The 55,526-nt window shown below is 70.2% G+C and carries 52 protein-coding genes, 1 tRNA gene and 1 pseudogene (2 of these 54 only partly in view); 13 read left to right on the top strand and 41 right to left on the bottom strand.

Annotated features, from left to right (window positions below):
* On the top strand, positions 1–1,874 hold the 3' portion of the coding sequence (locus ACGGCP_RS09310; RefSeq protein ID WP_392963350.1) for a PhoX family protein. The gene continues 208 nt to the left of window position 1, outside the view; only the last 1,874 of its 2,082 coding nucleotides appear in the window; its start codon lies off the left edge, out of view; it ends in the stop codon at positions 1,872–1,874.
* Positions 1,875–2,030: 156 nt separating this feature from the next.
* Here the strand turns inward: ACGGCP_RS09310 and ACGGCP_RS09305 are convergent.
* The 3 genes and pseudogenes from ACGGCP_RS09305 to ACGGCP_RS09295 all read right to left on the bottom strand — a co-directional run.
* A pseudogene (locus ACGGCP_RS09305) lies at positions 2,031–2,252 on the bottom strand (anthrone oxygenase family protein); the annotation flags it as partial.
* A gap of 178 nt (positions 2,253–2,430) precedes the next feature.
* Positions 2,431–3,009 carry a dihydrofolate reductase family protein gene (locus tag ACGGCP_RS09300; RefSeq protein WP_392963348.1) on the bottom strand — a complete coding sequence of 193 codons (579 nt, stop codon included), beginning with the start codon at positions 3,007–3,009 and terminating at the stop codon, positions 2,431–2,433.
* A 5-nt stretch (positions 3,010–3,014) separates the two neighbouring features.
* Positions 3,015–3,599, bottom strand: a complete 585-nt coding sequence (locus ACGGCP_RS09295) for a dihydrofolate reductase family protein (protein WP_392963346.1) — start codon at positions 3,597–3,599, stop codon at positions 3,015–3,017.
* 84 nt (positions 3,600–3,683) lie between these two features.
* On the opposite strand from ACGGCP_RS09295, the gene ACGGCP_RS09290 reads away from it, so the two are divergent.
* Positions 3,684–4,259, top strand: a complete 576-nt coding sequence (locus ACGGCP_RS09290) for a TetR/AcrR family transcriptional regulator (protein WP_392963344.1) — start codon at positions 3,684–3,686, stop codon at positions 4,257–4,259.
* A gap of 6 nt (positions 4,260–4,265) precedes the next feature.
* Here ACGGCP_RS09290 and ACGGCP_RS09285 read toward each other — a convergent pair whose 3' ends face one another.
* From ACGGCP_RS09285 to ACGGCP_RS09205, 17 genes are all read right to left on the bottom strand, one after another.
* Entirely contained in the window at positions 4,266–4,868 is a 603-nt protein-coding gene (locus tag ACGGCP_RS09285) for an ADP-ribosyltransferase (protein WP_392963341.1), read from the bottom strand.
* The gene (locus tag ACGGCP_RS09280; RefSeq protein ID WP_392963339.1) at positions 4,868–5,128 is read right to left on the bottom strand and encodes a hypothetical protein; all 261 of its coding nucleotides are present in this window, start codon (positions 5,126–5,128) and stop codon (positions 4,868–4,870) included. The genes ACGGCP_RS09285 and ACGGCP_RS09280 overlap by 1 nt, the downstream gene beginning before the upstream one ends.
* Entirely contained in the window at positions 5,115–5,915 is an 801-nt protein-coding gene (locus tag ACGGCP_RS09275; protein ID WP_392963337.1) for a hypothetical protein, read from the bottom strand. Before ACGGCP_RS09275 ends, ACGGCP_RS09280 begins: the two co-directional genes overlap by 14 nt.
* Complete coding sequence (locus ACGGCP_RS09270; protein WP_392963335.1) at positions 5,908–6,399, bottom strand: hypothetical protein; 492 nt, start codon at positions 6,397–6,399, stop codon at positions 5,908–5,910. Before ACGGCP_RS09270 ends, ACGGCP_RS09275 begins: the two co-directional genes overlap by 8 nt.
* 33 nt (positions 6,400–6,432) lie before the next feature.
* Positions 6,433–6,759 carry a WXG100 family type VII secretion target gene (locus ACGGCP_RS09265; protein WP_392963332.1) on the bottom strand — a complete coding sequence of 109 codons (327 nt, stop codon included), beginning with the start codon at positions 6,757–6,759 and terminating at the stop codon, positions 6,433–6,435.
* Entirely contained in the window at positions 6,759–7,160 is a 402-nt protein-coding gene (locus ACGGCP_RS09260; RefSeq protein WP_392963331.1) for a hypothetical protein, read from the bottom strand. Before ACGGCP_RS09260 ends, ACGGCP_RS09265 begins: the two co-directional genes overlap by 1 nt.
* Positions 7,161–7,202: 42 nt before the next feature.
* Positions 7,203–9,221 (bottom strand): hypothetical protein, encoded by a 2,019-nt coding sequence (locus ACGGCP_RS09255; RefSeq protein ID WP_392963328.1) that lies wholly within the window; start codon positions 9,219–9,221, stop codon positions 7,203–7,205.
* 49 nt (positions 9,222–9,270) lie between these two features.
* A complete protein-coding gene (locus ACGGCP_RS09250) occupies positions 9,271–9,594 on the bottom strand; it encodes a hypothetical protein (RefSeq protein WP_392963326.1) in 324 nt (107 codons plus the stop codon).
* Between the two features lie 345 nt (positions 9,595–9,939).
* Positions 9,940–10,821, bottom strand: coding sequence for a carbohydrate ABC transporter permease (locus ACGGCP_RS09245; protein ID WP_392963324.1), 882 nt, complete (start codon positions 10,819–10,821; stop codon positions 9,940–9,942).
* On the bottom strand, positions 10,818–11,723 hold the full coding sequence (locus ACGGCP_RS09240) for a carbohydrate ABC transporter permease (RefSeq protein WP_392963321.1): 906 nt from the start codon (positions 11,721–11,723) through the stop codon (positions 10,818–10,820). The genes ACGGCP_RS09245 and ACGGCP_RS09240 overlap by 4 nt, the downstream gene beginning before the upstream one ends.
* The gene (locus ACGGCP_RS09235; RefSeq protein ID WP_392963318.1) at positions 11,720–13,069 is read right to left on the bottom strand and encodes an ABC transporter substrate-binding protein; all 1,350 of its coding nucleotides are present in this window, start codon (positions 13,067–13,069) and stop codon (positions 11,720–11,722) included. The genes ACGGCP_RS09240 and ACGGCP_RS09235 overlap by 4 nt, the downstream gene beginning before the upstream one ends.
* A gap of 55 nt (positions 13,070–13,124) precedes the next feature.
* A complete protein-coding gene (locus ACGGCP_RS09230; protein WP_392963315.1) occupies positions 13,125–14,171 on the bottom strand; it encodes a LacI family DNA-binding transcriptional regulator in 1,047 nt (348 codons plus the stop codon).
* An 81-nt stretch (positions 14,172–14,252) separates the two neighbouring features.
* Positions 14,253–16,274 carry a TIM-barrel domain-containing protein gene (locus ACGGCP_RS09225; RefSeq protein ID WP_392963312.1) on the bottom strand — a complete coding sequence of 674 codons (2,022 nt, stop codon included), beginning with the start codon at positions 16,272–16,274 and terminating at the stop codon, positions 14,253–14,255.
* A 103-nt stretch (positions 16,275–16,377) separates the two neighbouring features.
* Positions 16,378–17,382 carry a LacI family DNA-binding transcriptional regulator gene (locus ACGGCP_RS09220; RefSeq protein ID WP_392963310.1) on the bottom strand — a complete coding sequence of 335 codons (1,005 nt, stop codon included), beginning with the start codon at positions 17,380–17,382 and terminating at the stop codon, positions 16,378–16,380.
* Positions 17,383–17,478: 96 nt separating this feature from the next.
* Positions 17,479–21,063, bottom strand: coding sequence for a LamG-like jellyroll fold domain-containing protein (locus tag ACGGCP_RS09215; protein WP_392963307.1), 3,585 nt, complete (start codon positions 21,061–21,063; stop codon positions 17,479–17,481).
* A 231-nt stretch (positions 21,064–21,294) separates the two neighbouring features.
* Entirely contained in the window at positions 21,295–22,278 is a 984-nt protein-coding gene (locus ACGGCP_RS09210; RefSeq protein ID WP_392963304.1) for an aldo/keto reductase, read from the bottom strand.
* Between the two features lie 69 nt (positions 22,279–22,347).
* Positions 22,348–22,662: a DUF4333 domain-containing protein gene (locus ACGGCP_RS09205; RefSeq protein WP_392963301.1), complete on the bottom strand. Its 315-nt coding sequence runs from the start codon at positions 22,660–22,662 to the stop codon at positions 22,348–22,350.
* Positions 22,663–22,771: 109 nt separating this feature from the next.
* Between ACGGCP_RS09205 and ACGGCP_RS09200 the strand changes: the two genes are divergently transcribed.
* Positions 22,772–23,776, top strand: a complete 1,005-nt coding sequence (locus tag ACGGCP_RS09200; protein WP_392963300.1) for a hypothetical protein — start codon at positions 22,772–22,774, stop codon at positions 23,774–23,776.
* Between the two features lie 37 nt (positions 23,777–23,813).
* Here the strand turns inward: ACGGCP_RS09200 and ACGGCP_RS09195 are convergent, their stop codons facing one another.
* The 5 genes from ACGGCP_RS09195 to ACGGCP_RS09175 form a co-directional block, all read right to left on the bottom strand.
* Positions 23,814–25,877, bottom strand: coding sequence for a cellulase family glycosylhydrolase (locus ACGGCP_RS09195; RefSeq protein ID WP_392963298.1), 2,064 nt, complete (start codon positions 25,875–25,877; stop codon positions 23,814–23,816).
* 196 nt (positions 25,878–26,073) lie between these two features.
* Positions 26,074–26,478, bottom strand: coding sequence for a nuclear transport factor 2 family protein (locus ACGGCP_RS09190; RefSeq protein ID WP_392963295.1), 405 nt, complete (start codon positions 26,476–26,478; stop codon positions 26,074–26,076).
* Positions 26,469–27,272: an MBL fold metallo-hydrolase gene (locus ACGGCP_RS09185; RefSeq protein WP_392963292.1), complete on the bottom strand. Its 804-nt coding sequence runs from the start codon at positions 27,270–27,272 to the stop codon at positions 26,469–26,471. The genes ACGGCP_RS09190 and ACGGCP_RS09185 overlap by 10 nt, the downstream gene beginning before the upstream one ends.
* A gap of 121 nt (positions 27,273–27,393) precedes the next feature.
* The gene (locus tag ACGGCP_RS09180) at positions 27,394–27,882 is read right to left on the bottom strand and encodes a MarR family winged helix-turn-helix transcriptional regulator (protein ID WP_392963289.1); all 489 of its coding nucleotides are present in this window, start codon (positions 27,880–27,882) and stop codon (positions 27,394–27,396) included.
* 64 nt (positions 27,883–27,946) lie between these two features.
* Complete coding sequence (locus ACGGCP_RS09175; protein WP_392963286.1) at positions 27,947–28,306, bottom strand: hypothetical protein; 360 nt, start codon at positions 28,304–28,306, stop codon at positions 27,947–27,949.
* Positions 28,307–28,436: 130 nt separating this feature from the next.
* Between ACGGCP_RS09175 and ACGGCP_RS09170 the strand changes: the two genes are divergently transcribed.
* Positions 28,437–29,159, top strand: a complete 723-nt coding sequence (locus tag ACGGCP_RS09170; RefSeq protein WP_392963285.1) for a hypothetical protein — start codon at positions 28,437–28,439, stop codon at positions 29,157–29,159.
* A 24-nt stretch (positions 29,160–29,183) separates the two neighbouring features.
* Here ACGGCP_RS09170 and ACGGCP_RS09165 read toward each other — a convergent pair whose 3' ends face one another.
* On the bottom strand, positions 29,184–31,415 hold the full coding sequence (locus ACGGCP_RS09165) for an ATP-binding cassette domain-containing protein (RefSeq protein ID WP_392963282.1): 2,232 nt from the start codon (positions 31,413–31,415) through the stop codon (positions 29,184–29,186).
* Positions 31,416–31,477: 62 nt separating this feature from the next.
* On the opposite strand from ACGGCP_RS09165, the gene ACGGCP_RS09160 reads away from it, so the two are divergent.
* Positions 31,478–32,437, top strand: a complete 960-nt coding sequence (locus tag ACGGCP_RS09160; RefSeq protein WP_392963280.1) for a helix-turn-helix transcriptional regulator — start codon at positions 31,478–31,480, stop codon at positions 32,435–32,437.
* Between the two features lie 112 nt (positions 32,438–32,549).
* A complete protein-coding gene (locus ACGGCP_RS09155) occupies positions 32,550–33,287 on the top strand; it encodes an SDR family oxidoreductase (RefSeq protein WP_392963277.1) in 738 nt (245 codons plus the stop codon).
* Positions 33,288–33,488: 201 nt separating this feature from the next.
* Here the strand turns inward: ACGGCP_RS09155 and ACGGCP_RS09150 are convergent, their stop codons facing one another.
* The gene (locus ACGGCP_RS09150; RefSeq protein ID WP_392963275.1) at positions 33,489–35,498 is read right to left on the bottom strand and encodes a hypothetical protein; all 2,010 of its coding nucleotides are present in this window, start codon (positions 35,496–35,498) and stop codon (positions 33,489–33,491) included.
* Between the two features lie 200 nt (positions 35,499–35,698).
* Complete coding sequence (locus ACGGCP_RS09145; protein WP_392963272.1) at positions 35,699–36,256, bottom strand: hypothetical protein; 558 nt, start codon at positions 36,254–36,256, stop codon at positions 35,699–35,701.
* A gap of 168 nt (positions 36,257–36,424) precedes the next feature.
* On the opposite strand from ACGGCP_RS09145, the gene ACGGCP_RS09140 reads away from it, so the two are divergent.
* From ACGGCP_RS09140 to ACGGCP_RS09125, 4 genes are all read left to right on the top strand, one after another.
* Positions 36,425–36,553 carry a hypothetical protein gene (locus ACGGCP_RS09140; protein ID WP_392963271.1) on the top strand — a complete coding sequence of 43 codons (129 nt, stop codon included), beginning with the start codon at positions 36,425–36,427 and terminating at the stop codon, positions 36,551–36,553.
* A gap of 227 nt (positions 36,554–36,780) precedes the next feature.
* The gene (locus tag ACGGCP_RS09135; protein ID WP_392963268.1) at positions 36,781–37,464 is read left to right on the top strand and encodes a hypothetical protein; all 684 of its coding nucleotides are present in this window, start codon (positions 36,781–36,783) and stop codon (positions 37,462–37,464) included.
* 157 nt (positions 37,465–37,621) lie between these two features.
* Positions 37,622–37,975: a VOC family protein gene (locus ACGGCP_RS09130; RefSeq protein ID WP_392963265.1), complete on the top strand. Its 354-nt coding sequence runs from the start codon at positions 37,622–37,624 to the stop codon at positions 37,973–37,975.
* Positions 37,976–38,071: 96 nt separating this feature from the next.
* Entirely contained in the window at positions 38,072–38,377 is a 306-nt protein-coding gene (locus ACGGCP_RS09125) for a hypothetical protein (protein ID WP_392963262.1), read from the top strand.
* Between the two features lie 93 nt (positions 38,378–38,470).
* Here the strand turns inward: ACGGCP_RS09125 and ACGGCP_RS09120 are convergent, their stop codons facing one another.
* The 3 genes from ACGGCP_RS09120 to ACGGCP_RS09110 form a co-directional block, all read right to left on the bottom strand.
* Positions 38,471–39,748 (bottom strand): hypothetical protein, encoded by a 1,278-nt coding sequence (locus ACGGCP_RS09120; RefSeq protein WP_392963261.1) that lies wholly within the window; start codon positions 39,746–39,748, stop codon positions 38,471–38,473.
* A gap of 282 nt (positions 39,749–40,030) precedes the next feature.
* Positions 40,031–40,104: transfer RNA gene (locus ACGGCP_RS09115), tRNA-Pro, on the bottom strand.
* A gap of 92 nt (positions 40,105–40,196) precedes the next feature.
* Positions 40,197–43,499, bottom strand: a complete 3,303-nt coding sequence (locus ACGGCP_RS09110; RefSeq protein ID WP_392963259.1) for a hypothetical protein — start codon at positions 43,497–43,499, stop codon at positions 40,197–40,199.
* 202 nt (positions 43,500–43,701) lie between these two features.
* Between ACGGCP_RS09110 and ACGGCP_RS09105 the strand changes: the two genes are divergently transcribed.
* A complete protein-coding gene (locus ACGGCP_RS09105; protein WP_392963256.1) occupies positions 43,702–44,691 on the top strand; it encodes an NAD(P)-dependent alcohol dehydrogenase in 990 nt (329 codons plus the stop codon).
* A gap of 71 nt (positions 44,692–44,762) precedes the next feature.
* On the opposite strand, the gene ACGGCP_RS09100 is transcribed toward ACGGCP_RS09105, so the two are convergent.
* The 7 genes from ACGGCP_RS09100 to ACGGCP_RS09070 form a co-directional block, all read right to left on the bottom strand.
* Positions 44,763–44,966, bottom strand: a complete 204-nt coding sequence (locus ACGGCP_RS09100) for a cold-shock protein (RefSeq protein ID WP_392963253.1) — start codon at positions 44,964–44,966, stop codon at positions 44,763–44,765.
* A gap of 276 nt (positions 44,967–45,242) precedes the next feature.
* On the bottom strand, positions 45,243–46,046 hold the full coding sequence (locus tag ACGGCP_RS09095; RefSeq protein WP_392963251.1) for an HAD family hydrolase: 804 nt from the start codon (positions 46,044–46,046) through the stop codon (positions 45,243–45,245).
* 157 nt (positions 46,047–46,203) lie between these two features.
* Entirely contained in the window at positions 46,204–46,719 is a 516-nt protein-coding gene (locus ACGGCP_RS09090) for a phage antirepressor KilAC domain-containing protein (RefSeq protein WP_392963248.1), read from the bottom strand.
* Between the two features lie 112 nt (positions 46,720–46,831).
* Positions 46,832–47,998 carry an alpha/beta hydrolase family protein gene (locus ACGGCP_RS09085; protein WP_392963245.1) on the bottom strand — a complete coding sequence of 389 codons (1,167 nt, stop codon included), beginning with the start codon at positions 47,996–47,998 and terminating at the stop codon, positions 46,832–46,834.
* 81 nt (positions 47,999–48,079) lie between these two features.
* Entirely contained in the window at positions 48,080–48,985 is a 906-nt protein-coding gene (gene ligD, locus ACGGCP_RS09080) for a non-homologous end-joining DNA ligase (protein ID WP_392963242.1), read from the bottom strand.
* A 37-nt stretch (positions 48,986–49,022) separates the two neighbouring features.
* Positions 49,023–50,093: a sensor histidine kinase gene (locus tag ACGGCP_RS09075; protein WP_392963240.1), complete on the bottom strand. Its 1,071-nt coding sequence runs from the start codon at positions 50,091–50,093 to the stop codon at positions 49,023–49,025.
* 29 nt (positions 50,094–50,122) lie between these two features.
* On the bottom strand, positions 50,123–50,767 hold the full coding sequence (locus ACGGCP_RS09070) for a response regulator (protein ID WP_392963238.1): 645 nt from the start codon (positions 50,765–50,767) through the stop codon (positions 50,123–50,125).
* A gap of 209 nt (positions 50,768–50,976) precedes the next feature.
* Between ACGGCP_RS09070 and ACGGCP_RS09065 the strand changes: the two genes are divergently transcribed.
* Entirely contained in the window at positions 50,977–52,296 is a 1,320-nt protein-coding gene (locus ACGGCP_RS09065) for a DUF418 domain-containing protein (protein WP_392963235.1), read from the top strand.
* Positions 52,297–52,359: 63 nt separating this feature from the next.
* On the opposite strand, the gene ACGGCP_RS09060 is transcribed toward ACGGCP_RS09065, so the two are convergent.
* Entirely contained in the window at positions 52,360–53,244 is an 885-nt protein-coding gene (locus tag ACGGCP_RS09060) for a LysR family transcriptional regulator (protein ID WP_392963233.1), read from the bottom strand.
* A 105-nt stretch (positions 53,245–53,349) separates the two neighbouring features.
* On the opposite strand from ACGGCP_RS09060, the gene ACGGCP_RS09055 reads away from it, so the two are divergent.
* Entirely contained in the window at positions 53,350–53,697 is a 348-nt protein-coding gene (locus ACGGCP_RS09055) for a DoxX family protein (protein ID WP_392963230.1), read from the top strand.
* Positions 53,698–53,762: 65 nt separating this feature from the next.
* Here ACGGCP_RS09055 and ACGGCP_RS09050 read toward each other — a convergent pair whose 3' ends face one another.
* Both ACGGCP_RS09050 and ACGGCP_RS09045 read right to left on the bottom strand, forming a co-directional pair.
* A complete protein-coding gene (locus ACGGCP_RS09050) occupies positions 53,763–55,196 on the bottom strand; it encodes a glycosyl hydrolase family 18 protein (RefSeq protein ID WP_392963600.1) in 1,434 nt (477 codons plus the stop codon).
* A gap of 316 nt (positions 55,197–55,512) precedes the next feature.
* Positions 55,513–55,526, bottom strand: partial view of a magnesium and cobalt transport protein CorA gene (locus ACGGCP_RS09045; RefSeq protein WP_392963227.1) — the end only. It continues 949 nt past the right edge of the window; 14 of the gene's 963 nt are visible here — the last part of the coding sequence; the start codon falls outside the window, past its right edge — the gene reads right to left on this strand; the stop codon is at positions 55,513–55,515.

Here is a 55,526-nt window from a genome sequence, read left to right as displayed (position 1 = left end):
CGGGCGCGGGCGTCGCGGGGGCGCTCGGCGGCAGTGCCGTCTTCGCCTCCGAGGCCTCGGAAGAGGGCTCGGCGTTCTGGGGCTCGGTCCCGCGCGGGCTGCGCTTCGATGCCGTGGAACCGAACAAGGAGGACGCCGTCACGATCCCCGACGGGTACGAGCAGCAGGTCGTGATCCGCTGGGGCGACCCGATCCTCGACGACGTCAACGAGTTCGACCCCGAGGCGCAGACCCCCGAGGACGCGGCCGGGCAGTTCGGCTACAACTGCGACTTCCTGGCGCTCATGGACCTCCCCGGCGAGCGCCGCCGCAAGGTGCTCGTCGCCAACCACGAGTACACCAGCGAAGAGATGATGCACTACGGCTACGACTCGGCCGCTCCCACGCGCGAGCAGGTCGAGATCGGCTGGGCCTCGCACGGCCTGTCCGTGGTGGTCCTCAAGGAGGACAAGGACAACGGCGACCTCACCCCGGTCGTCGGGCACGAGCTCAACCGCCGCATCACCGCCACGTCCGAGTTCGTCCTCTCCGGACCGGCCGCGGGCAGCGACCTGCTGAAGACGACCGCCGACGCCGAAGGCGCCCTGGCGCTCGGCACGCTCAACAACTGCGCGGGCGGCGTCACCCCGTGGGGCACGATCCTCTCCGGCGAGGAGAACTTCAACCAGTACTTCGCGAACGCCGGGCAGGTGACCGACGCGACCGCGAAGGCGCGCCTGGCCCGCTACGGCCTCTCCGGGAACGCCAGCGAGCGCAAGTGGGAGCAGTACGACCCGCGGTTCGACGTGCTCCAGGAGCCCAACGAGCCCAACCGCTTCGGCTGGATCGTCGAGCTCGACCCGTACGACCCCGACTGGACCCCGCGCAAGCGCACCGCCCTGGGCCGCTTCAAGCACGAGGGCGCCGGGCCGCGCGTGGACCGCCAGGGCCGCGTGGTCGTGTACATGGGCGACGACGAGCGCTTCGACTACATGTACAAGTTCGTCTCCAAGCACAAGATGAAGTCCGGCAGCAGCAGGAGCGCGCGCGAGCACAACCGCAAGCTCCTCGACGAGGGCACCCTGTACGTCGCCAAGTTCACCGGCGACAGCCCCGGCGAGATCGACGGCACCGGCGCGCTCCCCGACGACGCCGCGTTCGACGGCTCGGGCGAGTGGATCAAGCTCGCCAGCGGCGACGAGTCCTTCGTGGACGGCATGACCGCCGAAGAGGTGTACGTGTTCACGCGTCTCGCGGGCGACAAGGTCGGCGCGACCAAGATGGACCGTCCCGAGGACGTCGAGGTCAACCCGAAGTCCGGCAAGGTGTACGCGGCACTGACGAACAACTCCCAGCGCGGCACCAGCGGCAAGGCCCCGGCCGACGAGGCCAACCCGCGCAACAGCAACAAGCACGGGCACGTGCTCGAGCTGACCGAGAAGAACAACGACGTCGCCGCGCTGACCTTCGGGTGGAGCCTGCTGCTCGTCTGCGGCGACCCCGAGGACCCGTCCACGTACTTCTCGGGCTACCCGAAGGACAAGGTCAGCCCGATCTCGTGCCCGGACAACGTCGCGTTCGACCCGCAGGGCAACCTGTGGATCTCCACCGACGGCAACGCGCTGGGCATGAACGACGGCCTCTTCGGCGTCTCGCTCTCCGGCTCGACCCGCGGCCTGACCAAGCAGTTCCTCACCGTGCCGCTCGGCGCGGAGACCTGCGGCCCGGTCGTCCAGGACCGCCACATCCTGGTCGCGGTGCAGCACCCGGGCGAGATCGACGGAGCCAGCGCCGAGGTCCCGCTCTCGCAGTGGCCCGACGGCCCCGAGGGCGCGCTCCCCCGCCCGTCCGTGGTGAACGTGGTCAAGGAGCGCTTCGGCAGCATCGGCTGCTAAGCGACGCGAAGCAAAACGGGGCGACCAGTGATGGTCGCCCCGTTCTTCGTCGGCTAAGGAGTTGCGGCCGTGGACGACGAGGGCCCAGGCGAGGGCCAGGAGCGACAGGAGCGAGGCGACGCCGCGGACGGTGTTCCAGGCGATCCAGCGGGACTCGATGCTCGCGCGCAGCGCGGCGGGGTCGGCGATGGCGGCCGGGTCGCCCGCGGCTTCGAGGCGGTCGTTCATGGGCACGTTCACCGCGACGGTCCCGATGAACATGACCAGGGCGAGCACGAGGGCGAGCAGGAGCCACGGGGACGCGGCGCGATTCCCGGAGAACCAGTTCAGCGCCAGCGCGGCGACGGTGAAGAGCACCGAGCCGAGGAACGCGGTCATGAACCAGCCGTTGAGGATCACGCGGTTGATGCTCTGCATCCCACTGATCCAGCCGCGGTCGTCGAGGACCTTGAGGCCGGGCATCACCGCGTAGGAGAACCCGGTGAACAGCCCGGCCATGAGGCCGACGCTGAGGGTGGAGGCGAGGAGCGCGAGGAGTTGGAGGGTTCGCACGGGGCTATGCCTTTCGGTAGGTCTGGACGGCCGCCCCCGAATCGAAGGCGCGGTCGTCGGTGAGCGTGAAGCCCGTGGGCACGTAGGTTCCGGCGAACATCGGGATGCCGCCGCCGAAGACCAGCGGGTAGCGCTTGACGACGATCTCGTCGATCTCGCCGATGAGCGCGCCCGCGAGCCGGCCGCCGCCGCAGAGCCAGATGCCCTTCCCCTGTTGCCGTTTGAGGTCGCGCACGACCGCGACCGGGTCGGCGGCGGTGAACACCACGTCCTCGGCGATGGCCGGGTCGAGCGTACTGGAGAAGACGTACTGGCGCAGATGGGCGTACGGGCTGGGGTGACCTTCGGCGAGGCCGGGCAGGTACGTGCCCCTGCCCATGAGGACGGTGTCGTACAGGCGGTTCGGGGCGTCGGCGAGCCCGGCGGGTGCGCGGTAGGCGGTCGGGACGGTCTCGGGCCGGGCCTCGTTCATGGCGGCCGAGACGTCGGGCGGGATCGGGAAGGCGTCGAACTGCCCCGCGGGGCCGGCGATGTAGCCGTCGATCGACGTGGCGACGTAGTAGGTGAGCTCGCGGTTCGCCAAGGTGTCTAGGCCTTTCGGTAGGTCTGGATGGAGGCTCCGGAGGGCAGGGAGCGGTTGTCGACGAGCGTGAACGCCGTCGGCTTGTAGGGGCCGTCGAACATCGGGATGCCGCCGCCGATGAGGACCCGGTAGCGCTTGACGATGATCTGGTCGATCTCGTCGATGAGCGCGGCGGCGAGCTTGCCGCCGCCGCAGAGCCAGATGCCGCCGCCCTCTTGGGCTTTGAGGTCGCGGACGAAGGCGAGCGGGTCTTCGGCGACGAACGTGACGTCCGGGTCGGTGTCGGCGCCGAGGGTGGTGGAGACGACGTACTGCTTCAGGTGGGAGTAGGGGCTGGTGATGCCGAGCTTCAGGCCCGGGTCGTAGGTGCCCCTGCCCATGATGAGGGCGTCGTAGTTGCGGTTGGGGGCGTCGGCGACGCCCAGCGGCTCGCGGAGGTGGGTCGGGATGGTCTCCGGCCACTCGGTGGTGATGGTGTCGAGCAGGTCGGCGTCGAGCGGGAAGTCCTCGACCTGGTCGTCGGGTCCGGCGATGAAGCCGTCGATGGTCGCGCCGATGTAGTAGGTGAGCTCGCGGTTCTGCTTGCGCATACACACTCCGTTTGAAGTACTATGAATGAAGTGGTTTGAATTTAGCACTACGCTTGTAGTGGTGTCAACCGAAGGGTGGAGGAAATGCGCCAGAACCCCGAGCGCCGGACGGCGCTCGTCGACGCGGCCATCGAAGTACTCGCAGACCAGGGGGCCCGCGGGCTCACGTTCCGCGCCGTCGACAGCCGGGCGGGTGTGCCGGTCGGCACAGCGTCGAACTACTTCCCGAACCGCGACGCGCTCCTGATGCAGGCGGGCCAGCGGGTGTTCCAGCGGCTCGACCCAGGGGCCGACGTGGTCGGCGAAGCGCTCGCGCTGCCGCGCACGCGTGCCACGGTGGAGCGGCTGATGCACGAGATGGTCGGGCGCATCACCGCGTTCGGCTCGGGCTACCTGGCGATGCTGGAGCTGCGGCTCGAGGCCACGCGCCGCCCCGAGCTGGCGAAGGTCCTCACCGAGCAGATCCGCGAGAACGTCCAGCAGAACATCCGGTTCCACCTCGAGGCAGGGATGCCCGGGGACGCCGAGACCGTGGAGCTGCTCTACCTGGCGCTCAGCTGGCTCATCGTGGAGCGGCTGACACTGCCGGACGTGTTCGGCGAGGAGCGCACGGCGGCGCTCGTCACCGCGGCGGTCAACCAGATCGTCCCGCCGCGGTGAACCGGCCTACATCTCCTCGAGGAAGATCTTGTACTGGTCGCTCGACTTGTCGACGTCGGTGACCCTGAACTTCGAGTTGCGGTCGAAGACGACCTCGTCCTGGCCCTGGAACTTGGTGTAGTTCTCGATCGCGTGGCCGTTCCTGCCCTTGATCTCGATGAGGGCGCCGTCCCACTTGGCGAACTGCTCCGCCTCGGTCTTGTCCTTGGAGCTGCTGGTGAAGGCCTTCTCCTCGACCACGTCGCCCTTGTTGTAGAGGTCCCTGGCCTTGTTCGACGTGCCGCGGTAGGTGGTGCCGTCGAACGTGTCCATCTTGTTGAGGGCGTTGGAGATCTTCGCGGCCTGGGCGTCGTACTCGGCCTTCTGGCGCGGGTTCTTCACCGAGTCGGGGTCGCGCAGGTACTTGTTCAGGTCCCGGAAACCGGGGCCGGAGTAGAACGCGATGGCGTCCTCGTCCTGCTTGTTGAACTCCTGCTTGCTCGCGTCCGGGCGGGTCTTCTGCTTGCCGCCGGGGAGCTTCGAGCCCTCGACGAAGGTCTTGTCGTCGTCCAGGACGCCCGAGACGAGCTTCGCGCCCTTGGCGCCCTTCTTGCCCTTCTTGGGTGGCATCAGCGGCCCTTCTCGGCTTGGCGGCGGGCCTTCTCGGCGAGCATCCGCTCCGCCTCCTCCTGCGGCACCTCGACGTAGTCGAACTCGTTGTGCCCGAGCCGGTGCTTGTCGAAGAACTCCGTGGCGGTCCAGCGCCGCAGCCGGAAGTTGTAGACCTCGTCGCGGCGGGAGTCCTCGGAGGTGAAGCGCCGCATGATCGCCGCCGGGTTCGAGCGGCCGCGGTCCTCGTCGGTCTTGAAGTAGTACTTAACGTTTTCCATCCATCCACCTCAGACTCTCGACGCCCTCGGGCAGCTCCACCGCGCCGAACGTCTTGTCCTGCTCCGCCTGCAGCCGCTTCCAGTCCGAGCCGCCCCACTCGACCAGCTTCATCTGGTCGTACAGGTCGTGCGTGCTCTGCTTCGCCGAGAAACTGCCCGGCGTATGGTACTGGACCTCGAACTGCGTGCCGGTCTGCGGATCTTTCCAAGTGGTGTTGATGCCCTTGTAACCAGGGCCTTCGGCCCAGTTGAAACGGCCGCGGTCGCCGACCGGCTCGAAGCCGTCCCGGCGCAGCGAATCGTGCACGCCGCCCGCGCCCTTCGTGTAGTCCTTCCCGTCGAACTCGACGGTGTAGCGGACCGAGTCGTTCACCTTCTTCAAAGCGCCGTCGACGTCGAGGTCGGGGTCCTCGTCGAGCATGTTGGCGACCTTGAGCTTGAGCGACTCCTCGCCCTTGAGGCGGTACTCCAGGCCCAGCGGGCGGCCGTCGTTCTCGTCCATCGCCTTCAGGATCGAGGGCGTGGTCCGCTCCTCGGCCTTGCGGGCGTCGTCGAGGAACTTGTCGACGGCGGCGTTGTCGTCGGGGTGCAGCGCCTTGTCGGGGTTGTCCGGGTGCCGCCAGCCCGGGGCGGGCGGGCCGGAGACCCGGTCGGCGTCGGGTGTGCGGTCCCCGTCGCCCAGGCCCTCGCCCTGGCGGTAGGTCCGGCGGTCCTCCAGGACGCCCGAGACGAGCTTCGCCCCCGGCGCCTCGCCTTCAGAGGCGTTGGAGCGCTTGCGTTTAACCATTCAGGATCCGGTTGGTGGCCATCTCCATCAGCTGGTCGATGATGGTCCCGACGATCTTCTTGAAGATCGGGATCTGCGCCAGCGACGCCCCGAAGGTCACGGCCGCGAACGCGATCGCCTGCGCGATCTGGATCGCGAGGATGACCAGCTGGATGATGATCTGGATCTTCAGGGCCAGCACCAGGCCCGCGCCCACGGTGAGCCCGATGTTGATCACATTGGACGGATCACCGGCGTCGGCGAGGTTCCGGGCGGCCGACTCCTCGGCGTCCCAGCGGGTCTGGAACGCGTCGATGTCGGCGCCCGCGTTGTTCGCCGGGACGGTGGCCGCCGCCTGCTGCAGCTGCTCGATGAGCGGTGCGAGCTCGTCGGCCATCGCCGTCCACTCCCCCGCCAGGCGGAACATCGACTCCTCGTCCGATTCGGGCCAGGTCGAGCCGGTGACGGCGCTCAGCAGTCCCGCGACCTCCGGGGGCAGGTCCATGCCCATGTGCGTATCGCCTTCCTGTGCAGCGGTTCAGCGGCCGAGCTCGCCGAGGAGCTGTTCGAAGCCCTTCGCGATCTCGTCGTCGGTGGCCTGGTGGCTGTCGGCCATCTCGCGGATGTTCTGCCCGTACTGGACGAGCTCCTCGATGTTCGTGGTGAAGCAGTCGTTGAGCGCCCCGGTGCAGGCCTCGTGCGCCATGCCCAGCAGCGAGCCGATCTCGTCCCCGCCGAACGCGTCCGCGTACTCCTCGACCTTGCCGTTGAACTTGTCGATGAGCGCCTGGATCTGGTCCTTCACCGCGTCCATGTCCCCGGCCGACTTGTGCATCGACTCGGGCGTGATCTCGACCCCGGCCACTACGCGGACCGGTTCTGGAGCTTGGCCATGGTCTCGGTGATCTGCTGGCTCATCGCCGCGAAGTTGCGCAGCGAACGGTCCTGCATCTCCGCGAACTTCTCGTTGATGGCGTTCAGGTCCGGCACGGCCTCAGGCGTGTTCGTGTGCTCGCGGTGCTTGTCGAGCGCCTCGTTGACGAGCTGCATCAACTGCGGGCCGAGGTCGTCCGAGCCGTCGCGGATCGCCCTGGCGCTCACCATCAGCTCCGTGAGGCGGCCGTCAGAGCCGACGGTGACGCGAATGCGGCCCTTCTCGTTCTCGACGGTGACCGGCTCGGGCGGCCCGACCTGGGTCGCGGCCACGGCGTTCAGCTCCGCGCGGGCCGCCGCCAGCTGCTCGGCGATTTTGTCCTCATTGAACAATGAAGGCTCCGGTTTCTCTTGCGGTGATTGGTCTGCGAGGCCCTACGCGTAGGGGTCCTCTTCCTCGTCCTCGGGTCCGCCGCCCCAGACGTCCTCGTCCTCGGCGATCCAGAACTGGCGCTCCAGCTCCTTGTCCTCGCCGCCGGGGCGCTGGCCGCCCCCGACGGGGCCCATCATGCCGCCCGCGCCGCCCGCGCCGCGGCCTCCGGCACCCGCTCCGGCGCCCGCCGCTCCGGCCGCGCCCGCGCCCATCGCGCCGCCGAGGCCGCGTCCGCCGCCTCCGGAGCCGCCCAGGCCGCCGCCGCGCCCGCCAGAGCCGGGGGGCGTGCCGCCGCCGCTCGTGCCGCCGAGGCCCTTGCCGGAGAGGCCGCCGGAAGAGCGGCCCGAATCGAGCTTGCGGGGACCGGTGCTCCCGGTGTCGAGGCCCTTGCCGCGCGGCAGCGACGAACGCGGCGGGGTGATCCCGGGAGTGCGCGTCGGGGCGGGCGTGGTCATCGCGGGCGGGAGGTGGCTGCTGCCCGGGCCGAGCCCGGTGCCGCCGATGCTGCTGGGCGGCAAGGTGGTCGTGCCGCCGCTGGCGAGACCGCCGGAGACGTCGTCGGGGTCGGTGGTCGAGTTCCAGGGGTTGTCGTCCAGGCCGTTGAGGCCGGTGCCGCCCGTGTAGTCGGTCGGCGGGACGCCGCTCCCGGTGCCGAGGCCGTTCGCGCCGCCGAGGGAGTCCAGGTTGCTCCCCCCGTTGTAGGCGGAGGGCAGGTCGCCGCCGCTGCCGGTGAGGTCGTCGGGGTCGGTGCTGGAGCTGAACGGGTTCGCCTCGTTCAGTCCATTGAGGTCATTGGCGCTGTTGACGCTGTTGGGAAGGCTCCCGCTACCGTTGCCACCGAGCCCGTTCCCGCCCAGGCCCTCGCCGTTCAGGCCGCCGGTGTTGCCGCCCAAGGAGTCCAGGGACCCGGGCGGGGCCATCGAGTCCATCCCCGCGCCTTCGAGGTCGGGCATGCCGCCGCCGTCGCCGGTGTCGAGCTCCGGCGGGTCGAACTTGTCGGTCTCGCCGTCGTTGAAGGTGGTCTGCTCGCCCTTGCGCACATCCGGCGTGATCTCCTGGACGTGGGCCTCGACGTTCGCGTGCCGCTCGGTGACCTCCTCGTTGACGCGGGCGGCCTCCTCCTCCAGCTGCTCGGAACCCTGCGCGCCCAAGGAGATCAGGCGCTCGTCGGCGTACTCGTCGGCCTTCTTGCGGGCCAGCTCCTCCCCTTTGAGACCGTCCTGTTCGTACTCGGGGTTGGCGTTGACGTACTCGATCCAGCGGTTGTAGGTGGTCTCGCGGCCCTCCTGGACCTCGTCGATCACCGTCGGGTCGAACCCGGCGAGCTCGACCGCCTTCGCGATCTCGTCGTTCTTGTGGATCTCGCAGTTCTTGAAGAACGGCGGGCGGATGTGGATCTGGTGCGAGCCGCAGCTGGTGCCCTGCATGTAGAACTTCGGCGCGGGGTAGACGCACGAGGTGCCGCCCTGCTGCTCGTAGATCTCGGCCTGCTTGTCGTCGAGCAGCTTGACCACGCCGCCCTTGCCGTCCTCGCCCGCGATGTCGCCGCTGATCGTGGTGCAGTTCTTGAGGACCGTCTCGGCCTGCTCCTCGAACGCGTCGAAGTCGTCGCCCTTCCAGAAGCCCGAGAGGGTCGCCAGGCCCTCCTTGAGCTTCGGGGAGATCGACGCGAACGCCTCCTGGAACTCGACCCACTGGTCGCGGATCGTGTCGAGCGCGTAGTCGGCCTCGGGCTGCGGGCGGATCGAGGAGACCATGCTCTTGATGGACTTGCCCTCGGGGAGCATCATGGTGCCCTCGCGGGCGGCCTTGAGGCTGTCGATCTGGGCGGCCACGGGGACGGCCGACATGAGCTTGACCCAGGCGGGCTCGGCCGGGTCCTCGGCGGCGTTGGTGCACGCGTCGTGGCTGCACTGGGGGCTGACCTTCAGCTCGTTGAGCGAGGTCGTGTACTCGGCGCTGCTCTGGCCTTCTTCGAGCTTCCCGTACTCGGCGCGCTCGAACTCATCCTCTTCGGACATGGCGGACTACTCGCTCTCAGGTCGGGTGGCGGGCTGTGGCTGCGGCGCTTCAGAGGAGGTCGGCATAGCCGTCCATCTCGCCCGCGGAGGTCTCGTCCGCCTCCTCGGCCAGGTCGGCGGAGTCGTTGAGGGTCTTGATCATCCCGTTCAGGGCCTCGCGGAGGTCCTGCAGGTTGTCCCAAGTGGTCTGGTGGAACGTCTCGTAGTTCGTGCGAGCGGTCGCGGAGGCGTCGAGCTGCCCGAAGGCGGGCAGGAGGCCGAGCCGCTGGCCGTTCTCCATCCGGGGGATCAGGGATTCGAGGTGGTCGAGCTGCTCGCGGACGACGGTCCGGTATTCCTCGAGCGCTTCGGTGTCGATTACTCGTTCGGCCATTGAGGTCGCCTATCCGTGGGTGAGGGCGCTCAGGCCCGGTGCCGGTATAGAGCGCTCTCTGAGGCGCACGCCCGCAGAGTGTTCGACTCGTGTGGCGCGCGCTAGGAGCGGAGATGGGCCCAATGATAAGCACACCTTTCCGAAACCCGATGTTCGGCACCCGTCGTACCGATTGTTCGTAATCAGCTGCATACCAATGGTTTTCGATGCCTCCGACCGGGTTGAGCAGCCGAGACGCGAAAACGCCGCCCGCTGGAGCGCGGGCGGCGTTCACGCGACGCCAAGGAGTGCTTACGGATTCGTTATGAGAACTTCATCTTCGAACGCGTTCGCACAGCCCGGATGTCACTGCTTCACGGCTCCGGCGACGAGGCCGGACTGCCAGTACCGCTGGAGGAACAGGAAGGCGATGACGAGCGGGATGATGGACAGGAGCGAACCGGTGACCACCAGCGGGATCAGGTCGCCGCTCGCGCCGCCCGCCGCCGCGGCCTGGCCCTGCCAGCGCGCCAGGCCCACCGTGATCGGGTAGAGCTCGGGGTCGTTGAGCATGATGAGCGGCAGGAAGTAGTTGTTCCAGGTGTGCACCAGGGCGAACAGCAGGACGGTGGCGAAGCCGGGCGCGAGGAGGCGCAGCACCACTTGGAAGAAGATCCGGAACTCGCTCGCGCCGTCGATGCGGGCGGCCTCCAGGAGGCTGTCGGGCACGGCCGCTTCGACGTAGACGCGCATGAGGAGGAGCCCGAACGGGTTCACGAGCGAGGGCAGGATGATCGCCCAGGGCGTGTCGGCCAGGCCGATCTCGCTGAACACGAGGTAGGTCGGGATGGCGAGCGCGGTCGTGGGGACCATCACCGCGCCGAGCACGACCATGAACATCGTGCGGTTGCCTCTGAAGCGGTACTTGGAGAAGCCGTATCCGGCGAGGGCGGCCAGGAGCGCGCCGCCGCCCGCAGCGGTGACCGCGTACAGGAGGGTGTTCCACAGCCATTTCAGGAAGACGCCGTCGTCCTGGGTGAGCGTGAGCTCGATGTTCTGGAAGAGGTGGAAGTCGCCGGAGAACCAGAGTCCGAAGGTGGAGAACAGGTCCTCGCTGGTCTTGGAGGAGGCGACGACGAGCCAGAACAGCGGCAGGAGGAAGTAGGCCGCGGCGGCGAGCATCCCGATGGTGAGGATCGTGCTGCGCTTGGGCTTGGTGCGGCGCGGCTTGAGCGTGGTGGTGGTCATCGCCGGCTCCTGCGGTTGGTGGCGAACATGAACGCGTACGAGCCGGCCAGGATGACCAGGCCGAGGACGAACGAGACGGCGGCGGCGTAGTTGTACTCCTGGCCGACGAACGCGAGGTTGTACGCGTAGAGGTTGGGCGTGTAGGCGGCGTCGATGACGGTGGGCGCCAGGGACTGCATGAGCTGCGGTTCGTTGAACAGCTGGAACGCGCCGATGATGGAGAAGATCATGCAGACGGCGAGGGCGCCTCTGAGGGCGGGGATCTTGATGCTCCAGGCGGTGCGCCACTGGCCCGCGCCGTCGACGGCGGCGGCCTCGTAGATCTCGGTCGGGACCGATCGCAGTGCGGCGTAGAGGATCACCATGTTGTAGCCGGTGAACTCCCAGAACACGATGTTCGCGAGGGAGCCGAGCATGAGGTCGGGGCCGAGGAAGTCGGGCGCGGCCGCGCCGACGGCGTCGGCGAGCTGGGCGAAGGGCCCGTACTCGGGTCCGTAGAGGAAGCCCCACATGAGGGTCGCGATGACGCCGGGGACGGCGTAGGGCACGAAGATCCCGAGGCGGGTCGTCCTCTTGAGACGGGTGAGGCCGGTGTCGAGCGCGAGCGCGAAGGCGAGCGCGGCGGCGAGCATGACCGGGACCTGGATGAGGAAGAACAGGGCGACGCGGCCGATGCCGGTCCACAGCTGCTCGTCGCCGAAGGCGCGGGTGTAGTTCTCGAGGCCGACGAAGACGTTGCCGCCCACGAGCTGTTCGCGGAAGAGGCTGAAGTAGGCGGCGTAGAGGAGCGGGACGAGGAACATCAGGAGGAACACGATCATGAACGGGGCCACGAACATGTATCCGGCGAGGGCGCGTCGCCTGGTGCCCTCTTGGCGGCGTTTGCTGGTGGTCGCTGTCATGGCTGCCTCACCGTGAATCCCTGGTATCGCGCGTACTCTTCGATGCGCCGCTGCCATGCCTCCATGGCGGCGACGGCGTCGGTCTTCTCGGCGACGGCCGTGCCGACGGTGGCGGTGAAGTCGGCGTAGACCTTGTCCTGGAACGGGGCCCACTGGAAGTCGGGGGCGACGGTGGTGCCGATCTCGGCGAAGAGGCCGTTCACCTCCTGGCCGCCGTAGAACTCGAGCTGCTGGCCGGTGAAGGCGGGGTCCTCGAGGATCGCCTTCGTGGGCGGGTAGAGGAACTGCTCGTTCGCCATCGTGTTCGTGGACTCGGGGTCGGTGTTGATGAACTGGGCGAAGACGGCGGCGGCGATGGGGTTGCGGGTGGTGGCCATGACGGCGGAGGTGGAGCCGCCCCAGTTGGAGGAGACCTGTTCTCCCGCTTCCCATTGCGGGAGGGGGGCGACCCGCCAGAGGCCGGAGGTGGAGGCGGCGGCGGACTGGAGGAAGGTCGGGGCCCAGGCGGGGGCGATCCAGGTGGCGTACTTGCCTCTGTTGAGGGCCTGGTACCACTGGTCGTTGAAGTCGGCGTCGACCGCGATGAGGTCCTGTTCGGACAGTTCCCCCCAGTAGCGGGCGACCTTCTCGGCTTCGGGGGAGGTGAGGTCGACGTTGAGGTCGGGGCCTTCGGAGCCGCCGAACGGGTCGGCTCCGGCCTGCCAGAGCATGGCGGCGAAGAACGCGCCCTGCGAGGGCGCGAAGTTCGTCAGATACACCTCGGGGTCGGCCTCGTGGAGCCGGCTCGCGGCGGCGGCGAAGTCGTCCCAGGTGGCCGGGACCTCGATGCCGTGGGCCTGGAAGATGTCGTCGCGGTAGAGCATGCCCATGGGGCCGGTGTCCTGCGGGATCGCCCAGACCTCGCCGTTCGCGCCGCTTACCTGGGCCCACGCGAACTCGACGAACTGGTCGCCGATGTCCTTGGCCCCGTAAGGGCCGAGGTCGAGCAGGTCTTCGGTGATGACGAACGACGGGATCATCTGGAATTCGAGCTGGGCGATGTCGGGGGCGCCGTTCCCGGCGCGCAGGGCGGTGCGCAGCTTCGCGTAGTGGGGGTTGCCCTGGCCCGCGTTCACGATGTCCACAGTGATCTGCGGGTAGGCCTCCTGGAAGAGCGCCACCTCTTTCTCGATGCCCGGCACCCAGGTCCAGAAGTTCAGCTCCGTGGGCGTCTGCATGGCCTCGTCGATCTCGGCCTGCGTCACGCTCTTCGGCGGGTCGACGGTGTGCCTGCCGCAGGCCGCGAGCGCCAGCGGGCCCGCCAGGGCGGCCGCGAGGCCGGTCCTGCGACTGAAACGGGGATTCATCCGACTCGGTCCTTCCTGTTGCGCGCCAGTGCGAATCAGGATCTGCCAGCTGGCACTACTCCATGGCGGTGAGGGGCGGGGCGGTGGAGGCGCGGACGACGAGGCGGCGGCGCGGTGCGGCCGCCTCCGTCTCCGGCCCCCCGGGCGCGGCTCCGGGCAGGAGCCGCATGAGGACGTCGAGGGCATGGGTCGCATCGCCTTCGAAGTCCTGCTGGACGGTGGTGAGCGGCGGGTTGAGGTAGGCCGCGGCGGGGATGTCGTCGAAGCCGACGAGGGAGACGTCCTCGGGGACGCGCCGCCCGGCTTCGTGGAGCGCGCGGGCGACCCCGATCGCGGTGTCGTCGTTGGCGCAGAACACGGCCGTCGCCTCGGGCGGCAGGGCGAGCCCGGCGGCGTGGCCCCCGGCGGGGGTCCAGTCGCCTTCGTGGTGCGGGGGCGGCTCGATGCCGCGCGCGCGGTGCGCCTCGGCCCAGCCTTCGAGGCGTTCGCGGGCCTCCCACCAGTCGAGCGGCCCGGCCACGTGCCAGACCTTCGCGTGGCCGAGGTCGAGCAGGTGCTCGACGGCTTCGCGGCAGGACGCGGCGGTGCGGCCGCGCGCGAGCGCGACCTGCTCGGCGGGCAGGTCGGCGGCCTGGCCGAGGCTCACGATGGGGACGCCGGCGGGGCGCACGTGCTGGCCCTCGTCGATCGGCTCGGAGAGGATGATGCCGTCGACCCCTTGGGCGAGCAGCCAGTCCACTGCGTCCTGGATCGCCTCCGGTTGGCCCTCAGGGGTGTTGGCGACCATGAACGAGAGCCCGGCCGCGCGGGTCGCGCGCTCCAGGGCCACGAGCATCGAGGCGGGGCCGTAGAGGGCCGAGCCGAGCGAGACGACGCCGATGCGCTTGAAGCGGCCGGTGATGAGCGCGCGGGCGGCGGTGTTGGGCCGGAAGCCGAGCTCGGCGGCGGCCTTGAGGACCTTCTCGCGCAGCTCCTCGCTGACGTACCGCTCGTTGTTGACGACGCGGGAGACGGTCTTCTGTGAGACCCCGGCCAGGCGCGCGACATCGGTCATCCCGGGCGGTCGGCGCCGGGGGTCGTCGGGCGTGGCTGGGGAGGACATAGGGCTCCAGAACGGGTGTGACTACGTTGTCAGGCGTAACCTACGCCACGTTCTGGAGCAATGTCAAGTCTGACCGATCGGTCAGATCGTACCCACCAGCTCCGCCAGCGCCCCGTCGCGAGCGAACACCGGGATCACGTCGATCGGCGCGGCGGCCTCGATCCACTGCCCGCCTTCGAACGACGCCCCGGTGTGGAGGTCGGTCCAGGACGCGCCTTCGGGGAGGTACACGCGGCGCTCGGTCGCGTGCGCCTCGACCACCGGGGCCACGAGCAGGTCGGGCCCGAACATGTACTGGTCGGCCAGGTCCCAGCAAACCGGGTCCTGGGGGAACTCGTGGAACACGCCGCGCATGACCGGCTGGCCCGACTCGTGCGCCTCCGTCATGAGCCGCCTCGTATACGGCCGCATGGCCTCACGCAGGCGGACGTAGCGCACCAGGATCTCGTAGACCTCGTCGCCGAAGCTCCACAGCTCGTTCGCCGAGCCCGAACCGCAGCGGTCCGAGCCGTCCGCGGCCTTCACCGGCTGCCACGGCTGGCGGTCGCCGTGCATCCGCATCACCGGGCAGAACGCGCCGAACTGGAACCAGCGGACCAGGAGCTCCCGGAAGCCGGGATCCTCGATGTTCCCGCCGGAGAATCCGCCGATGTCGGTGGTGAACCACGGGATGCCCGCGACTCCCATGTGGAGTCCGGCCGTGATCTGCTTGCGGAAGTCGGCCCAGGACGAGTGGATGTCGCCCGACCACACGAGCGCGCCGTAGCGCTGCGAGCCGGCCCAGGCGCAGCGCACGAGGTTCACGACCTCCTCCTGCCCCGCGGCCCTCTGGCCTTCGTAGAACATGCGGGAGAACGCCTGCGGGTAGACGTTGCCGACCTGGACGTTCGGGCCCGCGTGGTACCGGTAGTTGTCGAAGTCGTAGACGCCGTACTCGGGCTCGGCCTCGTCGAGCCAGAACACCTTGATGCCGAGGTCGAAGTAGTTGCGCTTCAAGATCTCCCAGGCCCGCTCGCGGGCGCGGGGGTTGGTGGCGTCGAGGAACATGCTGGGCCCGAGGAAGCTCATCTGCACGTCGAGGCCGCGTTCGGTGCGCACCAGCAGGTTGTCCTTCTTGAACGCCGCGAAGTTCTCCGACTCGACCGAGACCTGCGGCCACACCGAGACCATGAGCTCCACGCCCATCTCCTTGAGCTCGTCGACCATCGCGGCCGGGTCGGGCCAGAACTCCTCTTCGAACCGGAAGTCGCCCATCTTCGGCCAGTGGAAGAAGTCCGCGACGATGACGTCGAGGGGCAGGCCGCGCCGCTGATGCTCGCGGGCGACTTCGAGGAGCTGCTCCTGATTCCAGTACCGCAGCTTGCACTGCCAGTAGCCGAGTCCGTATTCGGGCATCACCGGCGCGTGGCCGGTCGCTGCGGCATAGGCGGAGGCGATCGCGGCCGGGGTCGCTCCCGCGGTGATCCAGTAGTCCAGCTGCTCGGTGGACTCGGCGATCCACTCAGTGCGGTTCGCCGCGAAGGTGGCCGAGCCGATCGCCGGGTTGTGCCAGAAGAACCCGTACCCGGCGCTCGACATCACGAACGGCACGCTCGCCTGCGAGTTGCGGTGCGCCAGTTCGAAGGTCGATCCCTTGAGGTCGAGGATGGCCTGCTGGTACTGGCCCATCCCGTACAGCTTCTCCCCCGCGACCGGCTCGAACGCGGCCCGCAGGCGGTGCGCGCCGCCGGGCAGCGGCCGGAACTCGCGGGCGGTGAGCTTGAGCGCCTGGCCGTCGCCGAGCTCGCGGAGGAGCGTGCGGCCCTGGGCGTCCCGGAATTCCAGCGTGCAGCGGAAGACGGTGTACTGGGTCTGCCAGTCGTAGCCGCTCGATGCGTGCAGCACGGCCGTGACGCCCCCGTTGACGATCGTCGCGGTGTCGCCGTCCACAGTGATCTCGACGTCCACGGGCTCCGGTTCGAGGAGCGCGAAGTCGGTGTCCAGCACCTCGCCCGCGCGGGTGCTGCGCACGCGCAGCGAGTCGCGGCCCCAGGCCTGCACGACGAGGGTCTCGCCGTCGCCGCGCCAGGTGATGGCGTCCTTCGCCGTCTCGAACTGGTTCATAGGGGTTCACTCTCTTCTTCGGGATGACGGTCCGCCGACAAGTCAGCGAACCGGTTCGCTGAGCATCATGCCAAGACTTCGGCATCACGTCAAGCAGGGTGGATCAGTCGGCGGCGACGCTCGACCGCTGGTCGAGGCGCGGCACGATGAGCCGCTTCCCGGCGGGCGCGCCCGGGTCCTCGACCCGCTTGCACAGCACGTCGACCGCGGCTTCGGCGACGGCCACCGGCTCGGACTCGACCGCCGTGTACGAGAGCACGTACAGCCGCGCCAGCTCGCCCGAGTGCAGCGAGACCACGCTGCGGTCGGCGGGCACGTCGAGGCCGAGGTCCCCGAGCACGAACGGCAGCATGGCGACCGCGGCGTCGTTGTGGATGAGCAGGGTGGTCGGCAGCGCCGGGTCCTGCAGCGCCGCGCGCAGCGTGGAGCGCACCTGCTCGGGCCCGACCGGGACCGGGACCGGCACGAGCCGCACGCCCCGCTCGGCCGCGCGCCGCAGCGCCGCCCGCTCGAACCGGGTCGCGTAGGTCGAACCGGACTCGTACAGCTCCTCGGGCCACTGCACGAACATCGCGTCCCGGTGCCCGGCGTCGGCGAGGTGGTCGACGAGCATGTTCGCGGCCGAGGCGAAGTCGAGGTCGACGGCGTCGATGCCGCGCGGGTCCTCGGGGTTGCCGACGAGCACCGCCGGGAAGCCGGAGCGCGAGATCGGGTCGAGCCGGGGGTCGCCGTCGAGCACGTTGAGGAGGATGAGGCCGTCGACCTGGCGGCCCGCGATCGCGCGGCGGACCGCTTCGGCCCCATCGGGTTCGGTGAGGAGCATGACGGCGTAGCCGCGTTCGCGCGCGGCGTCGGAGAAGGCCACGAGGTAGGTCGCCAGCGCGGGGCTGAACTCGGCCTCGTGGAAGCGGACGACGACGCCGAAGGTCATGGTGCGGGAGGTCGCGAGCGCGCGGGCCCCGCTGTTGACGGAGTAGTCGAGCTTGGCGATGGCCGCCTCGATGCGGGCCCGCGTCTCGGGGGTCACGAACTTGCGCCCGGTGAGCACGGACGAGACGGTGCTGCGCGAGACGCCCGCCTCGCGTGCGACATCGCCGATCGTCGCCACTGCCGCTCCTTCCGTCGGTCTGGGCGAGTGTATCGGCTCGCCCGGTGGTGGCGGGGGTGTCGGAGGCGGCCGGGGAGGCCCGGCCGCCTCCGATCCCTAGTCGAACAGCGGGGTGAGGGTGGTCCGGTCGAGGTTCGGCGCGTACTGCGAGCGCAGCAGGACGCCGGGCCAGGCGTCGGAGCCGTAGCTGACCCCGTCGAACTGCGGTTTCTCCTCGCCGCTGACGCCGATCTCGTTCACCCCCTCCGCGAGTTCGACGAACACGGTGAGCTCCCAGAAGTGGTTCTCGTGGAACGAGTGCGGGAAGGCCACGCGGGTCGGAGCGGCCCCGTTGACCGAGACCAGCGCGTAGCGGGCCACGGGGTCGGGGTTGTAGTGGGTGGCCGGGGACTGCTCTTCGTTGGAGTAGCGGAAGGTGAGCGCGTAGGTGCCGGCCTCGGCGACTTCGACGGTGTCGAAGGTGAGGGTGTTGCCGTTGCCGGGTTCGCCGCCGATGCCGGTGACGGCCTGGCCGCCGGAGGCGAGCGAGAGGTCGGTGGCGGCGGCGGTTCCGGCGATGGCGGCGTCTTCGGCTTCGTAGGCGGTGGAGGCGAGCGCGCCGGACGGGGTCACCGTGAGGCGGTCGATCTGGAGTCCTCTGGCGCCGTTGACGACGATCTTGTTGACGCCGCCGAGGAGGAAGGCGTCGACCTTGCCGCGCCTGTCGGTCGTGACGGGCTGGCCGTTGACGGCGATGCTGGCGCGCTTGCCGAGGTCGAGGAGCGCGGCGGCGTCGTCGGGCGAGTAGACCCAGAAGGTCGCGGTGGCGCCCTTGGGGATCGATGCGCCTGAGGCGGTGCCGTAGACGGGGGTCGCGCCGTCGAGTTCGGCGTGCTCGGCCTCGTAGACGTCGCCGGTGCGGGCCGGGTTCGGCAGGGCGAGGTCGATCTTGTCGATGAGCACGTCGCCGGAGATCGCGCCGCCGTCGGTGCCCTTGGTGGCCAGTCGGATCACGTGCTCCCCGGCGGTGAGTTCCACAGTGGTGTCGGCGTGGTCCCACACGACCCACTTGTAGCCCAGGGGAAGGAAGATCTCCTGCTCGGCCTGGCCGTCGACGGTGAGGAACATGTTGGTCGGGCCTTGGGCCTGCACTTCGGGGTCGGTGTTGAGCGAGCTCGCGAAGACGCTGAGGTCGTACTCGCCGTCTTCGGGCACGTCCACGGTGAACGCGAGGCCGTTGTCGGTGCCGGTGCGCATGCCGCCGACGTTGTAGCCGCCGGAGGTGTAGAACTTCGCGACGTTCGAGGGTGAGCCCTCGGGGCCGTTCACGTTGAGGCCCGAGCCCTGGAACGCGGCGTCCTCGGCTTCATAGGTCGCTTCCCAAGTGGCCCGCGGCTGGGCGCTCGTGCCGGTGTCCGCGCCGGGGGTCACGATGACCTCGTAGGAGGACTCGGCGTCGAGTTCGGGCAGGTCGCCCATGCCGAAGTGCACGGCGGCGTCGCCGTCGGCGACGGGCACGTCGAGATCGGCGATGACATCGGGTTGGGCGCTGTCGCCTATCTGGCCGCTCCAGGAGATCTCGCGCACGGTGACGCGCACGGACTGCCCGAAGACGTCCGTCGGGACGTCGCCGAGGCGGAGCGTGTAGTCGCCGCCCGCGCCGCCGAGGATGACGCGGCTCTGCTTCAGGCCCTCGTCGAGGGTCGCCACGCCTTGGAGGGTGTAGCTCTGGCCCGGGTTCGGGGGCGTCACCTCGACGGTCTGGCCGCTCATGCTGCTGTAGGCGTTGAGGAGCCACCACTGGCCGTTGGCGCGGTTGGCCTGGACGGCGGAGTCGGAGAGGTTGCCGTCGATGTTCCAGTAGGCGATGTCGCCGTAGACCTTCTTGTCCTCCAGGGCCGAGATCCACTGGATCATCTGGCCGGGCACGGAGGTGTGGTAGTTGAAGGCGTACTCGGTGATGTTGATCGGCAGCTGCGTGCCTTCGTACTCGGTGCCCGCGAAGAGCTCGGTCTCCCAGGCGCGGTAGCGGTCCACGTTGGCGCGGATGTTCGCCGGGTCGGAGAGCTCGTGCCACACGACGGTGTCGGGCACCGTGCCCGCTTCGATGGTGTGGGCCATGAAGCCCTTGACCTGGTTGTAGAGGACGCTGGTGTTGGGCCCGCCGATGCGGGCGTCGGGCAGGACGCCGCGGATGACGGCGTGCGCGCGGTCCCAGGCGGCGAAGAAGTCGTCGGGGTCGCTGAGCCAGCTGGTGCCGTTGTAGCTCCACTGGCCGGTGCCGAACATGTTGCCCTCGGGCTCGTTGTACGGCATGAACACCACATTGGACTGCTGCTCGGCGGGCAGGGTCGCGACCTGCTCGGCCTGGAGCTTCAGCTGCTCCATGTAGAGGTCCATCTTCTCTTCGGGCGTGCTGCCGGGCCACTGGTAGGGGAAGCCCCGGTGGATGTCGGTCATGTAGATGTAGACGTCGCCGTTGGAGGCCTCGACGAGCGGGCCGAGCACTTCGAGCGCGTCGGCGCCGGGGTGCTGCGGGCCGTCCTGGGCCTTGGTCGCCACGGTGGCCAGGTCGATGCCGTCGATGAGGTTCTGCGACGGCAGGCCCTCGTCGTAGAGGCCGTAGAGGGTGCCGGACGCGCCGCCGAGGAAGTCGCCGGTGGTCTTGCCGAGGTTCACGTGGAGGGCGTTCTCGACGACCTCCACAGTGGCCGTCACGGTGAGATCGTGGCCGACCACGCTGCCTGACACGGTGAACGTGCCGGGCTCGCCGTACTGCTCGGCCGGGATGTCGTCCCAGTCGATGGACACGGTGCGGCCGATGCCGTCGCTGAAGTCCGCCGGGGCGGCGGCGGGCAGTTCGGGGGCCTCGCCGACGATGGTGCGGGCCTCGAACGAGTCCTGCTGCAGCCCTTGGAGGACCGGCAGGGTGCCGCCGTAGATCTCGGCGACCTGGGTGGCGTCGAGCGCGACGTCGTAGACCTGGAACTCGTCGATCGCGCCGTCGAAGAACGGGTGCCCGGACCAGAACGCCTTGCCGAGGAAGCCGGAGGTCGTGCCGTTCGGGTCGTGCATGACCGCGTCGAGGTCGAGCCGCGCCTGCGTGCGGCCGACCTCGACCCCGTTGAGGTAGTAGACGATCTGCTCGCCGTCGATGGCGGTCACGGCCTGGACCCACGTGCCCGCCGGGAGCTTGCCGGTGCCGTCCACGCCGACCTCGCCGCCGCCGTTGACGGGCTTGATCGAGGAGCGGTTCGTCGCGGGGCCCTGGTAGGAGGGGGTCAGGAAGGTGGCGCTGGCGTTGTTCCTGCCGAGGTTGTAGGCCCACTGGAAGTCCGCGCCGCCGTCCCAGCGCAGCCACGTGGCGACGGTCATCTGGTCGCGGCCCGCGAAGAGCCCGTGCGGGACCTCCACATAGGGCGCGGTGGTCGAGTTCGACGCGCCGCCGGTGAGGTCGAGCGCGGAGGACCCGTCGCGGCCGGGCACCAAGGGGGCCTGCCCGGGGTTGACGACCTTGCCGTCGAGGCCCGAGGGCGACAGGTCGTCGACGGTGCCGTTCGCGACCTGCCCCTCCTCGAAGGAGTAGGAGAGGATCAGGTGCTCGTCGAGCGGGTTGGCTGCGGCTGGAACGGCCGCGAGCGGCACGACCGCCAACGCGGCGAAGACGCTCGCCGTTCGCAGGAGGGGTGTGCGGGACTTCATGTCGCCTCACTCTCGTCATTGAGAGGTCCGCTAAGAGGGAGACTCTCAGCGAACCGGTTCGCTCAACACCGTATCGAGCCAGAGGGATATTTGGCAAGACTCCAGAGAACCGGTTCGCCAGAAAATCGCGACCAGCGGGGAGCCGTCGCTCCCGGGCGGTCGTATCGAAGTACGCGAATCCGTCAGGTGGACGCGAATGCCCGGTGCCTCGGGGAGGCACCGGGCAGCGGGCTACCAGCGGTGGTGGACCTGGGCGCGGATCTTCGCGTCGTAGAGGTCCCGCACGGCCGCGAGCGCGGACTCCGGCAGCGGAGCGAGATCGGCTGCCGCCGCGTTCGCCGCGGCCTGCTCGGGGTTCCGCGCCCCCGGGATCACCGTCGAGACGCCGGGCTGCTGGATGAGCCAGCGCAGCGCGGTCTGCGCTGGGGTCGCGCCTTCCGGTGCGAGCGAAGCGAACTCGACGGCAGCTTCGACGCCCGTGGCGTAGTCGACGCCGGAGAACGTCTCGCCCTGGTCGAAGGCCTCGCCGTGCCGGTTGTAGGTGCGGTGGTCGTTCTCGGCGAACACCGTGTCGGCGGTGTACTTGCCCGAGAGCAGGCCCGAGGCGAGCGGGACGCGGGCGATGATCCCGACCCCGGCGGCCTCGGCGGCGGGCAGGACCGCCTCGAGCGGCTTGAGGCGGAACGGGTTCAGGATGATCTGGACGCTGGCCGTGCCGGGCCGACCGATGGCGGTCAGCGCCTCGTCGCAGGTCTCGACGCTCACGCCGTACGCGGCGATGCGGCCTTCGTCGACGAGGGCGTCGAGCGCGTCGAAGACGGCGTCCGAGGAGTAGACCGGGGTCGGCGGGCAGTGGAGCTGCACGAGGTCGAGCCGGTCGACGCCGAGGTTCGCGCGGGAGCGGTCGGTCCAGGCCCGGAAGTTGTCGAGCGTGTAGAGCGCCGGGTCGAGCGCGACGCGGCGGCCCATCTTGGTGGCCACCATGACTTCCGCGTCGGGCCGCTCTTTCAGGAAGCGCCCGATGAGCTGCTCGGAGCGCCCGTCGCCGTAGACGTCGGCGGTGTCGAAGAAGGTGACACCCGCTTCGACGGCCGCGTCGAGGACGGCGAGCGCGTCCCCCTCGTCCACGTCGCCCCAGTCGGCGCCGAGCTGCCAGGTGCCGAGCCCGACCACCGATACCCGCTGGCCGCTCCTGCCGAATGCGCGCTGCTCCATTGGTCCCCCAAGTCGTGCGTGTGTGTCGCGCGCAAGTCTAGGTCTTCGGACGCGCCCGGCGCCGGTGGCTCAGTTGGCGGTGTCGGCGACCTGGACGTCGATCTCGAAGTCGGTGCCGTCGACCGAGGTGAAGGTGATGACGGTGTCGTACTCCGTTCCGGAGGCGGGGTCGGTGAGGACGCAGGTGACGTCCTCGCCTTCGACGACCTCGATGTCCTCGCCGCCGCAGTCGATCTCGGGGCGCTGGCCGACCTCTTCTTCGAGGGCGCCTTCGGCGGTGTCGGCGAGTTCGTCGGCGGGGACGGTGGGGGTGCCGAAGGTGCACGCCGCGAGGGCGGCGACGGCGAGCGCGGCGGGCAGGGCGGTGATGATGCGGGAGTTCACGGATTGTCCTTCCACAGGGTGTATGTCCAGTGAGTGTAGGACGATTCGCCCGCTGGCGCGGTCCAGCGGATCGGGCCCGCATACCGGTCCTGCGAGTAGGATTCCGGGCGTGCGCTACTTCGTTCAGTTCCCCGCGGGCACCGGCGACCTGGTCGCCGAGTCAATCGGATCCTATGTGGATAGTCCGGAGACCGTGTACGCCGACGACAGCTCACTGGTGTTCGAGTCGGACAGCCGCTACGAGCAGGTCGTGCGGATGCCGTTCGTGAAGAACTCGTTCACGGTGATCGCGGACGTGGTGCGGGGCGACGTCGACCGGAACGTGCTGGAGCTGGCCGACAGCCTGCGCTACGACGGCCTCGACTCGTACGCGGACTCGTTCCGTGTGATGTTCCATGTGGACGGGGCACTCATCTCGGTCCGGCCGAATACGAAGCGCGCGTTGGAGACCGAGATCGGCTACGCGTCGGGCCAGCGCATGGTCGGGCGGGGCTCGGGCGAGGAGTACTGGGTGGTCGGCCGGTCCGACTTCGAGTACCTGATGCTGTGCCGCAGGCACCTCCGGCCGAAGCGGGCCGCGAAGGCGGCGGGCGCGATCTCGCACGAGCTGTCCTCGCTGCTCATCGCGGCCTCGAAGCCGCATCCGGACGACGTGTTCCTGGACCCGTTCGCGGGCTCGGGCTCGTTCCCGCTGGCGCGGATGTCGTTCCCGGCGCAGCGCATCGTGTACTCGGACTCGGATCTGGAGCGGCTGCGGGAGGAGTTCCCGGCTTCGGTGCGCGGGAGCCGCGAGATCGAGTTCCTCGGCGAGGACGCGCTGGCGCTGTCGTCGTTCGGGGAGGGCGCGGTGGACGTGATCGTCACCGATCCGCCTTGGGGCGAGTACGAGGAGCTGCCGCTTGCGCTGCCGGAGTTCCTGGGCGCGATGGCCAGGTCGTTCGACCGGGTGCTGGATCCGCGGACGGGGCGGTTCGTGCTGCTGGTCGCGCGGATGGCGGCGGAGGAGGCCGGGAGGGCCTTGGCGGCGAACGGCCTCGGTGTCGGCTCGGTGCACGAGGTGCTGGTGAACGGGCATCCGGCGACGGTGCTCGTCGGGGGACGCGAAGCGGCGTGAAGGCCGGAGCCTCCACGCCGCCTTGGCGGATGCCGCGTTAAGCGGCCGATCCGGTCACGGTGGTGCCGGACTTGGTGATCTCGTAGGAGACCGTTCCGCCGCCCCAGAAGTGGAAGGTCAGCGTCACGGGCCGGTCGTCGTCGACCTCGTCGAAGAACGCGGTCTTCAGCAGGGTCGTCCCGGCGCTGTAGTCGGGCTGGAAGTGCTGCCAGTACTCCTTGTAGGAGGTCCAGTCCGCGGGCCCGGCGTTGGTGCCGTCGGCGTACTTGGCCTCCATTGTGGAGAGCTGGTCGCCCGTGAACTGGGTCGGGATCGCGAAGGAGGCCGTGGTCCCGGTCGCGTCGGCGAACACCGGCTTGTCGTAGGTGATGATGTGGATGCGCCAGGGGACGCCCGCGGAGTAGCGGGCCTCGATGGTGGCGTTGGTGCCGTAGGCGCGGTTCCCGGCGAGGCGGGTGAGCGCTGAGGCGGTCAGCGTCAGGGTGTCGCCCGAGACGGTGTAGTCGGCGCCTTCGGCGAGCTTCGCGCTCCCCTGCCACAGGCCCTGGAACTCGAGGCCGTTGCGGTTCAGGGTCAGCGACTCGGCGGTGATGGTCCCGGCCTTCTCGAGGTAGACCGCGTCGAACGAGGCGGTGCCGGAGCGGGTGGTCCAGCCGGACTCGAAGTACGAGGCGATGTGCTCGTCGCGCCACTGGAGGGTGTTGCGGTTGAGGAACTGGCCCGCGTCCCACAGCATGGTGGTGACCTCCTTGTCGCGGGCCTGGAACTCGGTGGCCTCGAAGAACTTCATGAGCTCGCCGTGCTCGTGGACGCCGGGGCGGTTGTGGTCGTAGTTGAGGACGGCCCACTCCCCCATGATGACCGGGATGTCGTCGTCCACGAAGGTGTCGTTGGCGCGCTGGAAGGTCCCGATGAGGTCCGCTTCCACCTCGGCGTTGTAGGTGGTGCCTCCGGCGATGTTGACGCTGAAGGGCCAGAAGCCGTAGAAGTGGATGGTCGCGGCGATCATGTCGTCGTTCAGGCCGTCGATGGTGGTCTTGAGCGAGTCGAGGCGTTCCTGCGCGGCGTTGGTGTACAGCGTCGGCAGCACCAGGAGGCGGTCGTCGTTGTTGCCGCCGGAGCCGCGGACGATCTCGTGGAACGCGAGGTTGAGCTCCTCGTTGTAGGCGTCCCCCTGCGCCTCGGTGGCACCGGCGAACTGCGGTTCGTTGTTGCTCTCGAAGGAGAGTTCGGCCGGGTAGTCCTTGAAGCGGTCGCTGATCTGCGTCCACATGGCCTCGAACTTGGCCATGACGTTGTCGTGGTCGTTGGGGAGCTCGTCGAGCCACATCCACGAGTCGTGGTGGATGTTGAGCAGCACTTGGAGGTCGTTCTCCAGGGCCCAGTCGATCACCTGCGCGACGCGTTCCATGCGCTCGGGCTCGATCGTGTAGTCCGGTGCGGGGCCGGTGAACTCGTCCCATGTGACGGGCAGGCGGATCGAGTTGTAGCCCTCGGACTTGACCTTCTGGAGGAGCTGCTCGGTGATCATCGGGTTGCCCCAGGCGGTCTCGCCGCCGAGCGCGTCGAGGGTGTTGCCGACGTTCCAGCCGGGCTGCATCGCGGCGACCTGCTCCATCGCGGAGACCGAGCCGGCGGGCGGGTCGGTCGTGGGCGCGGTGGTCGGCTCGCCGACGGAGCCGTCGCAGACGCGGCCGTTGAGGCGGAACTCGGTCGGGTCCGTGTTGACCCCGGCCCAGTAGCCGACGAAGCCGAAGGAGGTCGAAGCGCCCGTGGCGATCTTGGCGTTGTAGCTGAGGTTCTCGGCCTTGGCCGCGGGCGGCGCGCTCGTGTGCTGCGCGTTCCACATGCTCGTGACGTGCTGGCCCTCGAGCCAGACCCAGTCGACTTCCCAGCCGTCGATCGGCTCGCCGAGGTTGGTGACTTTCACGTCCGCGGTGAAGCCGCCCGGCCACTGGCCGGTGACCTCGTACTGGACCTCGCAGCCTTGGGCCGCTTGGGCGCCGACGGCCCCGAGGAGGCCTGCGGTCAGGACGGCGGCGGCGGACGCCGCGATCGCGCCGAGGCGCCACCGTCGTCGGTGCACATTGGTTGGACTCATGGCGAGTCTCCTTGCCGGAAGAGGTGCGTTGCAGTGAAGGGGCACAGCGCCGCCGCCGGTGAGGTTCGGGGCTCGGAGCGCCGCCGATCCAGATTAAGTTTGCTCGATAAACTTTGTCAATAGGAAAATCTATGCGCTTCGATTTCTTTTGCGAAGGAAGGGCCGGCGACTCGTCGGGGCTGCCGGCCCTGCCGCCTCAGGCCATGGCCTCCCGCACTTTGGCGGTGTCGGTGAACTGCTCGAAGCGGACGATCAATCCGCCTCGGACGACGAAGTGGTGGGCCACCCGCACGACGATGTCCTTGCCGGTGGCCTTGTTGCGGGCCGTGTAGCGGGCCAGGACCACGACGTGCTCGCCGTCGACCACATAGGAGTCGTCATGGGCGGTCCAGCCGTCCCACTCCTTCCCCAGGCGCTCCATGACGTTCGACGTGACGCCCTCGGGGGTCCGGTAGGTGCCCGCGAGCGGGAACCCGGCCATCTCGGTCCACTCCACATCGGGTGCGAGCGTGGCGCGCAGCGCCTCCAGGTCGCCCGCCGCCGAGGCGAGGTACTGGCGGCGGACCACGTCGCGCGGCTCGTCGGAGTCGTTCAGCCCCATGCCATCTCGCCCTTCGCGACCTTGCCGCCGATCTGCGCGGCGACGAGCAGTTCCGCGTCCGGGTAGCGCCGCACGAGCTCGTTCGTGACCGCCGCGCCGTCGGGCTGCTCCTTCAGGACCTCCTCGAAGGCCTCGAGGTAGTCGCGGGTGTGGCGCACGGCCTCGACCGAGGCGGGCGCCCCGGGCGCGCGGTGGCCGGGGACGACGAGTTCCGGTGCGAGGGCCTCCATCTCGTCGAGCACGCCGCGCCAGACCTCGCGGGCGTCGGCGCCGGTGTCGGCGGTCCAGACGTGCTGGCGGGAGAAGACCATGACGCCGCCGAGGATCGCGCGCTGGTCGGCCTGCCACAGGTAGTGCCGGTCGGCCAGGCCCTCGGCCCCGCCCTTGAGTTCGAAGCGGTTCCCTTCCAGCTCAAGGTCACCGGTGAGCGGCTCCAGCTCGACCAGCCGGGTCGGCAGGTTCGCTCCCGAAGCGGCCCAGGCCTTGAGCTTGCCTTCGTAGGAGTGCTCGATGTGCTCGATGACCGGCGGGGTGGCGACGAAGCGCGCGTCGGGGAAGGCGTCGGCGAGGACTTCGGCGCCGAAGTAGAAGTCGGGGTCGCCGTGGCTGACGAACACGGTGGTGAGGTGCTTGCCGGAGTCCAGGATCGCGGCGGCGAGGCGGTGCCCGTCGGCGCGTGTGAAGGCGGCGTCGACCAGGAGCGCTTCGCGCTCGCCGGTGACGAGCGTGGCGGTCTTGGCGGGGTTCCCGGCCGGGAAGTCCAGGTCGAAGATGGTGAATTCCAGCGTGCTCATGCCTGCTCCTCGTAAGCTGCCGATGGAGGACCGCCGTCTGCGGACCGCCTTCATCTTACGAAACAGTATCTGATTAGTCAGACATTCCGTCATGCCCGTGCTAGGCCGGAGATCACAGGGATCACCGCAGCCGAGGAATGGCATCCCTCGCCGCATGGCTGAGTATCCGCAGGTCGTCGGCGAACCACTCCCGGTGCTCGGCCGGGATCGGCGCGACGAAGTACCGCTCGATGTTCTCCCGGTGCACCCGCGTCGCCTCGACGGCCTTCCGCTCACCCGCTTCGGTGAGGCGCACGAGGCGGCCCCGCCGGTCGGTCGGGTGGTCGTGGCGCTCGACCAGGCCCAGGGCCTCCATCCGGTCAATCAGCCGCGTGACGCCGCCGGTGGTCAGCACCTGCTCGCGGCTGATCGCCCGCATCGGCATCCCCGCGTCGCCCTCGCGGGCCAGGATCAGCAGGACCTCGTACATGAGGTGGGAGATCCCGCACTGCTCCTCGATCGCCCGCCCGAGCAGGTACTCCAACCGGTTCGCCGCGCCCAGCAGCCGTCCGAACGCGAGCACCAGCCCGTCGTCGGCGGCCGCCTTCGCCGTCGTGATCTCCTCGCCCACACCACACTCCCGACCCGCCTGAATCGGGCCACTGTAACAAGGGGAGCGACAGCCGGTCGAGCGCTCAGGACGGCGCCGCCTGGGCGAGGAAGCCGCTGAGGAGGTACTGCAGCTGGTCCACGAACTCGATCCCGGTCGGGGTGTACCAGTCGGCGTACTCCTCACCGCACGCCACCGTCATCCCGTTCGAGGGCGCGGGGAGCGACGTGGTCGAGATGTTCAGCGCCACCAGGCCGTAGATCGCGGCGATCAGCACGATGCGGACCCACAGCGGCGGCCTGCGCCTCGTCGGCACGGCCAAGGCGAACGCGGTGAGGATCAGCAGCGTCCCCGACTGCACCTTGCCGGCGCCGAGCAGGATGATCCCGATGATCCCGGTGAGGGCGATGCCCGCCCAACGCGCCGCCTTCTTGAACCTGTCCATCATCCGTCCTTTCACGAGGGCCGAGGGGTCCGGCCGGATGCCACCAGTCCACCCCAGGCCCCGTTGCGCGGGCGTCAACGCGGACGGCAACGCGGCGGCAACATGGGGCCGTCCCGGATAATCGGGTCGCGTGACAGGTACGAAGGACGCGGCGGTCCGGTCCGCCGCCCGAAACAACGCCGAATGCTGCGCGGCGATGTGCCGCTCGCACGGCATGGCGAGCGAGTTCCGGCCGACGGACTGGACCGCTCCCGTCAGGACGCCGCTGTTCTACCCCGACGCGGTGACCCTCGCGCCCGGTGCCGACGCGTCCGCGCTGGTGTCCCGGATCGACACCGCCGCACCCGGCGCGAGCGTCAAGGACAGCTTCGCCGACCTCGACTTGAGCGGGGCCGGGTTCGCGGTCCTGTTCGAGGCGCAGTGGATCCGGCGTCCTGCGGGAGCGCCGGCCACCGCTCCCGGACTTGACTGGTCAGTGGTGGAAGCGGCTGGGCCGCTTCGGGAGTGGGCGCTGGCCTGGGACGGCGGCGACGGTCACGCGGACCTGTTCGGACCGGCCCTGCTCGAGGACGAGGACACGTACGTGCTCGCCGGGCGGTCCAAGGGCGGCCCGGTGGCGGCCGGGGCGGTGGCCAACCGCAGCGGCGACGTCATCGGCGTGTCCAATGTGTTTACAAATGGAGCCGCCAGCGCTTGGCCGGGCGTCCTGGCACTGCTCGATCGGCTGTTCCCGGACTTGCCCCTGGTCGGCTACGAGCACGGCGACGACCTGGCGGCCGCTCTCGGCGCCGGGTTCGAACCGATCGGCCCTCTGCGGGTCTGGCTCCACCAAGGGACGGAGGCGGGCCGCTAGCTGCTGCCCGCCTCCCTTGCGCGCCTAGCCCAGGCCGAGCGCCTGCGCGGTCGCCGTGCCCCGGATCGCCGCCACCGGGCCCTCGTAGAGGACCCGCCCGCCGTGGCGGCCCGCGCCGGGGCCGAGGTCCACGATCCAGTCGGCGCGGCGGATCACCTCCAGGTGGTGCTCGATGACCACGACGGTGTGCCCGGCCTCGACCAGCTGGAACAGGACCTCCATGAGCGTGTCGACATCGCGCAGGTGCAGCCCGGTGGTCGGCTCGTCGAGCACGTACACCGACGGCTCGGCGGCCTCGCGCAGCTCCCTGGCGATCTTGACGCGCTGGCACTCCCCGCCTGACAGCGTCGTGAGCGGCTGCCCGAGGCGCAGGTAGCCGAGGCCGACCCGATCGAGGTGGTGCAGCCCCTTCCGGATCGACGGATCCGCGAGCCGCTGCAGCGCCTCCGCGATGGTCAGGTCGCCCACGTCGGCGATCGTGAGCCCGTCGACGCGGTGCCGCAGCGCCTCCTCGGTGAACCGCCGCCCGCCGCACGTCTCGCACACGGTCTCCTGCCCGTCCATGAACGCCAGGTCCGTGTAGACGACGCCGAGGCCCTTGCACTCGGGGCAGCCGCCCTCCGAATTGGCGCTGAAGTACTTGGCGGGCAGGCCGCTCGCCTTCGCGAACAGCCGCCGGACCGGCGCGGCGATCCCGGTGTACGTGATCGGCGTGGACCGGCGGTTCGCGCCGACGGGGCGCTGGTCGACGACGATCGCGTCGTGCTGCTCGACGAGCGCCGCCGCCAGGCTCGACTTGCCGGAGCCCGCGACGCCGGTGAGCACGGTCAGCACCCCGGTCGGCACGCCCACGGTGACGTCCCGCAGGTTGTTGCGGTCGGCGTGCTCGATGGTCACCACGCCCGAAGCCCGCCGCGGCTCCCCGACCGGCGGTGCCGGTTTGGCCAGCGCCGACGCGGTCGGGGTGTCGGCGGCCCGGAGCCGGTCGAAGGTCCCCTGGAAGACCACGCGGCCGCCCTCGGCGCCCGCGTCGGGTCCGATCTCGACGATCTGGTTGGCGACCGCCATCACCGCCGGGTCGTGCTCGACGACGAGCACCGTGTTCCCCTTGTCCCGCAACCGCTCCAGCAGGCCGGTCATGGCCTGGACGTCGTGCGGGTGCAGGCCCACGGTGGGTTCGTCGAAGATGTACAGCATCTCGATCAGGCTGCTGCCCAGGTGCTTCACCGTCTTCACCCGCTGCGACTCGCCTCCCGACAGGGTCGCGGTGGCCCGCCCGAGGTGGAGGTAGCCCAGCCCGATCGCGTCCATCGCGCGCAGCCGCTCCACGAGCGCGGCGGCGACCGGCGCGACCGCCGTCTCCTTCACGCCCGCAACGACGTCCGCGAGCTCGGCGATCTCCATCCGGGACATCTCGCCGATGGTTCGGCCGAGCACGGTTACGGCTCTCGCCGCCGCGTTCAGCCGGTCGCCGCCGCACTCGGGGCACGTGCGCGACCGCGTGAACCGGTCGATGGCCTTCTGCTTGGTGTCCGAGATGCTGTCGGAGGTGTGCAGGTAGATCCGCTCGAACCACGCCGCCAGGCCCTCGAAGTCGGACGGCCGCCGCACCCCGAGACGGGCGATGTGCTCGCCGCCGTACAGCAGCGCGAGCCGCTCGTCCTCGGTCCACTCCCCCAGCGGCGTGTCGACAGGGAGCCAGTCGACGCTGGCGTACTTGTCGAACCAGTAGCCGCCGTCGACGAAGCCGGGCAGGAGGATCGCGCCCTCCTTCAGCGACCTGCCGAGGTCGAAGAACGAGGCGACGTCGATCTCCACGGCCTCGCCCAGGCCCGAGCAGGTCGGGCACATGCCCGCGGGTTCGTTGAACGAGAAGTGGCTCGACTCGCCGATCAGCGGCTCGCCGATCCGCGAGTAGAGCAGCCGCAGGTACGTCCACGTGTCGGTGATCGTCCCGACGGTGGACCGGGCGTTGCCGCCGAGGCGGCGCTGGTCGATGACGACCACGGGCGACAGGCCGGAGATCTCGTCGGCCTCGGGCCGCGTCCACTTCGGCAGCCGGTTCCGCAGGAACGGCGGGTAGGTCTCGTTGACCTGGTGGCCGGCTTCGGCGGCGATCGTGTCGAACACGAGAGAGGACTTCCCGGAACCGGACGGTCCCGCGAACACGGTCAGGCTTCCGCGCGGCACTTCGAGGTCGATCGACTTGAGGTTGTTGGACCTGGCGCCGCGGAGGCGGATCATACGTTCGCTCATGCGCTCGACGCTAGATGCAGATGCGGCCGGTTCCTGACCGCGATTTGCGGCAGACTGGGGGCATGTCCGATGTCACCCGCCGCATGCTCTCGCTCCTCGCGTCCCTGCAGACCGGACGCTCGTTCAGCGGCGGCGAGCTCGCCACGCGCCTGGGCGTCAGCCCGCGGACGCTGCGCCGCGACGTCGACCGCCTCCGCGAGTACGGCTACCCGGTCGAGACCCGCCCCGGCCCCGGCGGGCACTACCGGCTCACCGCGGGCGCCGTGATGCCGCCGCTCATGCTCGAGGACGACGAGGCCATCGCGGTGCTCCTGGGCCTCGCCGCGCTCGCGTCGACCGGCAGCGCCGCAGAGGGATCGGTGGACGAGGCCGCGACCCGGGCCTTCGGGAAGGTCGAGCAGTACCTGCCCAAGCGCCTGCGCCACCGCATTTCCCGGGTCCGTTCCAGTCTGGACACCAGCGACGTCCCGGCCCCGAGCACCAGCGCGGGCGACCTCGGCGCGCTCGCCGACGCGATCGCGGCCCGGCAGATCGTCGCGTTCGACTACGAGCGCAAGGACGGGGCGGTCTCGTCCCGCCGGGTCGAACCGTACCGGCAGATCCACCACCTGCAGCGCTGGTTCCTGCTCGGCTGGGACCTCGACCGCGGCGACTGGCGGACCTTCCGCACCGACCGCCTCTCCGGCCTCCGCCTGTCCACGACCCGGTTCGAGCCGCGTCCCTCCCCGCCCGCCGTCGACTACCTCGTCGAGGGGATCGGCAGGGACCGCCACCCGGTGACGTTCATAGTGGACGGACCGCCGGGGCCGGTCGCGGAGGCGTTCCGCCACGACACCGTCGAACTGAGCGCGCTCGACGACGGACGCACCCGCGTGTCGATGCGGCTCGACTCCTGGGAGTGGCCGCTGGCCACCCTCGCCCTCCTCGACGCCGACTTCACCGTCGAAGCGCCAGAGGCCTTCAGAGAAGGCTTCCGCCGCTTCGCGAACCGCCTCCAGGCAGCGGTCGCCGAGAACCCCTGACGAGCCCGTCGAGCCGCTCGGGATGCCCCGCCGGTCGCGTTCAGGCCGTCGGCGTATGCGCCAGGACATGGATTACGCTCGCTGGACGAGCAATTCCCGTTGGAGGTCGTCCATGTCCGTCGCTTTCGTCTCAGGTGCTTCGCGCGGCCTCGGCGCCGTCATCGCGCGGCGCCTCGCCGCCGACGGGTTCGCCGTCGCGGTCAACTACGCGAAGGGCCTGGCGGGCGCCGAGCGGGTCGTGGCCGACATCCGCGAGGCTGGCGGGACCGCCGCCGCGTTCGGCGGCGACGTGACCGACGAGGCCGCGGTGGACGACATGATGGCGCGCGTCCGCGCCGAGCTCGGTCCCGTCACGGTGCTCGTCGCCAACGCGACCGGCCCGCAGCCCGAAGTGCCGCTCGACCGGCTCGAATGGCAGGACCACCTCGACCAGCTGGCGTTCTTCGTCAAGAGCCCGACCCTCCTGCTCCGCGCGGTCCTGGCGGACATGCGCGCGGCCGGGGGCGGGCGCGTGGTCCAGATCGGATCGGACATGTTCGAGCGGGCGCTGCCCGGCTTCTCGGCGTACAACGCGGCCAAGGGAGCCCAGTGGGGGCTCACCCGCACCTGGGCGCGGGAGCTTGGCGCCGACGGCATCACCGTCAACCTGGTCGCGCCGGGGTGGATCCCGGTCGAGCGGCACGGCGAGCTCACCGACGCCGACCTCGCCGGGTACGTGGCCGAGGTGCCTATGGGCCGCATCGGCAAGCCCGACGACATCGCCGCGGCGGTCGCGTACCTCGCCTCCGACGCGGCGGGCTTCGTCACCGGGCAGCGGATCACCGTCAACGGCGGCCACAACATCGACTAGCGGCCGATGCGCGCGACGGCGGCGGTCCGACCGGCGGGTCGGACCGCCGCCGTCGTCTCCTCAGGCCTTCCTCGCGATCCCGGCCATCTGCGTGCGCCCGTAGGGTTCCGGCTCCCGACGATCAGCAAACCGATCAGCCGATCGAAATCGAGGAAATCCCGTGCCTGACACGCTAGGCGTTGGTGCGCTACCGGGCCGGGTTCAGCGGCCCCGCGGCATCGGAGCGGTCAGCATCCGAATGCCCGGACCCGACTGCGCGAACGGGCCGGGCACGGCCTCGTCGCGTGGGAGGCCGGCGATGTCCCTGCTCAGGTCCAGATCAGAGCCGTCGGGATTGGTGAAGCCCATCTCGGCGTGGTACGTGGTCCCGAGGCGTGCGGTCGTCACAGGGGCGACCGCGCCGACGGTGCCGGACGCCTCGATGCGGACGGTGCCGGCGTCGGCGTCGTGCACCGTGACGCGTACCGGCGACGAGGCGACGACCTGAGGCTCGGGTTCGGCGCGGAACGGCTCGGCGGCGTCCGCGTACAGGTTGCCTTCCGCCCAGACCGGCAGGCGCGGACCGGCCAGCGCGCTGCCGTCCTCGTTCGGGTACTCCTCCGGGGCCGGGCACGCGTCGTACTGCGAGATGCCGACCGGGGTCGGCACGAAGGTCGCCTGGCCTGGCACGCCGTCGATGTCGATAGCGCCGTTCCAGAAGCTCGCGAGCGCCGGCTCCGCCTCCGGTTCGGCGGCTTCGCCGTCGCCGACGAACAGGTTGTTGTAGAAGCGGTTGTCGCCGCCGAGGATGTTCGAGACGCCGTAGACCGCCGTGGAGTGCGGCAGGTGGTACGGGGTGTACCGCTGGTGCTCGGTGCAGCTCGCGATGCGCCCCGCGAAGTAGTTGTGCACGTAGGCGCCGCCGGAGGACATGTCCTTGACCGCCCACGGCGAGAGGAACAGGTTCGAGTCCACGAGGTACGGGCCGTGGCAGACCTCGACCATGAAGTCCTCGGCGGTCGAGGCGTAGAAGACGTTGCGCCGCACCAGAGTGCCTTGGGCCTGCCAGTCGAGCCACAGCGCCCGGTGCGTGTGGTGGATCGTGTTGCCGCTGATCACGGTGTCGATAGCGGCGTGCAGCTTGATGCCGGCGACTTCGGCGCCGTGCCACTGCCGCTTCACGTGGACGCGGGCGATGTGGTTGTCGACGATGTGCGAGAACGCGGCGCCGAGGTGCCCGACGATGCCCGCCTGCTCGCAGTCCTGGATCGTGTTGCGCCGCACCGTGTGGGAGCCGACGTGGTCGCGGTGCCAGGGGTGCGGTTCGCCGGCGTCGGGCCCGCGCAGGGCGAGCGCCCGCTGGATCACCTCGCGTTCGCGCTGGGTGCCGCCTTTGCCGCCCTTCGTTCCCGCGGTCCACTCGTTCTGCCCGGTGGCGGCCTCCTTGCCGAGGGAGACGCCGACGTTCTTGGAGTCGGTGATCGTGTTGTCCTCGATCACCCAGCCCTTGGACCAGTGCGGACCGATGAGGCCCTCCTGCAGCGCGGTGGGCGGCGCCCACTGCGTGGCGGCCTTCGTCAGGGTGAAGCCGCGCACCGTGATGTGGTCGATTCCCGTTGCTGCGGGCCAGAAGACGAACTTGCGGGCGTTGATCTCGATCTCGTGCCCGGCGGGGTCGGCACCGCCGAAGTTCGCCCAGATCGTCGTGGTGTCGTCATCCGTCTCGCAATACCACGTCAGCAGGGAGCCTTCGGGGTCGAAGGAGTCCTCGGTGACCGCGGGGTGCTCGACGCCGTCCAGGGTGAGCGACTCGTACATCGACTTGCCGTCGAGGTACACCTCGCCGGTGTGCCAGGTGTTGACCCGATCGAAGAACCAGTCGCCGCCGATGCGCTCGGTGTACGGGTTCTGCGCCCCGAACAGGGAGTTGGGCACGGTCGCCGTCCAGACGGCCGCGGAGCCCGGGTGGGGCCGCCAGTCGTCGACCACCTCGGCGCCGGAGATCGCGACCGGCTCGAAGCGGCCGTCCGCACCTGTCGCGGCCTGGTAGGTGATCGGCGCGTCGGGCGTTCCGCCACGGGGCGGGTTCACCCACTCCCGGTACACGCCTTCGTGAACGATGACGGTGTCCCCCGGCCGCGCCAGCGCCGCCGCGGCCCCGACGGTGAGCAGCGGGGCCTCTGCGGTTCCGACGGCAGTATCGAGCCCGGACTTGGCGACGTGTATCTCCACGCCGCAAACCCTAGCTCCCGGCTCACACCGCCCTTCGTCCGAGCGCCGTGCGTCCCAAGGCTCGGTGGGGAAGTCGCGAGCGGAGGCGAGCACCGCGGCCCGACCGCAGTCCGATCAAGGACGGCGGTCGGTGCAGCGCGCGCCGGACAGCCATCGAAGTGGATTCGGTCGTCTCCGGCGGGGGCCAGTTCGCTTCCCCATCACTTTCGGGGCTTCCATGCGCGGTTGCCGGAGCGGGCGAAGAGCACCAGCGCTGCCGCGTTCAACGCCAGGCCGATCCCGAGCGGCAGCCACCAGACCCACGCGAAGCTCGGTGGCGGCGTGAGATGCACGGTGCCCACCGCTTCAGGCGCCCACCAGATCGTGATGCGCGCTCCTTTCTTCGGGCACTCGTCTTCGTCGCAGCGGATCGGCACCTCGGACGGCGTGCCTTCGACGCCGTCGACGACGAAGAAGCAGCCGGTGACGCCCCCGCTTTCACCGTGAGACTGGTACCTGCCGCAATCGCCGTTCTGGCCTTGGACGACCACGGTCTCCTCGTGCCGCCCAAGCGACTCGTTGACCAGCAGGTCGGGCCCGTTCGTGCCGACGAACCCGCCGAGCAGGAGCACCGAGGCCAGCAGCAGCCGCCAAGCGTTTCGAGAGACCGCCCAGACGAGCGCGCTCAGCGGCAGCAGCAGGAACGAGAACGCGATCGCGGCTGCGGCAGCCGAGCCCGGGTTGAAGATCCAGCTGGGCTCGGTATCGGTGTCGGCCACTGCGAGCGCTATCGCGCTCACCGCACCACCGGCAGCGATCCAGACGGCGGCGCGTCTGAGCGCTACCAGTCGCGCCGCGGCAGACTCGACTGCGGCTTCGACGGCCGGTTCCGGACCGGACTCGGGTGGCGACGGGTCGTCCACGCTTCCAGGAACGAGGTGAAACCGATGGTCCTCTGGCAGCTCGCCCGCGACCGGCGCCACCGGGGCCTGCTCTCCGACGATCGAAACGGACCCGCGCGCACCGCCGGTGACCCGGAGCCGCACGACGCGATCGCATACCTCGCACCGGATTGACGCCACCGCCGTCTTCCCGGCGGCCGGGCGGGTGGTCTGGTACCGCCTGGTTGGGCCTGTCGGGACCAGGCCCGAATGCAGGCCGGTGTCGACCAGCCACCGGAAGCCCGTGACGTGCCTGATCTTGAAGGAGACCGACGACTTCGAGTCGCGTCCGAGTCGTCCCGGGGCGCCGCCGGACGAAGGTGCGGGGTTCATAGACCCAGGGTAATGTCCACAATCCACAAGTGCCGATTCCCGCTGCGGCGCTGGGATTCCCCGGCGAGGCCGGAGCCGTAGAAGTCCTCGACTCCGCCGCCCCCGAGCCGGTCCAGGACACCTACAAGTTCGGTTTCGCGGCCTCGACCGGCCTGTTCACCGACGTGCACCTCATCGGGGGCCTGACCGTCCGATCGGAGCGCCCGCTCCCGCTGCTGGACCTGGAGAAGACCGCCGACACCTCCAGGACCTACCGGCCCGGAGACACCGTGACGTACACGTACACCGCCACCAACACCACCGGAGTGCCCGTGACCGACCTGGTGATCGCCGATGACCTGGTCGCCGACGTCCCCTGCGAATCGACGACCCTCGCCCCAGCGGGCGAACCCGGCGACCGCATCACCCGCACCGGCGTCTACACCGTCACCGAAGAGGACGGACGCCACCGCTCGGTCACCAACACCGCCACCGTGACCGGCAGCAACGGCACTATCGACTCGGCGACCGCGACAGTCACCATCACCACCGAACCCGGCGGCACAGCACCGCCGCCCGACACACTCACGGACCCCGGTGCCAGCCCGTTATCGACGGACCGACTCACCGAAACTGGGACGCCCACCGCCCCGATCGCCATCGCCACCGCGCTACTCATCCTCGGCGCCGCGACCGTGGCCTGGGCTCGCATCAAACACTCGAAGGCCGAATAACCCGTGGCGGTCCGTTCGTCATCGGTCACGGCCGCCACGATCCATACGGATCTGACGCATCCCGGGATGCCGGGCTGGGCATTGGGGTTCTGAGCCAGGTTTCGTGATGGTCTCGAACCCGCTCCGGTCTGTCGGTGGAGTGGTCTAGGGTCGCGGCATGACACAGATTGGAAGCGCATTCCTGCCGGTCAGCAACCCCGCGGTCGCTGTCGAGTGGTATTCGAAGGTCTTCGGGTTCAAGGTCGTCAGCAGCGAAGCGCACGCGGCGGTGCTGGAATCGGATGAGCCGGTGCGGAAATTGACGCTGCTGGGACCGGCCAGCGGGATCAGCGCGAAGCCGGGTCTTCCTTGGGCGCCGTTCAACCTGGTCGCTGAGGATCTCGAGGCGCTGCGCGAACGCCTCGGTGAGGACGGCGACGAGGTCGGACAGGTTAGCGGCGACGACCAGACCTGCTTCTGGTTCACCGCCGCCGATCCCGACGGGAACACCCTGCTCATCGTCGACCGCTAAAGCCGGCGCCCGGCGCCGGGCTCAGTCGCTGAGTAAGACGATCTTGCGCAGCAGGTCGATTCGAAGCGACTCTGCAAATGAGGCGAATCGACAACCGTGAGCGTTTTCCATCGCCTCGGCCTCGAACCGGTCCGCGCGGTCCTCACCCTCCAGACGCTCGCGCCGCCCGCCGCCCTCGGCGTCCTCGCCGGCGCATTGCACCTGCCTCCCGCCGTCACCAGCGCGGGCGTCCTCGCCGGATGCCTTGTCGGCGCCGCCAACAGCGCCATCGACCGCAGGAGACAAGCACTCGCGGGCCACCCGACCGGATACCTGCTCGACCTCCGTAAGGAACTCCAACCCTCCGACGCCGTCGCCAAGATCCGCGCCGGAATCCGCCGCGCCGCCCCCGGAAAGCGCTGAACAGGCTTTCGCTGACTATGCCCGCGCTGCGGTCGTGGCGGGGGAATCCGGCGCCGCCGGCGCGTCCACAGCCGTGTCGCACCCGCAGGCGAGTCAGGGAAGCATTTGAACGAGATCCTTGGCGGCTACCTGCTGGGACACCAGCAGCCACAGCACGAGTCCGATCACGATGACCTTGACCAGCAAGGCGGTCGCGCGCTCGGTGAGATCGAGTCCGGCCGACACTCGCGGACCGCGCACAGGCGCCGCATCGAACCGGACCTGGTCCCGGAGCCGGTCCAGCCGCGCTTCGGTGCGGGCGAGGAACGACGTGTTGCTCGTTCCGGCCAGGACGACTGCCATTCGCGCCAGGGTCTCCTCGATGTCGGGCGGCACCGCGGCGAGTACGGAGTCGTGGCGGGACAGGTGCTCCCGCAGATGCGCCACACTCAGCGCGAGCAGTAGCGCTGTCGGGTGCACCACGCCCGCGCCCGCTTCGGCCTGGAGGCGCTGCGCCTGCCGTTCAGCAGCTACGGCCACCTCTTGCAGTGCCTTGCGCCGTCTCCCCGAAGGGTCGGCCTCAGGCTGTTTGGAGCGGTGCCTTCGTTGTGTCGCCAGGAACGGCTCCACGCGGTCGAGCGCGTGCCAGCGCCTGGCACGAGAGCGGACGATGCGGTTGAAGACCCACAGGTAGGCGGAGGTCGCCGCTGTGCCGATCATCCCGATGAGGAGCGCACGCTGATTCTCGCCTGCCGGCTCGTTCGCGAGCACGAGGTCGCTCCACAGCATGACCGCGGTGAGTGCCGCCGACAGCAGCGCGACCCTCAGGTAGATGTGGAGTCGGTAGAGGGCCTTGGCCGCCTCGTAGCGGCTTTGGGGGTCGATCTGCTCCGCGTCCATCGACAGCGGCGGCGGCCAGGTGAGTTTCGACTTCCTGCCGTCGAACATCCACCGCAACTCCCGGAACATGCCGACGGGGCTCAGCAGGTAGACCACGTAGATGCAGGCCGCGAGCGCGGCGGGTGCCAGGTCGCTCTGCATCGGTTCGGTATCTGAGTAGGAACGCAGCACCAGCAGGACCAGATACACCCCGGCAGCGGCGAGCGCGACCGCCCAGACGAAGAGCAGCGGAAACCCGAGCGCGGTGTCGAGCGCGGCGAGCGCGGTCTTGAAACCGCGGCCGCCTTTGGTCTGCCGCATCCTGCTCGCCCGGAACATGATCTTGAACGCGGTGAACGGACCCTGCTCTCCGACGCATCGCGCCCACCGCTCTTCCAGTGTCCCAGCCAGAAGGTTGAACATCCAGCCGAGGAACCCGAACAGCAGCAGGAGCATCAGGAACAAGCAGAGACTGACGAACAAGAGGGTCGAAGCGAACTCGAGTGCGAACATGCGAGGGGAACTCCCGGCAGGGGTGGCAGGGCACGCAAATAATACTTCGCCTGCAGGCCCCGTAGGGACCCGCAGATCAGCCGCATCCGCAACGGCGGCAAGGTCACCGCAGCCACTGCTCGATTCAGAAGCCGCACAATTGACGCGCCTCACTTCTTTTGAGGCTTCACGTCGCCACCGTGCCGGGGGATCCTGGGTGATCGAGACCAGCGAGAGGCCAGCGAGAGCTCGCCGCCCTCGGATCCTCAGGTGGGGATCCCGCTGACGACCTGCGGTATTGAGTCGGGACGACAGGATTTGAACCTGCGACCCCCCGCTCCCAAAGCGGGTGCGCTACCAAGCTGCGCCACGTCCCGATCGGCCGCTGAGCGGCCTCAGCCAGGGTACAGCACACCCGCCCCGCGACGCTGCTCGGTATTCTCCGGCGTCCCGGCCCTGACCAGGCCGGTCAGGCGCGCCAGGTGGCACCGGCGTACTCGTCGGCGGTATAGGCGGTGTGAGCGATGATGCGGACCATGGTGGACGGGTGGGCGCGGAGGCGGCGCAGCAAAATGCGCCAGGGCTCTGACCATTCGCTTTCCGAGGCGGCGCTTTCGATGACGGTGGCGGCGATGACTGCGGCGTGGAGGTCGTCGAGGTCGACCAGGGCGGTGACGAAGCGGAGCTGGTCGGGGACGGTGCTGTAGAGGAGGCGCTCGTCGAGGGCGTCGCCGATGAGCTTGGCCTCCACCGGATCCTGGATGCGGGCGACGAGGGCGCGGAGGGCGTCCGCGTCGGCGTTCCAGTCGACGGTGCGTGCCAGGAGGCGGGTCCCGAGGTCGGCGGGGAAGCGTTCGGCGACCGCTTCGGCGAGGCCGGGCGGGAGCGGGAGGTACTCGTAGTCGGGGGCGAGGCAGGAGGCGATGCGCTCGAAGCGCTGCCGGACGGGGAGGTCGCGGTCCTCCTCGGCGTTCGGCTGGTCCTCGGACCGGTCGGCGAGGAGGTCGGCGGCGCGCAGGAGCGGTCCGGGGTCGCCTCCGGCGGCGGCGATCGCGCAGAGGGCGTTCATGGCGGCGGCCCAGACGTCGTCCAGGTCGAGGTCGGAGGCGAAGTCCACGAGGGCGTCGGCGGCTTCCTCGGCGTAGCCCGCCCAGCGGGCCAGCCCGTCCGAGCCCGCGACCTGGAGGCGCGGGTCGTCGTCGGACGCGGCGTCGGTGAGCAGTGCGATGTAGCGGGTGCTGAACGCGGCCGGGACCTGCTCGGGGGCGAGCGCGAGGACGGCGGCCCGCACGTCGGGGCCGAAGCGTCCGGTGTCCTCGACGAGTGCCTGCGCCCAGGGTTCCGCGAGGCGTTCGGCGGCGACCGCCGCGGCGGCTTCGCGGACGCTGGGGTGCAGGCGCTCGTCGGCCCACAGGTCCGTCAGGAGTTCGGCCGCGCCCGGGACGCGGTAGCGGGCCAGGACGCGCACGGCCTGCTTGCGCGCGCCGACCTTGGGCGCGTGCAGCAGTCGCGCGGCCGAGGCGGCGATCGCCTCGGGCCGGGAGCGGTGGGCGAGGCGTTCCATGACCGCGGCGGCCACGGCCGCGTCGTCGGAGTCGAGGTGCGCGGGCAGGGCCTGCCAGGCGGCCTCGACGGGCGAGACGCGGTGCAGTTCGGCCAGGGCGACGGACCGGAGCTGTGCGTTGTCGCCGGATAGGAAGGGCGCCAGGGCGTCCAGCGGGAGGCCCGGGACCTGCGCGAGGGCCTTCAGCGCAGAGGCGCGGAGGTGGTTCTTGCGACGGTCGTCGGCGGCGATGTGCAGCAGCGTCTCCTGGTAGGCGGCCTGGACGGCGGGCGGCCACTGGCCGAGCAGCGCCGGGTTCCGCGCCGTGAGCAGGTGCTGCAGGACGGTCGGGGTCGGTTCGCCGATCGCAGTGAGCCAGGCCGGGAGCAGGTCCCAGCGGTGCACGGCGAGGGCGGGGAAGAGTTCGGGCCGGGACGGGAACGCGGCCGCGAGCCGGGCGAGGCGCTCGCTGCGGCCCGGGGCGATCCCGGTGAGGGTCACGGCGGCGTCGTGGACCACCGATGCGGACTTGGATCGCATGGCCCGCAGGAGGATCGGTTCGAGAGCGCGGGCGTCGTCGAGGGCGTCGGCGATGGTGAGCGCCGTGCCGAACTCGTTCACGTCGGCCTGGGCTTCCAGCGCGGGTGCCAGGCGCCGCGCGAGGTCGGTGGTGCAGCGCTTCGGGAGCCGGTGGAGCAGGTTCGTGAGCTCCCAGCGGCCCGCTTCGGTGGAGAGGCGGTCGAGCAGGCGTTCGCCGCTTCCGGTGAGGTCGGTGCGTGCGGTGCTGAGGCCCGCGAGGTGGAGGCGGCCGGTCAGGGCGAGCACCGCGGAGACGGTTCCCGCGGACCGCGAAGGGGACGCGAGGCACGCTTCCGTGAAGGCTTCCAGCGACGCCAGCGATTCGGGGTTCCAGTCGTGTGTGCGGATCTCCTTGAGGCCCTGGAAGATCCGTTCGTGGACCTTCGTCTGGTCCTTGGCGGCGCGGCCGATCAGTCCGAGCAGGTCGGCGACGGCGGCGGGATCGTGGTCGAGCGCCGCGGCGCGGACGAGGTCGCCGTAGGCTTTCGTGCGCAGGTCGACGTCGGAGCGGCGGGCCTCGGCGAGGAAGCCGTCGCGGACCTCGTCGAAGGGCAGGTGGGAGCGGACGCGGTCGCGGCGGGCGGCGTCGCCTGCGACGCGGCGCTCGGTCAGCAGCGCGCGTGCGGTCTCGACCCGCGCGGTGCGCGGCAGGAGCGCGAGGACGGTCTCGTCGTCGACGTGGAGCCCAGTGGCGCGGACGGCTTCGACGAGTTCCGGCCGCCGTGAGGGCGCGGTGCGGCGCAGCAGCACGGGCAGGTAGTGGGTGCTGCCGCTCTGCTTCAGCAGGGCGGCGATCCGGGCCGGGGGTTCGGCGGCGATGCGGCGCAGCAGCGAGGGCGTCTGGACGGCGGCGGTGAGGAGCTTCTCGCGGCGCGGATCGGCCAGGAGGGTCCAGGTGCGGTCCGGGTCGGCCCTCAGGAGCACCGGCAGGGCCTTGACCAGGATGCGGTCGAGCGCCGCGGGTGCGGGGAAGCGTTCGAGGAGGTCGAGCCAGTCCAGGGGCGCGTTCGCGAAGGCGGCGGTGAGGACGTCGGCGTGGCGGCGCCACCAGTCGCCCCATTGGGCGGGCGAGCGTTCGGCGAGGGCGGCCGCGGCGTAGGCGGTGAAGGCCTCGACGTGGTGGTGCTTCGCGAACGTGGACCAGGCGGTGACGTGCGGTGCGAGGCCTGGGAGTTCGGCGGTGACCGTGCCGGTGGAGCAGGCCGAGAGGAGCTTCGCGGCCTCTTCGGGGCCGAAGCGCTCCCGCACGGCGGGGAGGAGCCGGTCGGCGAGGGTCTCGTTGCGGTGCTTGCGGAGTGCGCCGTAGGCGGCGAGGCGGACGGCTTTGGACTGGCCGGGCAGCGCCGTCTCGATCGCGGGGGCGAGCGCGGGGATGCGGGCGGCGAGGGTGAACGCGGAGGCGGCGATCCCGGCGTCGGCGTGGCCGAGGAGGGCCCGGAGGTGGTCGTGGGCGTCGGCGGACTGGGCGATGAGCAGGGAGGTGCGCGCGCCGTAGAGGCCTGTGGCGGTGAGGTCGGCGAGGAGTCCGGGGAGCGCGGGGTCGTCGCGGTGGGCGCGGCCGAGGGCGAAGAGCGCGTGCCGGTGTTCGCCGACCGGCGCGGCGTCGGCGCGGGCGAGGAGTGCGGCGGCGGAGGGCGGCTGGGTTTCCATGCGGTGCTCCAGGATCGGGTTTCGCGCGGTGCCGGGCCATCGTGCCACAGTGATGCTCGGCGGCTCCGGGTAGCGATCGCACACCAGGCACTTTAGACCGGGTTGGTCCGCGTTTGCGCAGGTAGGGGACGGGTTGATGCTGGACAGTGCTGGAACGCAGGCCTTATCGTGGCTTGCAACGCAGGAGTGTGGAGGAGGAGCCGTGAAAGCCATCGTCCAGGAGCGCTACGGGCCGCCCGCGGAAGTGCTCAGGCTCAAGGAGATCGACCGGCCCGTGCCGGGTCCCGGCGAGGTGCTCGTCAAGGTGCGGGCCAGCAGCGTGAACACCCCGGACTGGATCGCGACGTTGGGCGAGCCGTACGTGCTGCGGCTCCAGATGGGGCGCGCGGCGGGCGCGGTGCGCGGCAGCGATGTCGCCGGGACAGTGGAGGAGCTCGGCGAGGGCGTCGAGGACTTCGCCGCGGGCGACGCGGTGTTCGGGTCGCTGTGGACCGCGGGTTTCGTCACCGCGGGGGCGTTCGCCGAATTCACGGTGGTCCCCGCCGCTCAACTCGCGCCCATTCCGGGTGGCGTGGGATTCGAGGACGCGGCCGCTTCGGTCATGTCGGGAGTGACCGCGTTGTGCGCCATGAGGGACGTCGTCGAAATCCGAAGTGGAACGAAGGTGCTCGTGAACGGCGCTTCGGGCGGCGTGGGGACTTTCGCGGTCCAGTTCGCCGCGCATTTCGGCGCGGAGGTGACCGGTGTGTGCGGGAGCGCGAATGCGGCGTTGGTGCGCGGGCTCGGCGCGCGGCATGTCATCGACTACGCCAGTGCCGATTTCACGCAGGGGGGCGAACGCTACGACGTCATCCTCGACAACGTCGTGAACCATCCGCCGCGCCGCACGATCCGCGCGCTCGCGCCGGGCGGGGTGCTCATTCCCAACAGCGTCGGGAACAGCGGCGGGCTCTTCGCCGGGCTCGGCCGCATGGGCTCCGCGAAGCTGCTCGACCTGTTCCGCCGGGCCGACGTGCGCTTCTGCCCGTCGGAGGCGACCCGCGAGAACCTCGCGGCCATAGGGGAACTGCTCGCCTCGGGGGCGGTCAGGCCGGTCGTGGACCGGGTCTTCCCGCTGGAGGAGGCCCCGCAGGCGGTGGCGCACATGTACGGCCACCACGCCCGCGGGAACGTCGTCGTGTCCGTGGAATGACCCCCGGACACCATGAAAGCCGCTGTCCTTCGACGAAGGGCAGCGGCTTCCTGTCTCAGAGCTGTGGGAGCTTAGAGGGTGCGCAGGTTAGCGGCCTGCGGACCCTTCTGGCCCTGCTCGATGTCGAACTCGACGCGCTGGTTCTCTTCGAGCGACTTGTAGCCGTTGCCGGTGATCGCGGAGAAGTGAACGAAGATGTCGGGGCCGTCGCCCTCCGGAGCGATGAAGCCGAAGCCCTTCTCCGAGTTGAACCACTTAACGGTGCCTTGCGCCATGCTTAAAATTCCTTGGTGTTGATGCTCAGACCGACATTGGAGCCTAGATGTGACATCTGTCGGCTCCGCCGCCATACGGCCTGATATTGCCGCCATTGCTGGCGCTTCACCACTCCGGTTCGCATTGCTGTGATCCGAGGTGGCCCCTGGACCCTACAGCACTCCCGCCTCATTGCACCCGGCCAGCGCGGAAATTATTCTCGCATTTGACTGTTTGTCCGGTAATGTCCCTGGATTTTGCGGAGATTGGTGCCGAAGGTCATGCGACCGCGGTCGCTATACGGGTGCGATCAACGCCTCGATCGCGGCCGCGACGCCGTCCTCGCCGCACGGCCCGCACCGGTCGGTGGCGGCCGCGGCCGCCTCGGGGTGGGCGCCCGAGACGGCAAAGGAGCGGCCCGCCCAGCGCAGCATCGGGACGTCGTTCGGCATGTCCCCGAACGCGACCGCCTCGGCCGGGCCGATGCCGCGCGCCGCGCACCAGGCGGCGAGCGCGGTCGACTTGGAGACGTCGGCGGCCGTGATCTCAAGCAGCCCTTCGCCTCCGGAGTGGGAGAGGTGGACGCCGGGGAGGGCGGCCGTGCGGGCGGCGGCGAGCATCGCGTCGGCGCGGCCGGCGGGGTCGTGGACGAGGAGCTTGACGATCTGGGAGGCGGCGGTGAAGACCTCGTCGAAGGAGTCGGTGAAGACCCGCTCGTCCCCCACCGTGTCGACCTTCGCGTAGCCGGGTTCGGCGACCACTGCGAAGCCGGTCTCGACGGCGACCTTGGTGCCGGGGAGGGCGGCGCGGAGCGTCTTCGCCACGGCTGCAGCGGTTTCGGGGTCGATGGTGCGGGTCGACAGGATCTCGTGGCGGTCCGGGGCGTAGGTGATGGCGCCGTTGGAGCAGATCGCGGCGTCGAGGGCGGCGGCGAGCGCGGGCCATTCGAGGAAGACGCGGGGCGGGCGGGCCGTGACGGCGACGACCGCGATGCCTTGGGCGCGTGCGGCGTGCAGTGCGCGGCGGGAGCGTTCGGTGAGGACGCGGCCGGGTCCGAGGAGGGTGCCGTCGAGGTCGGTGGCGATCACGCGCGGTTTCACGGAGCCAGTCTGCCAGTGCGAGCGGCGGCGGGCCCGGCCGTCTCGGAGGGGACGCAGGCGACCGCCCAGGCCCTCGGTGGGGAGAGGGCCTGGGCGGCAAGGGGTTAGGGGCGGCGGGTCGAGGCGGGCCCGGCGGGGCGGCCGGGCCCGCGCGGGTTCACGGGCGGAAGCCGCCGGGGCGGGCGCGGTCGTTGTCGCGCTTGAGCGGCAGCGGCTCCGACGTGCCGAGCCGCTGGCGCAGCTCCGAGAGGCCCTTCAGGGTGATGCGCAGCTGCGGGGCGTCCAGGAGGAGCTCGCCGGTGCGCGGGTGGTGGTGGGACTGCGGGACCTCGGTGAGCCAGCCCGCGTCGACGGCCGACTGGCGGGCGCGCCAGGCGCGGTCGCGGCGCTGCCGGTACGCCCAGCGGAGGTCTTCGAGGGCCTTGAACAGACGGTTCTGGCCGAGGGCGATGGCCGGGTCGCGGGAGAGGATCTTCGCCGCGTCGGCGGCGGAGAACGTGCCGCGCGCCGAGGCGAGGCGGTGCCAGGACTCGGCGGCGGGCGCGAGCGCCTCGAGGTGTGATTCGGCCGTGTCGGCGCGGTCGGCCTCTTCGAGGACCATGAGGGCGAGGTCCCGGTTCGTGAGGCCGCGCGGGTAACGATGTGCGGTGCGCGGGTTTGGGGTGACGTTCATGCATCCACTCCGTTCGTCGTGCTCTAGCAACGACTCTACGGGAGGGGTACGACATTTCCTTCGCTGCGAGAACCGGCGTCCTCGCAGCTCAAGAACCGAATCTCACCTGTTGTCAGAGGGCGGCCAGATAGGACTCCAGGGTCGCGGTGTACGCGACCGGGTCCTCGTTCCAGGACGCGGTGTGGCCCGAGGCGGTCTCCATGACGGTGGTCTGCGCGGGGTCGAGGAGGTCGGCGAAGTCGAGGGTCGCGGTGTGGTCGACGGTCTCGTCGGCGGTGTCGACGTACAGCAGGACCGGCAGGTCGAACTCGTCGGCGAAGTTCCGCTGGTCGAGGTCCGCTAGGTCGATGTCGGCGCGGAACTCGACGATCCGCTTGGCGGCCCACGTGATCGGGGCGATGACGTTACGGTCGGCGGCCTGCATGTCGAGGGTCGAGTTCCAGTCCATGACGGGCGAGTCGAAGACGAGGCCCTTGACGACCGACGGGTCGTCGAGGTGGCGGTAGGCGGTGGCGATGACCGCGCCGCCCATGGACCAGCCGTGGAGGATCACGTCCTTCGCGCCGTTGGCGAGCGCGTAGTCGATCGCGGCGGTCACGTCCTCGCTCTCGTACTCGCCGAGGCTGTGCATCCCGTTGGGGGCCTTGGGGGCGCCTTCGTCGTTGCGGTAGGTGACGGCGAGGACGGAGTAGCCGAGATCGGCGTAGAGGCCGATGCCGCGCAGGGTCTCGGCGGGGGCGGCGTTGCGGCCGTGGACGGTGATGACCCAGGTGTCCGCGTTGCCTTGGGCCGCATCGGTGCTCGGGACGTACCAGGCGGGCATGTCGCCGAGCTCGGCCGGGACCGCGACGTCCTCGTAGGCGAGGCCGAGGCCGGTCTCCGGGTCCTCGCCGAAGGTCCACTTGTCGATGCGCGCCTCGGTTCCGGCGGTGAGGGTGCCGGTGAGGACCTCGCGGACCGCGCGCGTCACCGTCTCGTCGTCGCTGGCGAGGACGTCGCCGAGGACGGCCTGGCCGCCGTCCCACTGGAGGCCCCACGTCCCGGGCCGCTCGGTGGCCTCGGTGAGCGGGAGGGTGACCGTGGCGCCGTCGGCGGCGCTGACGGTGAGCTCGTACGGGTCGTCCTCGTGGGTGACGTTGATGACCTCGCCGGAGAAGTACCAGCCCGCACCGGCGATCCCGCCCAGGGCGAGCACGAGGAGCGCGCTGATCGTGATGACGACCGGGCGCAGCCAGCGCCGCTTCCGGGTCGGGGCGTCGGTTTCCAGGGTGGTCTTCACGGAGCGTCCTAGGAGGTCAGGCGGAGGGGGTGACCGCTCGATCTTAGTTCGCGCCGTCTCGCGCCGCCTCGCACGGAGGTGCTACTCCCCCAGGGTGAGGAGTCGGTCGCGGGCCGCTGCAGCGGACGCGGCGTGCTCGTCCATCGCCGCCCACGGGTCGGCCTTGCGGGCGAGGCGCCTGCGCATGGACGCTGGGTCGTGGCCGTTCGGGGTCGCGCGGCCGAGCTCGTCCCAGTCCAGGGGCGTCGCGACGGGCGCGCCGGGGCGGGCGCGCAGCGAGTACGGGCAGACGAACGTCTGGCCGTAGGCGTTCCGGTTGCAGTCCAGGAAGATCCGGTCCCCGCGCTGCTGCTTGCGCTGGGCGGTGGTCAGCCGCGGGTCGGCGTCGGCGAGGCGGTCGGCGAGGCCGTTCGCGAGGTCGCGCACCAGGTCGAAGTCGGCGCTGCGGTCGAGCGGGGCGGCGACGTGGAAGCCGCGCCCGCCGGTGGCCTGCACGAACGGCGTCAGGCCGACCTCGCCGAACAGGTCGCGGGCGCTGCGGGCGACCTCGCGGAGGGTCGCGGCCGTGGTGCCGTCGGGCGGGTCGAGGTCGATGACGAGCCGGTCGGAGTGGTCGGGCCTGTCGACGCGGGAGAGCCACACGTGGAACTCGATGGCGGCCTGGTTCGCGAGGTAGACGAGGGTGGCCTCGTCGTCGCACACGACGTAGTCGACGGTGCCGCCCTCGGCGCGCATCCGCTCGGTGCGGATCCAGTCCGGGAAGTAGTCGGCGGCGTGCTTCTGGAAGAACCCGGACGCGTCGATGCCGTCGGGGTAGCGCCGCAGCGTCAGCGGCCGCTCGGCGAGGTGCGGGAGCATCGCGTCGGCGACCGCGAGGCAGTGGTCGACGATGTCGCCCTTGCTCACGTGGTCGCGCGGGAACAGCTCCTTCTCGACCTTGGAGAGCTTGAGATCGTGCCCGTTGAGGTTCATCGTCTGCGTCGACATGGCCCGGAGGTACCCGGGCCGGGACGCGCGGAAACCGTCAGGCGGGGAGGGTGAGCGTGTTCCGCCAGCCGCCGTCAGGGGTCGCGTCCCAGGTCAGCGTGCCGCCGAGGAGCGCGGCGCGCTGGTGGAGGCCCAGCAGCCCGTGCCGGGAGCTCGGCAGCGGCACCGTCGGCCGGGTCGGGGCGGTGCTGGTGATCATGACGGTGACGCCGCCGCCTCCGCTGACGAGCGCGACCTCCGCGCTGGCGCCCGGGGCGTGCTTGCGGACGTTCGTCAGCGACTCCTGCACCGTGCGGTAGATCGCGCGTTCGGCGGGCGGGCCGAGCTCGGGGTGCGGGCCGATCCGCAGGGTCGCCTCGATGCCGCTGCCCGCCACGAGGTCGGCGAGCTGCGCGAGCGTCGGCTGCGGGGCCAGGTCGGTCGGGCCCGAGCCGCCCGCGCGCAGCACGTTCACCATGTGCCGCAGCTCGTCGAGTGTCCGCACGCTCAACCGGCGGATCGTCCCGGCCGCCTCCTTCGCCTCCGCGTCCCCGGTGCTCACCTGGAGCGCCCCGGCGCGGACCGCGATCAGGCTGACCTGGTGCGACACCACGTCGTGCATCTCCCGGGCGAGCTGCGCGCGCTCCTCGGCGAGGACCTTCTGCGTCGCCATCAGCTGCTCGTGCTCGCGCGCCTCGGTGATCTCCTCCAGCCGCGCCGAGAGCTCCCGGCGGGCCTGCACGAACTGGCCGAGGAACGCCGCCGCGGCGGCCGGGGCCAGCGCGTACGCCGCGTCCGCGAGGACCCACGAGTCCAGCGGGTACTCCGAGAGGTGCACGCCGACCGGCCAGATCATGCACACGGCCAGGACGACGGTGCCGACCGCGAGCAGCCAGCGGCGGTGCGTGCGGTTCGCGAGCGTGAACATGGCGATGAGCGGGGCCGCGGCCTGCCCCACGAAGAGCGCGGTCGGCAGCGTCACGAGGAACACGGCCAGGGGCCAGCGGCGGCGCAGGAATAGGGCGAGGACGCCCGCGCCGATGAGCCACACGTCCCAGGTCGGCTCGCCCCACCAGAACACGAGCCAGACGTCGAGGGCGCTCACCACGACGAGCAGCGTGTCCGTCATCCACGGACGCCACCAGCGGCGCAGCCGGTTCACCGCTGGTCCCGCAGGAGCCCGGCGCGTTCGGCGGCGAGCGCGGCCTGGACCCGGCCGGAGACCTCGAGCTTGGTGAGGATCGCGCTCACGTGGTCCTTCACGGTGCCCACGCCGAGGTAGAGCCGGGCGGCGATGTCGCCGTTGGAGAGGCCGTCAGCGAGGAGGACCAGGATCTCGCGCTCGCGGGCGCTCAGCCGCTCGACGAGGCCGCCTTCCGGGGCGCGACCGGCGAGGTAGCCGTCGACGACGGTGGAGGTGACCTTCGGGGAGAGGACGACGCCGTCGGCCGCGAGCGTGCGCACCTGGAGCGCCAGGTGCTCGGGGTCGGTGTCCTTGAGGAGGAACCCGGCCGCGCCCATGCGCAGCGCGGCCGCGACGTACTCGTCGGTGTCGAACGTGGTGAGCATCGCGACGATCGGCGGCCTGGGGAGCGCGCGGAGGCGCTCGAGCACGGTGAGGCCGTCCACGTCGGGCATGCGGATGTCGAGCAGCACGATGTCCGGGTGGACCCGCCCGACCTCGGCAAGCGCCTGCCGACCGGAGACCGCGCCCACGACCTCGATGTCCCCCGCGGCGTTCAGGATGTGCTGGAAGCCGGTGCGGATGAGGGCTTCGTCGTCGACGACCAGGACCCGGATCATGTGGTGAGGCCTCCTCGAATGCTTGCCTGAGACGATTGGTAGCACGTTCCCGCCACCCTCCGCCCCTCCCCGAGCGGCAGGTGTGGGCAAGACCCGCCGATCGGCGGGTGCGATCCGGCCGGGCGGGGGAACGGTTGCTCCCCGCCAGCGGGCCGGGAACCGCGCATCGCCGGATGGGAACAGCCCTGTTACCGCCGCACGCTGGCCTGATGACGAACATCATCGCCTTCAAGCCGCGCGCGGCCGCGGCCGACGCGGAGGACCCGCCGCCCGCCCGCGCGTCCCTCGGCCGCATCGTCGGACTCGACGCCGCCCGCGCCCTCGCCGTCTTCGGCATGTACTACTCGCACGTCGGACCGTGGTCCGAGGAGACGGGCACGTGGAAGAGCTTCCTCATGGACATCCCGCACGGGCGGTCCTCGGCGCTGTTCGCGACCCTCGCCGGGCTCTCGCTCGTCCTCATCGCGGGCGGCTCCCGCCCGAAGACCGGCCGCCCGATGCGGCAGGCGGTCGTGCGGATCGCCATCCGCTCGGCCCTGCTGCTCGCCCTCGGCTCCTGGCTGGTCGCGATGGGCACCTCGATCGTGGTGATCCTCGCGTACTACGGCCTGTTCTTCCTGCTCGCGCTGCCGTTCATCAAACTGCGGGCGCGCACGCTCGCGATCCTCGCCGTCGTCTTCGGCATCGCCGGGCCGATCGTCATCCAGTGGTTCTGGAGCGCCGACACCTCGTGGACGGAAGGGTTCGACGCGAAGGACCCGCTCGCGATGTGGAGCGGCGAAGGCGTCCTCGCACTGCTGGTCAGCGGCACGTACCCGGGCATCGCGTGGATGGCGTACATGTTCGCGGGCATGGCGATCGGCAAGCTCGACCTGACGAAGCTCGCGATCCAGGTGCGGCTCCTGATCGTCGGCCCGGCGCTGGCCCTGCTCGGGTACGGCGGCGCGTGGCTGATCGGGAAGCTCCTGCCGACCCCGGACACGTCGGCGAAGGACGCGAGCTGGGAGGCGTTCGACCAGGCCTGGTCGAAGGCCTTGGAGGGCAAGGACTCCGCGAACTGGACCGAGGAGCAGTGGAAGGCCTTCGACGCCGAGCACGTCTCGATCTACGACCTCATGCCCAAGGACGCGGGCACGACCGGCACCGGCCTCGACTGGGCGGGCCTGGTCGCCGCGAGCCCGCACTCCAACATGCCGTTCGAGCTGGCCGGGAACATCGGCGTCGCGTTCACGCTCATCGCCGGGCTCGTGTTCCTCCTGGGGCGCTTCACGAAGCTGCGGTTCTGGCTCGCGCCGCTCATCGCGGTCGGCTCGATGTCGCTGACGGCGTACGTCGCGCACATCGCGGCCGTCTGGTACCTCGTCGACCACCCGGCCAACGAGGTCGGCTACGCGACCGGCTGGCGCATGTGGGCGGTGTTCGTGGTGGTCATGCTGGCGTTCGCGCTCCTCTGGAAGCGGTTCCTCAAGCGCGGCCCGCTCGAGTACCTGATGCACTGGGCGACCCTGCCCGCCAAGCTCGTCAAGTAGCCCCGCGAACCGGGAACCGCGGACCGGCCCCGCACCGGGGACCGGGCCGGCCCGCGGTTCCCCCTACGCTTCCCTTGCGGCGGCGATGAAGTCGGCCAGCGCCGGGGACGGCTCCGCACCTCTGGGCCAGGCCAGCGCCACCGTGCTCGGCGCGACGCCCTCGACGTCCCGGTAGGCGATGTCGGGCCGGGCGTAGTAGCGGGCGGCCGAAGCCGGGGCGAGGGCGATGCCGTCGCCGTTGGCGATCGCGGTCAGCCAGTCGTCCGGGTACTCGGTCACCGCGCCCACCTTCACCGGGCGACCCCCGCGCGCTTCGCCGCCGATCCAGTGGTCCCGGAACGCGCCGGTCGCCGCGGGGGCCGCGATGAACGGCTCGTCCAGGAGGTCGGCGAACACCAGCGTCTCCTGGCCCGCCAGCGGATGGTCCGCGGCCATCGCGATGCAGCGCGGCTCGGTCAGCAGCTCCAGCAGGACGAAGTCCTCCTGGTTCGGGAACGGCAGACGCAGGAACGACGCCTCGACCTCCCCCGCGACCAGCCCCGCGGTCGGCGCGCCCCAGCCGGCCTGGCGCAGCTCGACCCGCCAGCCGGGCCTGCGCCGCCGGAACGCGGCGATGATCTCCTGGGTCTTCTCGTTGGCGGCGCTGGCGAGGAAGCCGACTCTGAGCACTTTGGACGATTCGGCTTCGGCGGCGCGGACGGCGCGCTCGGCCCGGCCCCAGGCGTCGAGGACCGCGCCGATCGATTCGGCGAGCGCCGCACCGGGTCCGGTGAGGGCCATGCCCGCTTTCGAGCGTTCGAAGAGGACGGCGCCGAGCTGGTCCTCGAGCTGGCGGATCTGCTTGGTGAGCGCGGGCTGCGAGATGTAGAGGCGGGCAGCGGCCCGGGTGAGGTTGCCTTCCTCGGCGACGGCCTGGAAGTAGCGGAGGAGCCTGGTGTCCACATCCATAACCGGAGGTTATCGATGCGTGTATTGGACGGGGCCCGCGGGGCGGCAGAGACTGGAGCCGACCCGGCGGACCGGCCGCCGGGCGCTACCGGAAAGCCGCGCATCATGGTCGTCGCATTCGTCGCCGTCACCCTGGTCACCATCGCCGCCAATGCGATCGAGTCGGTCGCCAACTTCATGAAGGCCGACTGGGTCAAGCAGAACTCGCACGCGGTCGGCGTCCCGGACTCGTGGCTGCCGTTCCTCGGGTTCGTCAAGGGCGCGGCGGCGCTGGGGCTCGCGGCCGGGTTCCTGTGGCGGCCGCTCGGGGCGGCCGCGGGCATCGGGCTGGTGGTGTTCTTCGTGCTGGCACTGGTGCTCCACGTGCGCGAGCGGGTCTTCCACAACATCGCCGGGCCGATCCTGTTCCTGGCGTTGAGCGTCGCGACGCTGTGGCTCATGATCGCGGCCTGAACGCAGAGCGGCCGGCGGGACCCGGGGAGGTCCCGCCGACCTTGGGGTGGGTCAGCTCTATGGAGTTAGTTGAGGCCGGCGGCTATGGCGTTGACGAGGTCGCCGTCACTGGTGTCGCCGGACAGCTCCCAGGCGAACGCGCCGCCGAGGCCCTGGCTGTTGGCCCAGGCCGTCTTCGTCGCGATCGTGGCCGGGGTGTCGTAGCTCCACCATTCGCCGTTGCAGTAGGCGTAGGCCGTGCCGCCGACGGTTCCCGTCGCGGGGCACTTGTTCACGAGGACTTTGTAGTCCTCGATCCCGGCCTCGTACGTGCCCGGCGCCGCGCCCGTCGCCGATCCGCCCGGCGCGGACTGGGTGACCCCGGTCCAGCCTCGGCCGTAGTAGCCGAAGCCGAGCAGGAGCTTCTCGGACGGGACGCCGAGCGCCTTGAGCTTCGCGATGGCGGTGGCCCCGTCGAAGCCCGCGATCGGCTGACCGCTGTAGGAGTTGAGCGGCGAGTGGGGGGCGGTCGGCCCGTCCTTGTCCCAGGCGCCGAAGTAGTCGTAGGTCATGACCTGGTAGTAGTCGACGTACTGGGCCGCCGTCCCGTAGCCGCCGAGGTCGATCTTGCCGCCGGAGGTGCCGTCGGCGGTGATCGCGGCGGTCACGAGCTCGTTCCCGAACTTGGTGCGCAGCGCGCTCATGAGGTTCGTGAACGCTTGCGTCCCACTGGAGTCGCAGGTGAGGCCGCAAGCGTTCGGGTACTCCCAGTCGATGTCGATGCCGTCGAACAGCCCGTTCCAGCGGGAGTCGTGCAGCAGGTTGTAGCAGGACTGGGCGAACGCGGCCGGGTTCTGCGCGGCCTGGCCGAAGCCGCCGGAGTACGTCCAGCCCCCGAAGGACCAGACGACCTTGATGTGCGGGTACATCTCCTTCAGCTTCTTGAGCTGGTTGAAGTTGCCGCGCAGGGGCTGGTCCCAGGTGTCGGCGACGCCGTCGACCGCCTGGTCGGCCGTGTAGGCCTTGTCGATGGCCGCGTACGAGTCGTCCAGTGTGCACTGGCCGTTCTTGACGTTGCCGAAGGCGTAGTTGATGTGGGTGATGTCCTCGGCCGAACCGGAGGAGACGATGTTCTTGACGTGGTAGTTGCGTCCGTACACGCCCCACTCGGTGAAGTAGGCCGCGTTGATCTTGCCGCCTCCGCCGGGGTTGCCGGTGGGGGTCTCGGTGGGTTCCCCGGTGGGGGACGTGGTGGCCGTGGGGGTGGTGTCACCGCCGCAGGCGCCCTTGGACTCCCAGACGCCCCATTCGCCGGTGGTGCCGGGGGTCTCGCCCTGGGTCCACCACTTGGCGCGGTACTCCGTGCCGTTGTGGCTGGCGGTGTCGCCGCCGACGTAGACCTTGGAGGACGACCACGCGGGCGAGCACGCGATCGCCGCGGAAGCGGTGAAGGGGTTGGCGACGGTGTAGATCAGCCCGGTCGCCATCACGGCCAGGGCCGCGGTGAGCGCCACGATCATCCGTCTCGTTTTCAGTCGTCTCAATGTTCCTCCCAAAAGTAAAGAGACTTAACTGATAGGTATCTTTATTTTTACGGGAACGTGGAGTGAAGTCAATACATGGCCATCGAAAAATTTCAATAGCCCGGTTGGTCTGAAATGGGAGCGTTCAATTGCGACGCAGAGCGACCATCGCCTCCACACTTTCGTTTTGCGCGGCACCGCTACAGTGGTCTGCGAAGGCAGGCAGGGCCAGAGGGGCGGCACCTTCGCGAAGGCACCCGCGAGTCGGGAGCGGACGCGGCGGCACCGCCCCTCACTCGTCCCGTCCGGAAGCTCAGAGCCAGCCGT

The organism is Glycomyces sp. NPDC048151, assembly GCF_043202775.1.
Taxonomy (GTDB): Bacteria; Actinomycetota; Actinomycetes; order Mycobacteriales; family Micromonosporaceae; genus Glycomyces.
Note: the sequence above shows the minus strand (reverse complement) of the source record. Positions and strands in the feature narration are given on the sequence as shown.

What these genes read in the sequence shown, in the direction of transcription:
- ACGGCP_RS09295 (WP_392963346.1), bottom strand. Translation starts at nt 3,599, where the DNA reads ATGCGCAAGCAGAACCGCGAGCTCACCTACTACATCGGCGCGACCATC.
- ACGGCP_RS09290 (WP_392963344.1), top strand. Translation starts at nt 3,684, where the DNA reads ATGCGCCAGAACCCCGAGCGCCGGACGGCGCTCGTCGACGCGGCCATC.
- ACGGCP_RS09285 (WP_392963341.1), bottom strand. Translation starts at nt 4,868, where the DNA reads ATGCCACCCAAGAAGGGCAAGAAGGGCGCCAAGGGCGCGAAGCTCGTC.
- ACGGCP_RS09280 (WP_392963339.1), bottom strand. Translation starts at nt 5,128, where the DNA reads ATGGAAAACGTTAAGTACTACTTCAAGACCGACGAGGACCGCGGCCGC.
- ACGGCP_RS09275 (WP_392963337.1), bottom strand. Translation starts at nt 5,915, where the DNA reads ATGGTTAAACGCAAGCGCTCCAACGCCTCTGAAGGCGAGGCGCCGGGG.
- ACGGCP_RS09270 (WP_392963335.1), bottom strand. Translation starts at nt 6,399, where the DNA reads ATGGACCTGCCCCCGGAGGTCGCGGGACTGCTGAGCGCCGTCACCGGC.
- ACGGCP_RS09255 (WP_392963328.1), bottom strand. Translation starts at nt 9,221, where the DNA reads ATGTCCGAAGAGGATGAGTTCGAGCGCGCCGAGTACGGGAAGCTCGAA.
- ACGGCP_RS09250 (WP_392963326.1), bottom strand. Translation starts at nt 9,594, where the DNA reads ATGGCCGAACGAGTAATCGACACCGAAGCGCTCGAGGAATACCGGACC.
- ACGGCP_RS09245 (WP_392963324.1), bottom strand. Translation starts at nt 10,821, where the DNA reads ATGACCACCACCACGCTCAAGCCGCGCCGCACCAAGCCCAAGCGCAGC.
- ACGGCP_RS09240 (WP_392963321.1), bottom strand. Translation starts at nt 11,723, where the DNA reads ATGACAGCGACCACCAGCAAACGCCGCCAAGAGGGCACCAGGCGACGC.
- ACGGCP_RS09235 (WP_392963318.1), bottom strand. Translation starts at nt 13,069, where the DNA reads ATGAATCCCCGTTTCAGTCGCAGGACCGGCCTCGCGGCCGCCCTGGCG.
- ACGGCP_RS09230 (WP_392963315.1), bottom strand. Translation starts at nt 14,171, where the DNA reads ATGTCCTCCCCAGCCACGCCCGACGACCCCCGGCGCCGACCGCCCGGG.
- ACGGCP_RS09225 (WP_392963312.1), bottom strand. Translation starts at nt 16,274, where the DNA reads ATGAACCAGTTCGAGACGGCGAAGGACGCCATCACCTGGCGCGGCGAC.
- ACGGCP_RS09215 (WP_392963307.1), bottom strand. Translation starts at nt 21,063, where the DNA reads ATGAAGTCCCGCACACCCCTCCTGCGAACGGCGAGCGTCTTCGCCGCG.
- ACGGCP_RS09210 (WP_392963304.1), bottom strand. Translation starts at nt 22,278, where the DNA reads ATGGAGCAGCGCGCATTCGGCAGGAGCGGCCAGCGGGTATCGGTGGTC.
- ACGGCP_RS09195 (WP_392963298.1), bottom strand. Translation starts at nt 25,877, where the DNA reads ATGAGTCCAACCAATGTGCACCGACGACGGTGGCGCCTCGGCGCGATC.
- ACGGCP_RS09190 (WP_392963295.1), bottom strand. Translation starts at nt 26,478, where the DNA reads ATGGGGCTGAACGACTCCGACGAGCCGCGCGACGTGGTCCGCCGCCAG.
- ACGGCP_RS09185 (WP_392963292.1), bottom strand. Translation starts at nt 27,272, where the DNA reads ATGAGCACGCTGGAATTCACCATCTTCGACCTGGACTTCCCGGCCGGG.
- ACGGCP_RS09175 (WP_392963286.1), bottom strand. Translation starts at nt 28,306, where the DNA reads ATGGACAGGTTCAAGAAGGCGGCGCGTTGGGCGGGCATCGCCCTCACC.
- ACGGCP_RS09165 (WP_392963282.1), bottom strand. Translation starts at nt 31,415, where the DNA reads ATGAGCGAACGTATGATCCGCCTCCGCGGCGCCAGGTCCAACAACCTC.
- ACGGCP_RS09160 (WP_392963280.1), top strand. Translation starts at nt 31,478, where the DNA reads ATGTCCGATGTCACCCGCCGCATGCTCTCGCTCCTCGCGTCCCTGCAG.
- ACGGCP_RS09155 (WP_392963277.1), top strand. Translation starts at nt 32,550, where the DNA reads ATGTCCGTCGCTTTCGTCTCAGGTGCTTCGCGCGGCCTCGGCGCCGTC.
- ACGGCP_RS09140 (WP_392963271.1), top strand. Translation starts at nt 36,425, where the DNA reads ATGGTCCTCTGGCAGCTCGCCCGCGACCGGCGCCACCGGGGCCTGCTC.
- ACGGCP_RS09130 (WP_392963265.1), top strand. Translation starts at nt 37,622, where the DNA reads ATGACACAGATTGGAAGCGCATTCCTGCCGGTCAGCAACCCCGCGGTC.
- ACGGCP_RS09120 (WP_392963261.1), bottom strand. Translation starts at nt 39,748, where the DNA reads ATGTTCGCACTCGAGTTCGCTTCGACCCTCTTGTTCGTCAGTCTCTGC.
- ACGGCP_RS09110 (WP_392963259.1), bottom strand. Translation starts at nt 43,499, where the DNA reads ATGGAAACCCAGCCGCCCTCCGCCGCCGCACTCCTCGCCCGCGCCGAC.
- ACGGCP_RS09100 (WP_392963253.1), bottom strand. Translation starts at nt 44,966, where the DNA reads ATGGCGCAAGGCACCGTTAAGTGGTTCAACTCGGAGAAGGGCTTCGGC.
- ACGGCP_RS09090 (WP_392963248.1), bottom strand. Translation starts at nt 46,719, where the DNA reads ATGAACGTCACCCCAAACCCGCGCACCGCACATCGTTACCCGCGCGGC.
- ligD (WP_392963242.1), bottom strand. Translation starts at nt 48,985, where the DNA reads ATGTCGACGCAGACGATGAACCTCAACGGGCACGATCTCAAGCTCTCC.
- ACGGCP_RS09075 (WP_392963240.1), bottom strand. Translation starts at nt 50,093, where the DNA reads ATGACGGACACGCTGCTCGTCGTGGTGAGCGCCCTCGACGTCTGGCTC.
- ACGGCP_RS09070 (WP_392963238.1), bottom strand. Translation starts at nt 50,767, where the DNA reads ATGATCCGGGTCCTGGTCGTCGACGACGAAGCCCTCATCCGCACCGGC.
- ACGGCP_RS09065 (WP_392963235.1), top strand. Translation starts at nt 50,977, where the DNA reads ATGACGAACATCATCGCCTTCAAGCCGCGCGCGGCCGCGGCCGACGCG.
- ACGGCP_RS09060 (WP_392963233.1), bottom strand. Translation starts at nt 53,244, where the DNA reads ATGGATGTGGACACCAGGCTCCTCCGCTACTTCCAGGCCGTCGCCGAG.
- ACGGCP_RS09055 (WP_392963230.1), top strand. Translation starts at nt 53,350, where the DNA reads ATGGTCGTCGCATTCGTCGCCGTCACCCTGGTCACCATCGCCGCCAAT.
- ACGGCP_RS09050 (WP_392963600.1), bottom strand. Translation starts at nt 55,196, where the DNA reads ATGATCGTGGCGCTCACCGCGGCCCTGGCCGTGATGGCGACCGGGCTG.